The following is a 57671-nucleotide window of genomic DNA, read 5'->3' as shown; positions in this document are numbered from 1 at the left end:
ACATCGACCCGGGCACGCTGATCATGGTGTCCGGGTCGGAAGCCTGTGCGCGGCGCGCTGACCGAACCGGGCATCCCCGACGGACCCTAGCGGTCCGCCACCCGCATCTCGAACCACGTCGTCTTGCCGCGCGGCAGCAGGTCCACGCCCCAGCGGTCGGAGAGTTTGTCCACCAGGAACAGGCCGCGGCCACTGACGTCCATCTCCTGGACCGGCATCAGGCACGGCAGTCCGCGCGAGGGGTCGCGGACCTCGATGCGGATCCAGCCCCGGCGACGGCGCATGCGAAGGCCGAAGACGCGGGCGCCGGTGTGGCGGACTGCGTTGCCGACCAGCTCCGAGACGAGCAGGACCGCGTCCTCCGTCATCTTCGGAGTCAGGCCCCACTGGCGCAGTACCACCACCTGCGCGAGCCGGCGCGCCGTTGCCGCGGACTCGGGGCGGGACGGGAGCGGAACCTCCGCCTCCGTGGGATTGCCGAACAGTTCAAGCGCCTTCGAGGCAGCTTCGTCCTCGATCCCCGGCGACCAGCGCGCCGCAGTCACACGGCCGTGTCCCCGCGGCTGTTCGATACCCTCCAGCCCCGCCATGCCCCCATCATGGCCGCCCACAGCCCCCTCCGGGGCCGTTCCCGCGGAATACACCCCCCGGAACAACTCATTCCGTGCGGCTCCAGCGGCATATGACAGTGGCAGTTCGGAGTCACTCACAGCCCGTCCGACCTGCGACGACGGCTCTGCTGGAGGCAATCGACGGGCTCCCTCGACAAGACAGGCTTAAGGTTGCCTTAAGGCTGCCATAAACCGCCCCATCGAGGGACCCGGATCAGACATCGCGTCAATTGCAAGTGATGCGGGGGGAGTTTCGGACTGCTCCGCCTCAGAGGATCAGAGGAACTTGGCCTTTCCCGGCCCCTCCTCCACGAAGCTCCGCATCCCCCGCTCCCGGTCCTCGGTGGCGAACAGGCCCGCGAACCAACCCCGTTCCACCGCCAGGCCCGTCTCGATGTCCGTCTCCAGACCCGTGTCGATCGACTCCTTCGCCGCGCGCAGCGCGATCGCCGGGCCCTGTGCCAGCTTCGCCGCCCAGGCGTGCGCCTCGGCGTAGACCTGGTCGGCGGCCACGACGCGGTCCACCAGGCCCAACTCCCGTGCCTCGTCGGCCTTCACCATACGACCCGTGAAGATCAGGTCCTTCGCCTTCGACGGGCCGATCAGCCGGGCCAGCCGCTGGGTGCCGCCCGCGCCCGGGATCAGGCCGAGCAGGATCTCAGGCTGGCCCAGCTTGGCGTTGTCCGCGGCGATACGGAAGTCCGCGCACAGCGCCAACTCGCAGCCCCCGCCGAGCGCGTAGCCGGTCACCGCAGCCACCACCGGCTTGGGGATCCGGGCCACCGCCGTGAACGACTCCTGCAGGGCCCGTGCGCGCAGGACCATCGCCGTGTGGTCCATGGCCTGCATCTCCTTGATGTCCGCGCCGGCCGCGAACACCTTCTCCCCGCCGTAGATCACCACGGCCCGTACGTCGTCACGCCGGCCCGCCTCCTCGGCGAGCTCCTTGAGCCTGTCCTGCGTGGCGACGTCCAGCGCGTTCATCGGGGGACGGTCGAGGCGGAGGGTACCGACGCCTTCGGCGACTTCGAGATTCACGGTCATGCGAGCAGGTTAACCGCCGCTAACGACCTCGGCCCCGGTGCCGTACCTCACATCGAGGCCGTACACCGGGGCCGTACGTCGGCGGCGGGGACGTGCCCCCGTCAGGAACGCGCTAGGCCTTCCACTTCTCCCACGACATGTTCCACCCGTTCAGCCCGTTGTCCGGGGCCACGGTCGCGTCGCTGGAGTTCTTCACGACCACCACGTCACCGATCATCGAGTGGTTGTAGAACCACGCGGCCGGCGTACCGCCGTCCCACGCGCCCTTGACGTCGCGCAGGCCGACGCAGCCGTGGCTGGCGTTGTAGTTGCCGAAGGCGTCGCCACCCCAGTAGTTGCCGTGGATGAAGGTGCCGGAGTTGGTCAGGCGCATGGCGTGCGGGACGTCCTTGATGTCGTACTCGCCCTCGTAGCCGACCGTGTCGCCGTTCATCCGGGTCTCGACGAACTTCTCGGTGATGACCATCTGGCCGTTCCAGGTCGCGTACCCGGGCTTGCCGGTGGTGACGGGGATGGTCTTGACGACCTTGCCGTCCTGCATGACCTTCATCTTCTTGGTCTTCACGTCGACGACGGAGACCTGGTCGCGGCCGATGGTGAAGGAGACGGTCTTGGACTGCTCGCCGTAGACGCCGGGGCGGCCCTCGACGCCGTCGAGGTTGAGCTCGACGGTGACCTTGGTGCCTTCCTTCCAGTACTTCTCGGGCCGGAAGTCGAGACGGTCGTTGCCGAACCAGTGGCCCGCCACCTCGACGGCGGGCTCGGTCTTGATCGTGACCGCCTTCTCGACGTCCTCGGGGTTGGTGATGCCCCGGGTGAAGCGCAGCGAGAACGGCATTCCGACGCCGACCTTGGAGCCGTCCTCGGGCGTGAAGTGACCGAGGAAGGTGTTCTTCGGGGTCAGGGTGGTGAAGTCGGCCTCCTTGGTGGCCTCCAGGCCCTCGGAGTCCTTGGCGACCGCGTGCACGGTGTACTTCGTGGCGGCCGCGAGATGCGTGGACGGCGTCCAGGTGCCGCCGTCGCCGGATATCTTCCCGGCTATCGTCTTGCCCTTGGCGTCCTTGACCTCGACGTCCGTGAGCTTCCCCTTGGCCGCGGTGACCTTGAGCGCGCCGCTGGTCTCGACGGACTTCGCCCCGTCGCCCGGCGCTATGGTCACGACGGCCTGCGACTTCTTGGCCTCCGCCGTGGCGGAGTCCTCGCCCTTGCCGTTGCCGGCCCCGGCGTTCGACCCGCCGCCTCCGCCGCACGCGGTCACGGCGAGCAGCAGCACACCCGCCAGCGCCGACAGCCCCACGCGTCCACGCCTGGCGCGCGCGTCAACCGACGCCCCCGATATCGGCCGCACGTTCAAGTCTTTCTCCCCTCCCCGGGCCCAAGGCCCTCGCCGGGCCCCAAGGCCCTGTCGGGCCTGGTCGGCCCGCTCCCCCGCGCGCTCGCCGCGCGCATCGGCGCATATTAACCACAAGGTCATGGGCGTTGGCGCCGCGCGATTGTCACCGTTCAGTTCCAACATCGACAGATAGCCGGTTGGTCGAGCAACTCACCCCCCTTTCCTGTTACTTCACCGCACTCCCCGCCTTCCACTCCTTCCAGCCCATATTCCATCCTCCGAGGCCATTGTCGGGAGCGACCTTTTTGTCCTTTCTGTTGACGACCTCGACGACGTCCCCGACCAGGCTGCGGTCGAAGAACCAACCCGCGGGCGTCTCGGAGCTGCCGCCCTTGACGTCCCGCAGGCCCACGCACCCGTGGCTGACGTTGGTGCGCCCGAAGATGTCGGCGTCGGCCCAGTAGTTGCCGTGCAGGAAGGTGCCGGAGTCGGTGAGGCGCATGGCGTGCGGGACGTCGGGGATGTCGTACTCGCCCTTGCCGTTGGCCTTCTTGAAGCCGACCGTGGCGCCGTTCATCCGGGTGAGTTCGAGCATCTCGGTGACGACCATCTTGCCGTTGTAGGTGGTGTGCTTCGGGGCGCCCGCGGTGACCGGCACGGTCGCGAGGAGCTCGCCGTCGCGCCGTACCTCCATGGTGTGCTTCGCCGCGTCGACGACGGAGACCTGGTGGCGGCCGACGGTGAACGAGAACGTCTTGTGCTGCAGGCCGTACACCCCGGGCGCCCCCTCGACGTCCCGCAGGCGCAGGTCGACGGTGACCCGGGTGCCGGGCTTCCAGGGGTGCTGCGGGCGGAAGTCGAGGCGGGAGGTGCCGAACCAGTGCGGGCGGATGTCCACGGCCGGCTCGGCGGTGACCTGGACGGCGCGTTCGACGGCCGCGCGGTGCTCGATCTCCCGGTTGAACTCCAGGGAGACGATCATTCCGGTGCCGACGGTGGAGCGGTGCTCCGGGGTGACGTAGCCGATGAACCGCTCGTCGGGGACGTACGTGGTGAAGGTCGTGTGCCGTGCGCTGCGGCGCCCGTGGCCGTCGAGGGCCACCGCGTCGATCGTGTACCTGGCGGCCAGGGCGAGCCCGGGGTCGTCGGGCTCCCAGCGCCGGCCGTCCTCGGAGATGCGCCCGGGCACCGGGGTGTCCTGCGCGTCCTGGGACTTGACGACCTTCACCGACTCGAGCCGTCCGCTGAGCACGCCCACGACAAGCCGGTCGTCGGGGCGTGCGCCCTTGCTGCCGTCGTCCGGCAGCACCCGGATGACGTCCTCGGGAGCCGGCGGTTTGCCCAGCATCTCGTCGACACCGGCGCCGCCGGAGGTGCAGCCGGCCGCCCCGGCCAGCAGTCCTGCCCATGTCAGTACGGCGGCCAACACGGCCCCCGCGCGCCGCGCGCGCCCTTGTACGTGCCTCACGAAGACCCCAACGACCGGGGTGGGTGTGGGGAAACGTGAGTGCGAGCCATGCGGTGGGCAGAACATGTGGGAGGACGACGCGATGGGAGCCGCGGACGGGACGCCGAGGGCTCCGCTTCCACACTCGTGTGGTCCCTGAGCCGTGGGAGGCCGTCAGGTGTCGAGCGCAGCCGAGCAGGAGGCGGTGGCCGCCGCGGTCGCCGCTGAGGAGGGGCGCCCGGCCGCCGTCGTGAACGGCGCGCGGCGCAAGGTCCCCGCGGTGCCCGTGTGGCCGGGCTCGCCCGTGCCGCTCGGCGCCCGTTTCCGGGTCGGCCCGGACGGGGTGGCGGGCACCAACTTCGCGCTGTGGGCGGGCGGGGCGGAGTCGGTCGAGTTGTGCCTGTTCGACGAGCAGGGCAAGGAGACGCGGGCCCGGCTGACCGAACTGACGCACGAGATCTGGCACGGGTTCGTGCCGGGCGTGATGCCGGGCCAGCGCTACGGCTACCGGGTGCACGGCCGCTGGGACCCGTGGACCGGCGGCCGCTGGAACCCGGCGAAGCTGCTCCTCGACCCGTACGCGCGCGCGGTGGACGGCGACTTCAGCCTGCCGCCCGAGGTCTACGGCCATGTCCGCGACTGGCCCCAGCAGCATGTCGCGGACACCGTGCGCGACGACCGGGACTCGGCGCCGTACGTCCCGAAGGGTGTCGTGGTCCATGACGACGCGCCCGACGACGAGTGGATGGACGACCGCCGGCCGAAGACGCCGTGGGCGGACTCGGTGATCTACGAGGTGCACGTGCGCGGCTTCACGAAACTGCACCCGGGGATCCCGGAGGAGCTGCGCGGGACGTACGCCGGTCTGGCACACCCTGCCGCCGTCGAGCACCTGGTGAAGCTGGGCGTGACGGCCGTCGAGCTCCTCCCGGTCCACCAGTTCGCGCACGAGGACCACCTGCTGCGCAAGGGTCTGCGCAACTACTGGGGCTACAACTCCATCGGCTACTTCGCCCCGCACGCCGCCTACGCCGCCTCCGGTACGACCGGGCAGCAGGTCGGCGAGTTCAAGCGGATGGTGCGCGCGCTGCACGCGGCCGGGATCGAGGTCATCCTCGACGTCGTCTACAACCACACGGCGGAGGCGGGCGAGCTCGGCCCGACGCTGTCGCTGAAGGGGATCGACAACCGGGGGTACTACCGGTTGCAGTCGGACGCGCGCCGGTACGCGGACTACACGGGCTGCGGGAACACCCTCCACGTCGTCCAACCGCATGTGCTCAGGCTGATCACCGACTCACTGCGCTACTGGGTGACGGAGATGGGCGTGGACGGCTTCCGCTTCGATCTGGCGGCCGCGCTGGCCCGTTCCATGCACGACGTCGACATGCTCTCGCCGTTCCTCGCCGTCATCGCGCAGGATCCGGTGCTGCGGCGGGTGAAGCTGATCGCCGAGCCGTGGGACGTGGGGTCGGGCGGCTATCAGGTGGGCGCCTTCCCGCCGCTGTGGACGGAGTGGAACGACCGCTACCGCAATGCCGTACGGGATTTCTGGCGCGGCGCGCTGCCGGACGTACGGGATCTGGGGTACCGCCTGTCGGGGTCCAGCGACCTGTACGCGTGGGGCGGGCGGCGGCCGTACGCCTCGGTCAACTTCGTGACGGCGCACGACGGTTTCACGCTGCGGGACATGGTGTCCTACGAGCGCAAGCACAACGAGGCGAACGGCGAGGGCAACCGGGACGGCTCCGACGACAACCGGTCGTGGAACTGCGGGGCCGAGGGCGAGACGGACGACGAGCGGGTACGCGCGCTGCGGCGGCGCCAGCTGCGGAACCTGCTGACCACGCTGCTGCTGTCGACGGGTGTGCCGATGCTGGTCGCGGGCGATGAGCTGGGGCGGACGCAGCGGGGCAACAACAACGCGTACTGCCAGGACAACGAGATCAGCTGGCTGGACTGGCGGCTGCTGGAGGAGCCGGGCTGGAAGGCGCTGTTCGACCTGACGTCCCGGCTGATCGAGCTGCGGCACCGGCATCCGGTGCTGCGTCGCCGGGCCTTCTTCTCCGGCCGGGCGCACTCGGCCGACGGCCTCCGGGACCTGGCCTGGTTCACGGCGCGCGGCACGGAGATGACGGAACGGGACTGGTACGCGCCCGCCGCCACGCTGGGCATGTACCTGTCCGGTCGGGACATCCCGGGCCGGGACGAACGCGGGGCGCCGATAGCCGACGACAGCTTCCTGGCCGTGCTGCACGCCGGGGACCGGCCGGTGAGCTTCGTGCTGCCGGGGCCGCCGTGGGCGGAGCGGTACGAGGTGGTCGTCGACACCTCGCGCGAGGAGCAGGGGGAGGCGCCGGGTGTGGAGCATCCGGCGGGGGCGGCGGTCACGGTGCCGGCGCGGGCGGTGCTGTTGCTGAGGGTCGAGTGAGGCGGCGCGGGGTTCAGTGAGATGGCGCCGGGCTCATTGAGGTGGCGTTTCAAGCCCATGAACTCCGCGCCGTTTTCCTGGCCATGGGACCGGGGCTGCTGATCGACTGGGACGCATGCCCGAGATATCCCGCCGTGCCTTCGGCGGCCTCGTCGGCGGTGGCGCCGTGACCGCCGTCGCCGGTACGGCCATCCCCGCCGAGGCCGCCGCAGCCGTAGCAGCCGCCCCCGCCGAGCGCCCCTTCGAGGCCCGCCCCGCCGTGTCCGGCAAGCGCCCCAACTTCCTCGTCATCCTGGGCGACGACCTGGGCTGGGCGGACCTGTCCTCCTACGGCGCCCCGCACATCCGGACCCCGAACCTGGACCGGCTGGCCCGGCAGGGGGTGCCGTTCACGAACGCGTACTCCGGCTCGGCGACCTGCTCCCCGACCCGGTTCAGCCTGTACACCGGGCGCTATCCGGGCCGTACGAAGGGCGGGCTGGCGGAGCCCGTCGCCGACAAGTCGCAGGGGCTGGACCCGAACCACCCCACGCTCGCCTCGCTGCTGAAGAAGGCCGGCTACGCCACCGCCCTGATCGGCAAGTGGCACTGCGGCTGGCTGCCGGACCACAGCCCCACCAAATCCGGCTGGGACGAGTTCTTCGGCAACTTCGGTGGCGTCCTGGAGTACTTCTCCAAGCTGGGCCAGCTCGGCGCGTACGACCTCTACGAGGGGGACGCCGAGTACCAGGACCTGCGGTACTACACGACCGTACTGACCGAGCGGGCCGTCGAGTACGTCAGCCGGGACCACACCGCGCCCTGGCTGCTGAACCTCAACTTCACCACCCCGCACTGGCCCTGGCTCGCGGAGGGCGACGAGGAGACCGGCGCGGAGATCGCGGCGAAGATCCGGGCCGCGAAGAGTCAGGCGGAGGTCAGCCGGGCGCTCAATCACTACGACGGCGGCTCGGTCGCCAAGTACACGCAGATGGTCGAGAGCCTCGACGCCGCCGTCGGCGAGGTGCTCGACGCCCTGCGTCGCTCCGGGCAGGAGGAGAACACGCTCGTGCTGTTCGCCAGCGACAACGGCGGCGAGCGCTACTCCTACAACTGGCCGCTCAGCGGCGAGAAGTTCGTGCTGCTGGAGGGTGGCATCCGGGTCCCGGCGATCGTGCGCTGGCCGGCCCGGATCAACGGCCGGCAGGTCAGTCACGAGCCGAACTTCTCCCCGGACTGGACGGCGACCCTGCTGGAGCTCGGTGGGGCCCGCCCGGACCCGGCGTATCCGCTCGACGGCACAAGTCTCGCCGGCTACCTGCTGCGCGGCGAGGAGCTGCCGGAGCGCGATCTGTTCTGGCGAGTACGGGCCAACCGGGCCCTGCGGCGCGGCGACTGGAAGTACTACCGTGACGCGAGCGGCAAGGACCACCTCTACAACCTGGCCGCCGACCAGCGCGAGCAGGCCGATCTGGCGTCGGACAGGCCCGAGTTGCTCGCCGAGCTGAAGGCCGCCTGGGAGAGGATCGCGGGCGGGCTGCTGCCCTATCCCGGTTAGGGCCTGTCGTTCGGATCAGGTCGGCTGAGAGCCACTGTGCTTTTCAGCCGACCCGAGCCGGGGTCGATGGGGGTGCCCCCGCGCGAGGTTGTTCGAGCGTGGGGGAGTCGGCAACCGACGACAACGCGGCTGGGGGTACCCCTGCTCGAAGAGCTCGGGGGAGCGCGTGCCAGGCCCCGCGACGCCGGCATGATCCAAACGACAGGTCCTAGCCGAGGATGCCCCGCTGGTATGCCGTCGCCACACACCGTCGACGGCGGCCCGGCCGCCGTAGGACTTGCGCAGATCGCTGACTTCGATGACGGTCATGCCCCCAGCGTCCCGGCGGGCCGGTTCCGGCCACATCGGCCGTCGCGCTCGACGGGGTATCAGCCGATCGGTTGATGCGGCCGTACGACCCCTCGAACGTGCAGGTCGTAGGACCAACGGCCGATTGCGGACCGGCCAAAACTCGGTGGGCAGTGTCAGTGGCGATCCGTAGGCTCGCTGCTGATGGTGACGACACGTGCAACCGCAGAGGACAGGGCCGAGCGATCCGCCGTACGTACGCTGCTGCGTCTGTGGCCGTATGTGCGGCCCGTGCGTTCGCGGTTGTTCACCGCCGCGTTCGTGGCGATCGTCGCGTCCTGTCTCGCGCTGGTCATTCCGCTCGTTCTGAAATGGATGGTGGACGGGCCCGTCGCCGACCGGGATCCGGCCGGCGTCTGGCTCGGGGCGCTGTGTCTGCTGCTGCTCGGGTTCGCCGAGGCGTTGCTGTTCGGGCTGCGGAGATGGCTGGTGGCGCGGCCGCTGGCGGGGGTCGAGGCGGCGATGCGGGCGGATCTGTACCGGCATCTGCAGCGCCTCCCGGTGGCGTTCCACGACCGGTGGGCGTCGGGGCAACTGCTGTCCCGGGGCACCACCGATCTGATGCTGCTGCGCATGTTCCTCGCCTTCCCGCTGACGTTTCTGCTGGTCAACGGCGTGACGATCCTTGTCGGCGTGATCATCATGCTGCTGCAGGACTGGACCCTGGGGCTGGTGATCCTCGCTCCCGCCGTGCCGATGGCGGTGATGTGCTTCTTCTTCGAGAAGCGGTACGCCGCCGTGGCGCGGCTCGCGCAGGACCAGGTCGGTGATCTGACGACGGTCGTCGAGGAGAGCGTGCTCGGGGTCCGGATCATCAAGGGGTTCGGGCGGCATCGCAGTCAGGCACGGGCGTTCCGGGAGCTGTCGCGGACGCTGCGGGGCACGGAGCTGCGCAAGGCCCGGCTGCTGGCCCTCATCTGGGCGGTCATCGTGACGCTGCCGGAGGTCGCCATCGGGGCGGCGCTGGTGGTGGGGGCGGTGCAGGTGGCCGACGGGGTGCTGTCGGCCGGCACGCTGGTGGCCTTTCTGTCGACGGCGCTGGCCCTGCGGTGGCCTGTGGAGTCGATCGGCTTTCTGCTGGCGATGAGTCAGGAGGCGGCGACGGCTACAGAGCGGTACTTCGAGGTCATGGATGAAACGCCGGAGACGGAAGCGCCCCACAAAGATGCGGGACCCGCGGCCGGCGACGATGGCATCCGCTTCCACGAGGTCTCGTTCCGCTACCCCGACGCCCTCTGCGACTCCCCACCCGTCCTGGACCGCATCGACCTCCACATCCGCCCCGGCGAGTCCATGGCCCTCGTCGGCGCGACAGGCAGCGGCAAGACGACCCTCACCGCCCTCGTCCCCCGTCTGCACGAGGTGACGTCCGGCCGTATCACCCTCGACGGGCAGGACATCTCCGAGATGTCCAGGGAAGCGCTGCGCGAACTCGTCGCCGTCGCCTTCGAGGAGCCCACCCTCTTCTCGGCCAGCGTCGCGGACAACGTTCTCATGGGGGCCGGAGACGGCGCGGGAGAGCCTGAATTGGAGCGGGCGCTCGCCGTCGCGCAGGCCGGCTTCGCGCACGCGCTGCCCGACGGGACCGAGACCCAGGTCGGCGAGCAGGGGCTCAGCCTCTCCGGCGGGCAGCGGCAGCGGCTGGCGCTCGCGCGGGCCGTGGTCGGGCGGCCGAGGTTCCTGGTGCTGGACGACCCCCTGTCCGCCCTCGATGTGCACACGGAGGCCGCGGTCGAGGCCGCCCTGCGCGACGTGCTCGCGGAGACCACCGCCCTCATCGTCGCCCACCGCCCGTCCACCGTGCTGCTCGCGGACCGCGTCGCCCTGCTCTCCGGCGGCCGTATCGCCGCGGTCGGCACGCACCACGACCTGCTGCGCACGAATGCCGAGTACGCCCACCTCATGGCCGGGACCGAGGAGGCCGACCGATGACGGCGACGACCGCCACCGCACCGGGCAAGGAACAACCGGCCGAGGAACCGGAGTCCGCCAGGCCGGACGACCCCTTCGACCGCGACGTCCTGCCCACTCCCCCGGGCGCCACCTCCGCCCTGCTGCGCTCCCTGCTCGCGCCGATGAAGGCCCGCGTCGCCGTCACCACGCTCCTGCTGCTGCTCCAGCAGGCGGCCGTGCAGGCGGGCCCGCTGCTGGTGGCGTACGCGATCGACACGGCCGTACCGGCGTTCCGGCGCGACGACCTCGGGCCGCTGATCGCCGTCGCCGTCGGCTATCTGGTGTGCGCGGTCGCCTCCGGAGCGCTGCAGTACGCGTTCATCCTGTTCTCCGCCCGCGTCAACCAGGACGTGCTGCTCGACCTGCGCGGCCGTATCTTCCGCCATGCCCAGGCGCTGAGCGTCGACTTCCACGAGCGCTACACCTCCGGCCGGCTCATCTCCCGCTCGACCACGGACGTGGAGTCCCTGCGCGAACTGCTCGAGGAGGGCCTGCAGGAACTCGTCACCGTCATCCTGTCCTTCGTCTACATCGCGGCGATGCTGCTGTGGCTGGACCTCGGTCTGGGCGCGGTCGCCGTGGCCTCCTTCGTGCCGCTGTACCTCCTCGTACGGCTCTACCGGCGGCGTGCCGGGCGGGTGTACACCGTGCGGTCCACCGCGATCGCCGCCGTGATCGTCAAGTTCGTCGAGACGATGAACGGCATCCGCCCGGTGCGCGCCTTCCGCCGCGAGGCTGCCAACGACGCCGACTTCGCCGTACTCAACACCCGGCACGAGCGGACCAACGGCGACGCGCTGCTGGAGATGGCCCGTTACGTCGTCGGCTCGCGTCTCGTGGCCAACACGGCCGTCGCGGGGATCGTGCTGTGGGGCGCCTACCGCGTCGCGGGCGGCACGCTGGCCCTCGGTGTGCTGGCGGCGTCCGTGCTCTATCTACGGCGTCTGTACGACCCGATCGACCGGCTCGGCATGTTCCTCAACTCGTACCAGTCGGCGGCGGCCTCCCTGGAGAAGATCGCCGGGCTGCTGGCCCAGGCACCGTCCGTCCCCGAGCCGCAGGCGCCCCGGCAGCTCCCGGCCCTCGAGTCGGAGCACCCCGGCCGCGAAGTCGTCTTCGACGGCGTACTGTTCGCCTACCGCACCGGCGGCGAGGTGCTGCCCCGCTTCGACCTCACGATCCCGGCCGGGCAGACGGTCGCGGTCGTCGGCGCCACCGGCGCCGGCAAGTCGACACTCGCCAAGCTGCTCGCCCGCTTCTACGACCCCTCCGACGGCCGCGTCCTGCTGGACGGCGTCGACCTGCGCGAGCTGGCCGTGCCCGAACTGCGGCGCGGGGTGGTGATGGTGACGCAGGAGGCGTTCCTGTTCTCCGGCACGGTCGCCGAGAACATCGCCATCGGGCGCCCGGACGCCACCCGTGAGGAGATCGAGCAGGCCGCGAAGGCCATCGGCGCGCACGACTTCATCAGCTCGCTCCCCGACGGCTACGACACCGACGTACGCAAGCGCGGCGGTCGCATCTCCGCGGGCCAGCGCCAACTCGTCGCGTTCGCCCGGGCGTTGCTCGCCGACCCGGCCGTGCTGATCCTCGACGAGGCGACCAGCTCCCTCGACATCCCCGGCGAACGGGCCGTGCAGCGCGCGATGTCGACGGTCCTGCACGGCCGTACGGCCGTCGTGATCGCGCACCGGCTGTCGACGGTCGAGATCGCGGACCGGGTACTGGTCATGGAGCACGGCCGGATCGTCGAGGACGGCACACCGGCGGAACTCGTCGCCGGAACGGGCCGGTTCGCGGATCTGCACCGGGCGTGGCGGGACAGTCTGGCGTAGCGAACGGCACTCCAGGATCCGCGACGTCGGGCAGCATCCGTCGTACACGCAAGGTTCCAACGGCGTCGATCCGGTACAAGGACGCGGCGGCCTCGAACCAGCGCGGCTGTTGACATGTTCCTGGTCCGGATCGGTCAGGGCTCGGGTGCGCCAGACGGCCCCTGTCTCGCCCAGCCATGCCGAGGTGTCGGGTTCGCTCTCCCAGTCGGTCACGTCGCGAGGGTCCTCCGGCGTGGTGGGGCGGAGAGTCAGCATGTCGGCACCATGACGGCGGCGGCCGCCGGGGTCGGTCGGCGAGGGAGACGGGGTTGCTCGTCCGGGGCCTGTCGAGCCAGTCGTCTCGCAGGCCCCGGACGTCGACGCGGGCCACCCCGGCCCGGGGGGAGGGGGAGGCCGGTGTGCGATGGCGGCCCGCGGGGAGCCGGGGGAAGGGCAGCCGCCACCCTCACAAGTGGCTGCCCATCCGCGGCCCGTACGGGACGTACGTCAGCCGGCGGCCACCGCCGTTGCCGCGTACGTCACGGCGATCAGGGCCAGTACGGCGGCCGGGAGCGCCCGGGGCGGCGGGTCGCCGTGGCGCAGGTGGACCACCGCCGCCGCGGCCATCAGCAACGCCAGTCCCGTCGCGGCGGCCACGCCGAGCGGGAGCGACACCAGTCCCAGCAGCAGCCCGGCGGCCCCCGCCACCTCCAGTGCGCCGACGACGCGGTAGTGGCCCGGTGTCATGCCGAGGTGGGCCGCCGCCTGGCGCATGAACGGCACCGCGGCGATCTTCGCCAGGCCCAGGGGAAGGAAGACCAGGGACAGGGCGACGGCGAGCACTGTTCTCATGCGGTGGTCCTGCCCTTGCGGCGCTCCTCGCCCAAGCCGGCGTAGTAGGCGATGAGGTCGGGGGCGTCCACCGCGGCCGGATTCACGACCTGCTCGACAGGGGCGCCCTGGAGCAGGCGCTTGACCGGGACCTCCAGTTTCTTGCCGGTGCGGGTGTGCGGGATGCCCGGCACTTCGAGGATCTCGTCCGGGACGTGGCGGGGTGAGGCCCCGGTGCGGATGGCCTCCTTGATCCTCTCCCGGAGGGTGTCGTCGAGTTCGACGCCCGCCGCTGGGACCACGAACAGCGGCATCCAGTAGCCGCCGTCGGGTTCCTCCGCGCCGATGACCAGGGCCTCGGTGATCTCGGGGAGGCGTTCGACGACGTCGTGGATGTCGGCGCTGCCGAGCCGGACGCCGTTGCGGTTGAGAGTGCTGTCGGAGCGGCCGTGGACGATCACCGAGCCATGGCCCGTAAGGGTGATCCAGTCACCGTGCCGCCAGATGCCCGGGTAGGAGGAGAAGTAGGCGTCGCGGTAGCGGGTGCCGTCGAAGTCGTTCCAGAAGGACAGCGGCATCGACGGCATGGGGCGGGTGACGACCAGCTCACCGACCTGGTCGACCACCGGCGAGGCCCCGGCGTCGTACGCGGCCAGCGCCACACCCAGGTGCGGTGCCGACAACTCCCCGGCCCAGACCGGGGTGTTGGGCGCACTGCCCGCGAAGCCCGACACCACGTCCGTGCCGCCGCTGATCGAGGCCAGCAGCACCCGCTCCCCCACGTGGTCGCGGACCCACGGGTAGGCGGACGCCGGCAGGGCGGACCCCGTGCAGCCGACCACGCGGACCGACGACAGGTCATGGCCGGACGGGTCGATGCCGAACTTGGCCATGCCCAGCAGGTACTGGGGGCTGGTACCGAAGACGGTGACCCGGTGGCGGGCGGCCAGTTCCCACAGGACGTCGAGCTTGGCGAAGGGCGCCGGGCTGCCGTCGTACGTACACGTCGTCGCGCCGGTCAGCAGGGTCGAGGCGACCAGGTTCCACATCATCCAGTGCGTGGTGGTGTACCAGAGGAGGCGGTCGCCGGGGCCGAGGTCGGAGTGCAGGCCGAGGGTTTTGAGGTGCTCCAGCAGGACGCCGCCGTGGCCGTGGACGATGCCCTTGGGCAGGCCGGTGGTGCCGGAGGAGAAGACGACCCACAGGGGGTGGTCGAACGGCACCGGCGTGCAGAGGAGTTCCTCCGTGCGGGTGGCCGCGTCCTCCCACGGGACCACCAGCGAGGGGTACGCCCTCGACGGCCACGGCAGGCCCACGTGGTCCACCAGCAGCGTCGCCTTCAACGTCGGGAGGGACGCGGCCAGTTCGAGGGTGGCGTCGCGGCGATCGTGGGTGGTGCCGTTGAAGAGGTAGCCGTCGGCGGCGATCAGTACGGTGGGTTCGAGCTGGGCGAAGCGGTCGGCGGCGGCCTTGGGCGCGTAGTCCTGGCCGCACACCGACCAGACCGCGCCCAGGCTCGCGGCGGCGAGGAACGCGACGATCGCGTGCGGGATGTTGGGCAGGTAGCCGACCACCCGGTCTCCCTGCCCCACGCCCAGGTCGCGCAGGGTGGCGGCGACGGAGGCGACCAGGGCACGCAGCCGCTCCCCCGTCACCTCGTACCCGGAGCCGGTCTCGTCCAGTGCGATGATCGCGGGCCGGTCGTCGGCGAGGTTGCGCAGGGCGTGATGGGCGTAATTGAGGGTGGCGCCGGGGAACCAGCGGGCGCCCGGCATCCTCTCCTCGGCCAGCACCTGCTCGTAGGGGGTGTCGGCGTCGATGTCGAAGTACTCCCACACCGCACCCCAGAAGCCCTCCAGGTCGGTGACCGACCACTGGTGCAGAGCGGCGTAGTCGTCCGGGTCGATGCCCTGGCGCCGGGCGAACTCCGCGATGCGACTGGCGGCCGCCGTCTGCGGATCGGGCGTGAAGAAGGGCGTGCTCATCGCGTCGTACTCCTCAACAGGCTTCTCATAGCCGTCCGTTCGGGAGGAACAGGGTTTCGTGTGCTGTGCAGCAGGGCCGCCCAGTCGGCGGTCGACGTGAAGTCGCGTCCCCCGGCCGGGACGACATCCAGGACGACGCGGTCGGGCCGCAGCAGTACGGCGTCCGCGCGTCCGGCGCGCAGCCAGGCGGCGAGGGTGCCGTCGTCGCCGAGGTCGGTCACGGAGAACGCGCGTATGCCGAGGCTGTGGGCGAGCGCGGTCAGGGAGGGGCCGGGTTCGGTGGCGGTCAGGACGGTGAAGGAGTCGCCGAGCAGTTCGTCGAGGCGGGCACGTCGTCCGTCGACGCTCAGCCACGGCTGCGGGCAGTGCGTGCCTGCCAGGCGTCGGCGGACCCCGCGTCGCACGAGGGGGCCGGCGGTGAGGGGCGGGCTGAGGTCGCGGCCGGCCAGCTCGGTCAGGCCGGGTATGCGGCAGGCGGCGGCCAGGAGCCTGCGGCGGATTGCGGCGGCGCCGTCCTGGCCGCCGGTCATGGCCCAGCCCATGGCGACCGCGAGCCGGATCACATGCCGGGCGTGTGGCTTGCGTTCGCTCTCGTAGGTCTCCAGCAGCCGATCGTCGCCACCTTGTTGGAGGACGCGGGCGAGCTTCCAGGTCAGGTTGTAGGCGTCCCGCAGGCCCGAGCACAGTCCCTGGCCGATGAACGGCGGGGTGAGGTGGGCCGCGTCGCCGAGCAGGAAGACCCGTCCGCTGCGCCAGCGGTCGGCGACGCGCGCCCGGAAGGTGTACTGCGTCTCGCGGACGATCTCGAAGTCCCCCTCGTGCGAAGGTGGCAGCCACGGGGCGACCAACTCGCGGACCGGCTGCTCCGCCCCCTCACGCAGCCGGAACTCCCAGCGGTAGCGGTCCTCGCCCACGCGCATGAAGGTGGCCGGGCGGTCCGGGTCGCAGACCTGGTCAACGCCATCCCAGCAGCGGACGTCGGCTGTCGTCCGGACGTCGATGACGGTCCAGCGTTCCTCGAAGCGCAGGTCCTCCCAGACGGCGCCGATGGCCTCGCGGGTGAGGCTGTTCGCGCCGTCGCAGCCGAGGACCGCGTCGGCCCACAGCTCGTGCTCGCCGGCGTCGTCGCGGTAGGTGACCCGCACCGGGCCGGTGGCGTCCGGGCCGATACCGGTGACCTCCACGCCACCCCTGAGCTCGCACTCCGGGCGCCGGACCAGGGCGTCGCGCAGCAGCCGCTCCAGCTCTGGCTGGTCGAACATACTGGTCTGCGGGTAGCCGTGCAGGCCGTGCTCGGAGCGGCGGAACTCGGCCATCACCCGATGCCGGGCATCCAGCAGCCGCAGCCCATTCGCAGGGCGGGCGATCGCGGCGAACTCCTCCCCCACGCCCGCGGCCTGCAGAATCCTGCACACCTCGTCGTCGGTGGCGACGGCACGCGGGAGCGGGTAGACGTCCTGGTGGCGTTCCAGGACGACACTGCGGACTCCTCGCCTGGCCAGGAGGAGGGCGGCGGTCACGCCCACCGGTCCGGCGCCGACGATCACGACGGGCACACGTGCGGCTTCATCGACGGTCATGTGCGGCTCACCTCGGGGTTTAGTTCACGGCCGCGACGGGCGTGCGCTGCTCGCCGAGGTCGATGCGGCCGTCCGGGGTCGCGATCGTCGCCGTGATCACGTCGCCCGGACTCAGGTAGTGCGGGTTCTTCGCCTGGCTCTTGAAGAACGCCTTCCACTTCACGGCGGGCGGCAACAGCGCGCCGATCTTCTCGACCGGCTTCGGCGGGGCCTTCAGGGCCGTGCCGCCGGGCGTCCCGGTGAGCAGCAGGTCGCCGGGGTCCAGGGTCTGGAACCGGGCCAACAGGGTGAGCGCCTGTGCCGGGCGGACGATCATGTCGGCGAGGGTGCGGTCCTGGCGCAGCTCGCCGTTGACGCTCAGCTTCAGCCGCAGGTCCAGGAGATGGGCGAAGTCCTCCGGCTCCAGCAACGACAGGTACGGACCGGTCGGCGTGAAGGTCGGGTACGACTTGCTCTCGTAGAACTGCGTCTTCGTCAGCTGCACCTCACGGGCGCTGACATCGTTGGTGATCACCAACCCGGCGACGTACGAGGGCAGGTCCCGCTCCTCGACCACGGTGCCGACGGGCAGGGACGCGCCCATGACCAGGCCCAACTCGATTTCGTAGTCGAGGAACTTCACGTGCGCGGGGCGGACGACAGCCTCGCCGGGGCCGCTGACCGAGCCGGATGCCTTGCGGAAGAAGGCGGGCGGGATGTCGCCGGTGAACCCCGAATCGCGGGCGTGGCTACGGTAGTTGACCATCTGGGCGACCACCCGACAGGGGGTGGTGACCGGCGAGAGGGCGGCCAGGTCGGCGACGGGTGTGCCCGCCTCACCTGAGAGGGCCGCCTCGCGTACGGCGTCGCGGTCGGCGAGCAGTTCGGCGGTGGTGGCGGCCTTGGTGTCGACCGGGACGGCGCGTTCGCCGAGGACGACCCACCAGCCGTCGGCGGTGCGCAGGACATTGGTGCTCATGTCAGTGCCTTTGTGAGAGGGATTCGCGTGCGGGGGTCAGGAGTTGGCGGCCTTGAGCAGGCCGAACAGTCGTGCCGGGTCCATCTCGTTGTCGCCGCGCAGGGCCTCGATGACATCGCGGACCCGCTGCGGGGAGGGGCTCGCGCCGAGGAAGTCGCGGGTGGCCGGCGGGCCCCACTGGGCCAGGCCGCTGGTCGACATGGGCGCCCAGCCGGGTTCGACGTCGCAGGAGAACAGGTCGCCGTCGGCGAAGTGCTCCAGCATGAAGTGGTCGGGGTCGCGCCAGTAGTCGAAGAGCTGGCTGCCCTGGATGTGCCGGCCGATGCCCCAACTGCGCTTGTAGCCGCGCTCCTTGAGGTACTCCCCGCCAGCGGCGATCGAGTCGAGGTCGGTGACCTGGTAGGCGGAGTGGACGTACCCCGTCCCCGGCCCCAGGTGCATGGCCAGCGTGTGATGGTCGGCGGGCACGCTGCCCAGGTCGCAGCGGATGAACGCCATCGTCGGGCCCCGGCCGCGCTGCCCGTCCAGGAACAGGAAGTCCGACACGATCATCCCGAGGGTGTCCAGGTACCAGTCCAGGGCCCGGGCGAACACCCGTGTCTCCAGCACCACATGGCCGAGGCGCTGGATGCGGGACGGCTCGCGCGGCGGGCGCTGCGTGGCGTTCGTACGACGGTGATCCGTGCCGAAGTTGAGCAGCAGCGGCTGCTGTTCCGGCAGTGCGGGGAGTCGTTCGCCGCAGTGCACGACCCGTACCGGGAAGCCCGAGGGGTCGAGCAGGTCGACCACCTTGCCGCCGCCGGGTACGTCCGCGTCCCGTACGTCCGTCCCCGTGGCACGGGCCAGCCGGTCCAAATCGGCCCGCTCGGCAGCCCGGAACGCCGGGCCGATGAAGCGGGACGTGCGCCCCCTGCGGATCACCATGCAGGGTGAGCCGGCGAAGGTGCCGCGCAGCCACAACTCCCGCTCGGTGCGGGCGGCGACGCCGAAGCCGAAGTCGCGGGCGAAGACCTCCGCGCGGTCCAGGTCGGGCTTCTCGAACTCCAGCCAGGCCAGGTCCGCCACCTTGATCACGGGATTCCGGGAGCGGCCGGGGTGTTCGCCGCGCAGGGCGCCCTGCTCGCTGTGGAGGTCCTGGTGGGCCGTGATGACGTCGGCCCCGTCGACGCGGGTTTCAGACATGGTGCCCTCCGAGCAACATTGCCGTAATGAGGAAATCATCAACTGTGACAGTTCTGTCGTCAAGATGTTCGCGGCAGGAAATGATGAATTCATCAGGACTGCGATCGCCATCGTCCCGGCGGTTAGACTCTGCGCATGTCTACGTCAGCCCTGCCCAGCAACCGGTTCGAGCGGCGTCGCGCGGAGACCCGCAGGGCTCTCGTGCGAGCGGCCCGGCAGATCCTCGCCGAGACCGGGGACACGAGCGCCAGCATCCAGGCGATCGCCGAGCGCGCGGACGTCGGCTTCGGCTCCTTCTACAACCACTTCGACTCCAAGGCGGAGTTGTTCGAGACGGCGGTGGTGGACGCCCTGGAGGAGTTCGGCCAGAACTTCGACGAGCGCCTGGCCGGAATCGACGACCCGGCGGAGCTCCTCGCGGCCGGCTTCCGGCTCAGCGCCCGGATGGCCGATTCCCACCCGGAGCTGATGCAGGTTCTGCGCCGCCGCGGCCTGGGGCACATCCACTCGGACAACGGATTGTCTCGCCGGGCGATGCGCGATCTCCAGGTCGGCATCGCCTCCTGCCGTTTCACGACCGTCGACCCGATGGTCGCCCTGTCCGCACTGGGCGGAACCCTGCTGTCCCTGGTGGAGCTGCGTTTCGCCCGCCCCGAGGTGGACGGCGACGAGGCCGCGGTGAACCTCGCCGAGATGGTGCTGCGCATGCTGGGGCTACCGGCGGACGACGCCCACGAGGTCGCTCGGCGCCCCCTCCCCGACCTCGACTGACGCCACCTGGGCGGACGACGAGTCCGGGCGGAAGGTGACCGAGCGGCCGGTGAAGCGGGCGTCGATCCCGTCCTCCGTGGTGGTGATCGACCGCAGGCGGAGCCCCTCGGGAACGTTCTGCAGCGGAATGGGCTCGTCCAGGGCCTCGTCGAGAAGCGACTTCAGCGGAGGTAGCAGTTCGCCCTGCTCGGCGCGGACGTCGGTGAAGGCGATGCGGTTGCCGCTCGCCGCCGAGACGGCCGCGCTCGCGGTTACGTCGCCGACGAGCGGCAGAGCGGCCGTCGCGTTGATCCGGCCCGACTCGTCGCCCTGCGACACCTCCACGCCGAGCGCGTTCGACACATCCGCGTAGGACAGGTGGGCGGTCGCCTGGACGCTGCGGGCGTGCGCCTCGTCGGCGTCCCCCGAGGTCTTCAGGCCGTCCATCCCGACTGTCAGCTTCGTCACCGGCAGGGGTCGGGTCGTGCCGTTCGCGGGTATGTCGCGGGCGGTGAGGTCGACGTGGTTCAGGCGGCCCTCGGCGAGCTGGGTCAGCACGGGAAAGCCGCTGACGTGCACCGAGGGCCGATCGGCGGTTCCCATGCCGTCCTGGAAGGCCTTGGCCGTACGGCTCTCCGCGCGGGCCGCGGCGATCCGGTCGACCGCGACGGCGCCGACCAGCACGGCCGCCAGGGACACGGCGACGATGATCAGGCGCCGCCTGGTCCGGGTCGGGGGGCTCACATATACGGCGCCGTCGCCGTAGTAGGGCTCGCCGACGTACTCCTCGTCGTACTGGGACTGGTACACGGTTCTCCTCTTCGGGTGATGCTTCGGGTGATGCTTCGGGAAGGCGCCTACGCGCCGTCGCCCTCGGGCCGGACGAGCCCCCGGACACAGGTGGCGGCATGGCCGGCAGTCACGCCCATCGCGATCAGGGCGGCGGTCGCGGTGCCCGTGCCGTCGTCGCTCCAGGCCCCGCCGTTCACGCAGTCAAGAAGCCCCAGCAGGTGCCCCTCCAGCGCCCGGGTCAGCACAGCCGGCGGAACGCTGGCCTGGAAGACCCCCTGCCGCTGCCCCCGGCCGATGATCGCCTCGGCCATGTCGCGCGCGGGGGCGAGGACTTCAGCGACTCGTTCGGCCCCGAGGTCCTGTGGGGCGAGACGGAGCAGGATGCGGTAGCGGTCACCGACGGGCCACACGGCGAGGACGAAGCGCGCCAGCTCCGTGACGGCATCCGCCGCCGGAACCCGCGGGGCCGCGAGCGCCCGTCGCAGCGCCTGTCGCAGCGCCTGTGCGGCATCCTCCACCAGCCCCTCCACCAGTGCGGCCCGGCCGTTGAAGTGGCCGTAGACCGTACGGCGCACCACACCTGCCGCCTCGGCGATGTCACCGAGGCTCGCGTCGGGGTCGCGGCTGAGTTCCCGCCTGGCCGCTTCGAGGATGCGGGCCCGCGTGAGCAGGGTTCGGCTGCGTTCCGGGGTGGCGATGACGGGTGGGTGGGTCATGTCGGACCTCCGGTCGACGGGGGAGGGCGATTCGATAGTTGCACATCGACGAGCAACAAACTAGTCTGCACATCAACGGGCAATTAACTGCTCTCGGTGCCGCGCCCACTCCTGTCCGCGCCCGCACCGCTCCCATCGATCCGCACCCCGAAGCCTCCGCTTCAGCCCCTGCCGAGGAGCCCCCGATGCCGCTCTTTGCGAACACACCCGTCGAGAAGATGACCGAGCCCTATCCACGCCGCTGGTGGGCCCTGCTGGTCCTGTGCCTGAGCCTGCTGATCGTCGTCATGGCGAACACCTCGCTGATCGTGGCCGCCCCCGACATGACCAAGGACCTGGGCCTGAGCAGCAGTGACCTGCAGTGGGTCATCGACGGCTACACCGTCCCCTATGCCGCGCTGATGCTCGTACTGGGCGCGATCGGCGACAAGTACAGCCGCCGTGGCGCCCTGGTCCTGGGCCTGTTGATCTTCATCGGCGGTTCGGTGATGGGCGGCCTGGTCGAGGAGACCGACCTGGTCATCGCCGCCCGCGCGATCATGGGCGTGGGCGCCGCCGTCGTCATGCCGGCCACGCTGTCACTGCTGGTCGCGATGTTCCCTCGCGGTGAGCGCGCCAAGGCCATCACGGCATGGTCCGCCACCTCCGGGCTCGCGATCGCCGCGGGTCCGCTGTCCGCCGGCTGGCTGCTGGAGGACCACGCCTGGGGCTCCACCTTCCTGATGAACGTCCCCGTCGCCGTCCTCGGCGTCGTCGGCGCACTGCTCCTGGTCCCGCCGTCGAAGGCGGAAGGCATGGGCCGGATCGACTACGTCGGCGGTCTGCTCTCGATCGTCTCCGTCGGCTCCCTGGTCTACGCGACCATCGAGGGCCCGCACTTCGGCTGGGGCACCGGCCCGATCACCGCTGCCGTCGTCGCCGGCGTGGGCCTGCTGGCCTTCGTGGCCTGGGAGCTGAAGCACCCGAACCCGATGCTGGATGTGCGCAAGTTCGCCGAGCGTCCCTTCAGCGGCTCGATGCTCGCGGTGCTGTTCTTCTTCTTCGGCACCTTCGGCTCGATCTACTACTCCACCCAGTTCCTGCAGTTCGTCCTCGGCTACGACGCCCTGGAGACCGGCATCCGGCTGCTGCCGCTGGCCGGCGCGGTGTTCGTCGGCGCCGCGGTAACCGGAAAGCTGGCGCCGAAGCTGGGCGTGAAGCTGGTCGTGGGCACCGGCATGGTGATCGGCACCGCAGGTGTCTTCCTGCTCACGCAGATCGAGTCGGGCTCGGCCTACACCGACTTCCTGGCCCCGCTGGTGCTGCTCGGCTTCGCGATCGGCCTGAGCCTGTCCCCGGCCACCGACACCATCATGGACTCCTTCCCCGAGTCCGAACTGGGCGTCGGAGGCGGCGCCAACGACACCGCCCTGGAACTCGGTGCCTCCCTGGGCATCGCCATCCTCGGCTCGCTGCTGGCCACCTCCTACAAGGACAAGCTGACCGACCTGGTCGGCGGCCACCTCCCGGCCGAAGCCATGGACACCGCCAAGGACTCCGTCGGCGGCGGCATCGCGGTCGCCGAACAGGTCGCCAAGAACCCCCAGGGCGGCGCCGAACAGGCCCAGACCCTGCTCGGAGCGGTGCACGAGTCCTTCGCCCACGCCATCGCCCACACCAGCCTCATCGGCGGCATCATCATGGCCGCCGGAACCCTGATCGTCATCGCCGTCCTGCCCGGCCGCAAGGCCACCGGCAAGCAGCACCAGGAAGAAGCGGCCGAGACCTCCCAGGAGCAGACCGAGACCGTGGGCGCCTGAGCCCAGAAGGTCGGCGCGGCCCATGGCCGCAGGCCGGAGGCCGGGAACTCGTTTCCGGCCTCCTCCACCCAGGACGGGCTGTGCCTGAGCGGCGCACGGCCCCGGACGGTGCCGGGAGGGGACACCCGGCACCGTCCTTTTTTTGCTGTCCGCACCTGAGGGCCCGGCACAACCACTCGGCACTCGCCGATCAGAGGAGCGGGATACACATGACAAGACCCCGGTGCCTTCGACCGGGGTCTGTTCGAACCTCTGCGTAAGCAGCCGTGCCAACGGGCTCACCCGTCGGCGACAGCCTCCGCGGTGGCCGTGGCGGCCACCTCTTCGACCACGACGCGCGCGTGCTTCTCCGGCACTCCGGCCGCGATGAGCGTGGTGACGGCCACCCGGGTGCCGTCGTCCTCCAGCGCCCCGGTGTTGACCTGTTCCAGCAGGGCGACCGTCATCGCCTCCAGACCGGCGCTCAGCACCGCAGGCGGCAGATGGGAGTGGAAGACACCGTCTCGCTGCCCGCGCTCCAGGATGGCCGTGACATTGACGCGGGCGGGCTTGAGGATCTCGGCGACACGTTCCATGCCCAGGTCCCGCTGGGCGAGCGCCAGAAGCATGCGGTAGCGGTCGCCGACGGGCCACATCGACAACGAGAAGTGCGCGAGCGCCCGCTCCGCCGGCTCGGTCGCCGTCGCTCCGACCGCCACGGCGGACTCGAGCGCCTCGGCGGCCTCCTCGGCCAGTGCCTCCAAGAGCGCCGCCCGCCCGGGGAAGTGCCCGAAAAGCGTGCGCCGTACGACACCGGAGGCGCGGGCCAGCTCTTCCAGGGTGATGTCCGGGTTCCGCCCGAGTTCCTGGCGTGCGGTGGCCAGGATGCGCGCCCGGTTGGACCGTGCGTTGCGTCGCTGCGGGACGCGGCCGACGGGCTGGGACACGAAAAGGACCTCGATGAAGGAAGGACGAACAGGAGGTGCCCTCATTCTGACACGTGGCCCCCGTGCCGATCCCCGGCCGCAGCCGCGGATCGGCACGCCGTGGTCAGGCGGGAAGCTCCTTGATGTCGGACGGCTCCTGCGGCTGGATGCCGTTGTAGTGGTGGCGGAAGTCGCTGGAGGCGGGGTAGGCGGCGCGACGCGAGCGCATGATGGAGCCCAGCGGGCGGTGGGCCTCCAGGGCGTGCCAGGGGCTGAAGGAGAGGACGTCGTCGGCGTAGCGGCGGCGGGCGTCGCTGTAGGCGTCCTGGGCGGGCAGGTGCAGCACGGCCACGGGCTCGTGCGGTGACAGCTCCTCGGGCCACAGGACCGAGGCGTCCTCCACCGGCATCCGGTCGATGTCCGCACACAGCTGGGCCCGGATGTCGTACTCGGCACTGTTGTGCGCGAAGAAGTCGACGACGAGGTCCCTCAGCGCCGACTCGCCGGCCTTCTTGTCGACCTGGCTGCCGGTGAGGGCCTTGACGTTCGCCGAGCGCGGCGCGGCCGAGATCTTGGCGACGTGGTCTCCGTAGCGCAGGGCGGCCATGGAGTGGAAGGTCTCGCCGAGGATGTGGTCGTTGGCGGCGGCCAGGGTCTCCACGGCCGGCGGGAGCGGGCGTCCGGCGCGGGTGAGGGCCTTGGCGGCCACTCGGGCGGCGGCGCCGGTGAGCTGGAGCTGCTGGTCGCTCTGGCGGGGCTGTTTCTCCAGCAGGTCCTGGAGTTTGGCGTACTCGGCGATGTTGCCGAACGGCAGGGTGGGGTGGTTGACGAGGAGGAAGTCCTGCGTGGTGAAGCCGTCGTCGAGGGCACGGGGCCCGGGTGCGCCGATCACCTTGATGGCGATGCCGCGTTGGACGGGTACCTGGTCGGAGCGCAGGTCGCCGGGGGCGGAGGAGAAGCGGACGATGACCGGGTAGGTGGCCGGCTCGGCGAAGAGGCCCTGGGCGAGGTGGGCCGGGAGGCCGGAGGGGATGCGTAGTTCGCCGGCGAGGACGCCGTGGCTCTTGGCGTGGGCGTCGCGCAGGCCATGGCGATGTTTGTCGGCGACCTGCTGGTTTGCCTTGCCCATGGCCTCGACGACCTGGCGGATCAGCTCCTCCTCGTCGGGGAAGGGCTGTTCGAGGTCGGGGCGGTAGCGGACGTACGAGCGGAGTGTGGTCATGGCGGCCTCGCGCAAGGGTGGGGGTCAGATGCTGCCGAGCCAGCGGATGGCGGACAGACTCGGCATGAAGAAGTACTCGCCGCCGAGCAGGGTGTTGAAGGACTGGATGTTCTGCACCCGGCGGGGCGGAGTCCCCGGCACGGTGAAGTAGGCGCCCTTGTCCTGGAGCGAGATCATCGGGTCCTTCTCCTTGCCCAGGCCCATGAAGTTGCCGGAGCCGACCCACTCGCTCTGCAGGAACTCCACGTTGTCGATCGCCCGGGCGCCGAGAGCGATGAAGTCCAGGCCGCGCGGCTTGCCGTCGTCCTTGAGGCGGTCCGGGGGCAGAGGGGTGCCGTAGGAGGTGCCGCGTCGGATGATCCGGCGGATATTGACGTCGGTGAGGACCGTCAGCTTGGTGTCGCGCGGATTCATCCGGCGGATGTGGGAGCCGAGCGGGGTGCGCAGTCCGCGCGGGTCGGCGGAGTAGTCGAAGTCGTTGATGCGGTTCGGGTCCTCGCCGATCGCGGGGTTGTCGCGCTCCGGGGTCAGGGCGAGAGGTGCGCCGCTGCGCCAGCGGCCGACCAGCTTGGCGGCCAGCAGCTCGCGCTCGGCCTCGGTGGAGGCGTTGTCGTGCAGCCACTTGTTGAAGGCGGCGACGTGGGAGTGGTACTTGCGGAAGACGACGTACGTGCCGTTGCGGCCCAGGACGTCCGGAGCCGGCACGGGCAGTGGTACACCCGTCTCGCTCGGGTAGCCGAGGACGAACTCGCCGGCCTTGATGGGCCGTCCGTCGCCGGGCAGCGGTTCGGCGCCACTGCCCTCGACCACCGGCTGGCTGAAGCCGTCCCGGTACCCGAAGACGTTGAACCCGTCAGCCGCGAAGTCCTGGTGCGACAGCAGCCGCACACCCGGGACCTCGCCCAACTCCTTTTCGTAGGCGGCGACTTCGGACCGCCAGTCGTCCTCGCTCGCGGCGTAGACCGTGACGGCGACATGCACGCGCGGCGTGCCGAACGGGAACTCCCAGTTCTTGGGGGCGTTCACGCCGGTGTCGCGCAGCCGCTCGGCGCGGGCGGCCATCCCGGCGCGGAAGTTGGCCGGGAAGGAGGCCAGTGACGTCTCCGGCAGACCCAGCGCGACCAGTCCTTGGTAGCTGATCGCGACGGCCAGCCAGGACGGCTGCGGCTCGTCCCAGCGCGCCGCCGAGGTCACCCGCGGGGCCAGCCGGCGCAACAGCTCCCTGCCCGCGGCCGGTTCGGTGATCTCCAGGATCGCGTGGGTGCCGAAGTAGGGCTCGGGCCGGGCCCGCAGCAGCGTCGCCTGGATGTCGTCGAGATCCAGGGTGGGCGGGCGGCGCAACCGCCGGAACAGCGGGGAAGGCATGGTGCGCCCGCCTTCAGTTGAGGTCGGCGAGGAACCGCTGTACGGCGGCCTCCTGCCGCTTGAGCCGGTGGCCTTCCGCGACGGTGAGGCCCGGGTGGGCGACGAACCATGCCTCGGCCGGGAGCTGGTGCTTGACGATGAAGTCCTTCACGTCCGGCGAGGTGATGCCGGGCCAGCCCTCGACGTTGCTGAACAGGTAGTCCATGAACTCGGGGATCTTGGTCGCGAAGTCGTCGATGTAGGGGTCCCACTCGCCGTCGAAGGCGGTCGCGAACAGCAGCTTGGTGTCGTTGTCGAGGAACACGAACCGCATGTTGTGCAGCGTCCCGACCTGACCGGCGCCCGCCAGGTTCCCGCCGACCAGGTGGAAGAACTTCCGCAGCCGCTCGGCGCCGTTCGGCTTCAGCGGCAGGATCGTCGTCAGCTCGGACACCTCGCCGCTCTTGGCGCCGATCCGGCCGGCGGTGGTGACGGCGTGTTCGGCCATCTCCTCCTTGTCGGCCAGGATCTCGGCGGCCTTCAGCTTGAGCGCGATCTTGGCGTCCGACAGCGCGGCGTCCACCTTCTCGCGGACGGCGACGGGGAACTGCTGGAACTTCGCGTGCAGGTCTTTCTCGCTCATGGCGCCTTCCTCAGGGTGGGGCGGCAATGCCCATACACCGCCACAAATAGGTCTTCACGAGATGGCAGGCAAGCGGAACGAGATCTGTTTTCTGACCATCGCCGCATAACTGACTACATCATCAGTTCACTGATCCAGCCTGTCAACGCGCCAGCCGCAAGCAGCCACATGACCCACGCCACTATGAGACAGATTGACTCACAACACATCTGTGAGTCAGCATGTCTCACAGATGGCGCACCCCGACACACCCATCACTCGAAGGAGTCCCCGATGGCGGATCACTTCTCAGGACCGCGCATCCTCTTCGACCCCGCGTCCGACGTCGCCGACGTCTTCGCGTTCCCCAGCCCTGACCGGCCCGGCTGCCTGGTGCTCGTCCTCGACGTCTTCCCGGCCGCCGCCCCCACCTCGCTGTTCTCCGACGCGATCACCTACCGCTTCCGGATCCGGCCGGTCGCCCGGGCCACCGAGCGTGCCGCGTTCACCGTCGGCGAGACCGAGTACGGCCTGGACTTCACCTTCGCCGCGCCCGGCCGGATCCCCGGCAGCGACGAACCGGTTCAGATAGGCACCTGCACGACGCCGAGCGGCGAGCAGGTCCTCTTCCAGGTCGGCCACGAGGCGCCCACCGAGGCCGAAGGACTGAGGATCTTCGCCGGACCGCGGCTCGACCCGTTCTTCATCGACCTCGCGGGCGTTCTGGCCGCCGACGCCACACAGAAGCTGGCCTTCCGGCCCGGCGCGGACAACGTCCTCGAAGGGATGAACGTGCTGAGCATCGTCGTCGAGGTCGACCCCGAGGTGGTGTTCGGTCTGGACTGCGGCCCCCTGCTCGGCGTCGTCGGCGAGACCGTGACCTCCGGCGGCCGCCCGGTGCGGCTGGAGCGCATGGGCCGGCCCGAGATCAAGAACGTCGTCCTGGCGAGCAAGAGCCACGACCCCGTCAACAGCGACCTGGAGATCCGCGACCTCTACAACGAGGAGGACGCCTTCGCCGTACGGCCGGACTACGCCGGGGCCTACCGGGCGCGATTCGACGCCAACCTGGCCTTCTTCGACCGTCTCGACGGCGAGCTCGTCTGGCCGCCGGACGACCGGGGCGCCCACCCGCTGACGGAACTCCTCCTCGCCGACTTCCTCGTCGTCGATGTCTCCAAGCCGTTCTCCGAGGACAGCTGCTTCGAGATCGAGACGGCGCTGCTCGCCGGACGCCCCCACACGACCTGCGGCGGCCGGGCACCCAACGACGACATCGTGGACACCCTCTACACACTCCTGGTGGGCGGCGTCGACGGCCCGCGCATCAGCGACGGCGTCGACCAGGCCACCCGGCCGGCCACGCACACATTCCCGTACCTCGTGGCCCCCAACCCGAACCCGCCGGACCTCATGACGGTGATGACCACGCTGCTCGCCCCGCCGGAGCCGGAGGAGGAAGCAGCATGACGGACCGGCCCCTACGCACCTCTGCGCCCACCGACCAGGAACCGGTCACGACCAACGGCACCCTGGCCCTGGCGAATCTGTCGGCCCAGATCGACGGCGTGGCGGCTCCCCTACGCCGGGCCGGCTCCGCCGCGCCCCTCGCCGTCGCCCAGCAGGCGCTTCTGGTCGACCTCCTGACCCTGCGCGGACATCTCCTGGGCCGCGTCGCCGATTACGAGCAGGCCGCGCAGCTCTCCGAACAGATGGTGTGGAACGCACCCGACGACAGTGCCGCCCTGCTGGCCCGGGCCCGCACGCGGGCGACCCTGCACCGGTTCGCCGAGGCCATGGCCGACCTTGACGCGGCGGGCCGGGCCGGCGCGGCACAGCCCACCCTGGACGCGGAACGGGCAGCGATCCTGCAGGCGGTCGGCTGTCATGCCGAAGCCCACGGACTGCTGCGGAGCGCGGCCCCCCACCAGTCCGACTTCACGATGCTGTCGGCGTTGGCCGTTCTCCAGGCGGAGCGGGGCGAGACCGCCGAGGCGGAGCACGTGTTCGACGAGGCTCGCGCCGTCTACCGGGGTGTCTCCCCCTTCCCTCTCGCCCAACTGGACTTCCGGCGCGGCGTGATGTGGCTGCGCGAAGGCGATCTGCCCACGGCCCGGTCCTGGTTCGACACGGCCCGGCGCCGGGTGCCGGGCTACGCCCCGGCGACGGGCCATCTCGCCGAGGTCCACCTCCTCATGGGCGACCCCGAGACCGCTGTCGCCTGCCTGCGCCCGCTCGCGGAGACGAGCGACGATCCCGAGTACGCCGCCCACCTCGCGCTCACCCTGCGAGCGGCCGGCCGCCACCAGGAGGCCCAGCCGTGGCGGGACCGGGCGGCGGTGCGCTACGAGGAACTGGTGACGCGTCACCCGGAGGCCTACGCAGATCACGCCGCCGACTTCTGGCTCATGGTCGGAGGCGACGTCGACCGGGGACTCCAACTCGCTCTCCAGACCCTGGTCATGCGCCAGACGAGCCGCTCGTACGCCCTGGTCCGGCGTGCCCGCGAGGCAAGCGACCGGCCGGCCCGCGACGCCTGTGGACCGAGACACCCTGCGACTAGCATGTGAGGCAAGTTGTCTCACACGAAGGGTGGCGCATGCCGGAGGAGCGAACCGATCCACGACAGGTGCGCAGCCGCGAGGCCATGGTGTCCGCAGCCACCGAGCTGCTCACCGAGGGCGGCCTGGAGGCCGTCACGCACCAGGCGGTGGCCGCCCGCGCAGGGGTCGGCCGGGCCACGGTCTACCGCCACTGGCCGGAGCTGCTCGGCCTGCGTCTGGCGGCACTGGAGGCCGGCATGCCGCCCCTGTCACCGGCACCCGAGGACGTGCGGGCCGCGTCCGGTGCCGAACCGCGCGCCGAGCTGGTCCACTACCTGCGCCAGCTCGGCGAGCGGCTCGACGACGCCCAGGCCGGGGCCGTTCTCGCCGCCGTACTGGGCGGGGCCCAGCACGACGACGGGATGCGGCACCTCCGCCACACCCTCCTGACCCAGATCGTCGACGCCCTGCGCCCCGCCATCACCACGGCCGTCGACCGGGGGCACCTGCGCGACGACGTCACAGCCGAGACGTTCGCCATGACGACCGTCGGCCCGCTCGTCTACCAGCGCTTTCTCGTGGGTGCCAGGCTCGGTCACGACACGGTCGACGCGGTGGTGGATGCGGCACTACGGGCGTGGGCACCTTGACTTGCTCTCCAGGCTCAAGCCCGGAGATTCTGGCCTTCTCGATCGTTGCTGTGCCTCCCCCAAGCTCTCAACTGCGTTCGAGCAGGGGGTGCCCCCATCGCGGCACGGTTTCCGGTCGGGAATCCGTGGCTTCCTGTTTCTTCGCGCTGTGCCGGAACGAGTTCCGCAGCGCCCTCGCGGACGCCGGTGCTCAGCCGCCTCCACCGCGGAACGGCTCCTGGGCGGGGCGGCTGGAGACGGACACAGAGGCACACGCCGAAGAACGGGGAGTCGGCCGGCTGCCTGGCCATGGGGCGCAGCTCGATCTCGGTGAGGTGGGCGAAGAGGCGGCGCAGGTCGTCGAGGGTAGGCCAACCCGCCCTCCGGGCTGCGTTTGCGGTAGAACTCGTCGTCGGCCAGTTTGGAGCCCATCGCTCCGGCGGCGAAGCAGGCGAGGGCGAAGTGGCCGCCGGGGGCGAGCACCCGCTCCAGCAGGGCCAGGTAGCTGACCCGGCGGTGCGGCGGCAGGTGGTGCAGGCAGCCCGAGTCGTAGACCAGGTCGTAGCGCCCGGGAGGAAGGTCTACGCCGAAGATGTCGCCGCAATGGAAACGGTCATCGACGCCTGCCTCGCGGACCCTCTCCTGTCCTCAGGCCACGGCGGTGCGGGAGAGATCGACGGCGTCCACCTCGTATCCGTGCGCGGCGAGGTGGACGGCGTTGCGGCCAGGGCCACAGCCCAGGTCCAGGGCGCGTCCGGGAGTGAGCAGACCACGCTCCAGATAGGAGGCCAGGTTTTCGTCCGGCTTCTGGACGAAGAACGGGATGTCCCGGCGACGATCGGCATAGAAGTCGTCCCACCACTCGGAGGAGTCCTCCGTCCACCGGTCGGTCTCGGGCCGGAAGAGACGGTCCAGCATGCGCAGGACGTCCTCCATCGTTCGGATGTCCCGATTCACTGAAACTTCCCTCCTGGTCGGCCGGGTCTCCCGCCGGCCTGGCGTTCCGACGCGTTGCGGCCAGTGGCGGTCAGCGGACCCGGACGACGAGCATGCCGTCATGCCCTCGCCGGCCGACTGTCTGGAAGACCACCCCGTCGACCCGATCGGAGCCGCTGACCAGCTCCAGTACGCGCTGAGTGGCCCGGACCGCGCCGTTCGACGTCTCCAGGTTCCGGACCTCACCGGATCTCACGGCGTTGTCGAAGACGATCACGCTGCCGGGACGGCTGAGTCGCAGGCAGCCCTCGAAGTAGGTCACGTTGTTGTGCTGGTCGGCGTCGATGAAGAAGAAGTCGAAAGGATCGGCCTGCTCCGCGACGAGCAGGGCCAGTTGCTCGGCGGCGTTGCCCACCCGCACCTCCACGCGGTCGGCGAGGCCGGCCGCCCTGATGTTGTCTGCAGCGACCACGGCATGGACCGGATTGTTCTCGATGGTCACCATGCGGCCGTCCGGCGGCAGCGCCTTCGCCAGCCACAGGGCGCTGTATCCGGCCAGACTGCCCACCTCGAGGATCCGCCGGGCCCCGGCCATCTTCGCCAGCAGACTGAGCTGCTTTCCCTGCAGCGCCGAGATGTTGATGGCCGGCAGGTCCGCCTGCTCGCTGACGTGAACGGTCCGCGCCAGGTCGGGATCGGGCGGACACAGCAGGCCGCTCAGGAATTCCTCGGTCTCGGACCAGATTTCTGCAGCCATGGCACGCGGCTCCTCGGACTAGGCGGAGATCGGGGAGGACGGCACGGGGGCCGACCGGCTGGTGTCCATCTGGTGTGCCCAGAAGTGCCGTGAGTACATGCGCCGCCACACGCCCATCATGTGGGTCAGCGCCTCGATCTCTGGTGCTGTCAGCTCGGGGTGCCAGAAGTCGAACAGCAGCACCGTCCTGCGTTCGTGACCCTCGTTCCACACCTCGTGCTCGAAGGAGTCGTCGAAGACGAACGCCTTTCCCTCTTCCCAGGCCCGCTCCTCGTCCGCGACCCGGATGCGGGAGCCCTCGGTGGTGATCAGCGACAGGTGGCAGCGCAGATGGGCGTTGCTGAACCCGGAGTGCGGGCGGATGTGCGTGCCGCCCAGGACGGTGGAGAAGTACGTCATGCCGCTGTTGGTACCGCCCGGGATCACGGACAGGGTCTTCAGCGTCCGCGGGAACGCGGCGACGTTCTTGGCATACGGCCGGCCGATGCATGTCAGGTACAGCGCCCGCCACTTGCCGGGCTCGGCCAGCCCCGTGGGGTGCGACACGGCGTTGTCCACGTTCGTCTCAAGGGCCCGCAACTCCTCGCGGATCACGGGTGCGGCGGCCTCCAGCTGGTCGAGCCAGGGGAAGTGGCTCCGGCTCCACCACGGCCGGGCGGTCAGGCCGGGGAAGTAGATCTCCGGGGTCTGTTCGCCCCCCACCTCACCGACCCGCCCCTGGGCGGTGATCTCCAGGCCCTGTCGAATGCGCTCGACCTTCTTCGGGTCGGCCTTCCCCTGAGCGAGCCACCGCTCGAACTCCCTGGGCCCTTCGGTGATCCACAGTTCTTCCACGATCTTCCATCCAATCCGGTGAGAATTCAGGACAGCTGACCTCGAACAGCCCAGCGGGCCTCAGTGCGAACCGAGCAGGGACGCCAGCCGGTCGATGTTGCTGCCGGCGGACCGCTGCCACCTCTCCGGAGGATCGACAGCGACGAATCCGGTCATCGTCTGGCGCAGGGTCTCCCCCGCCGTGTGGTCCACCCGGTGAATGCAGTGGATGGTGCCTTCCCTCACCAGGACCAGCCGGTTCGGCTTGGGCACGACGGCCGTCAGGGCGTTGGGTGCCAGGCTCGCTTTGGCCTCGACGGCCTCCAGCGGGGACATGCCGGCCGTGTCGACCTCGACGGCAGCCGGATCCACGTCCAGCAGGATGAGCTCGCCGGCCCAGGACGCCTTCCACTCCTCGTGCAGGAAGAAGACGAACTCTCCCCGTCGGCCCGGGGCCACGTCGTTGTGCCAGCCGAGCCGGCTCCCCGCGGGGTACTGCCAGAAGCTGAAGCCGACGACCGCCCAGTCCTCCCCCGGTGTGCCGAACATGTCCGGGTGCGCCCGGAGCTCGCGGAGGATGGCCTGATAAGCGCCCGGCGGGGCGCCCTGCCCCTGAGGACCGGCCGACGGTGCCACGGCGTCGTGCCGCAGCAGCGCGCCCCGTGAGCGCAGAGCGGGCCCGTCCGTCTCGGGATAGACGACGCTGGCCACCTGTTCGAACTGCCCCTGCCCCATGAGCGAGCGAATGCCGTGCAGGTCGTCCGACGACAGGAAGTCGTCGATCACCCGGTACCGCTCGCCTTTGGCAACGAGTTTCATGAACGCCCAGCCTTTCTCCAGGAATTGGTCCGCTCGCCCCGGGGGTTTCCGGCGGCGCGCCATCAGCGCTGACCTCACCGGCTCCGTTCGTGGAGGCAGTCCGCCAGCGCGCGGGCCAGCCCCAGGACCGTGCGCGATTCGGCGTTGGCCGCCACCGCGTCCGGAAAGAGAACGTCGAACCTCTCCTCCAGCACGGTGAGCACCTCCAACCAGGTCAGGGAATCGATCCCGAGGTCCGCGGGCGGTCTCAGCAGCGCGTGCTCGTCCGAGCCCAGCAGACCCCGCAGCCGGGCAAGGGACGCATCGTCAGCCCCGGCGTTCCCGGCCGCGGTGACGATCGCCTCGATCACCACGTCCACCGTGGTCCCGGTGCCCTGCTCGGGCCGGCCCCTGCCCTGTCCGGTGGCCCGCTCGGCGTTCTGCTCGTGGACGCCAAGCGGTGCCAACGCCCTGTCATCCATGTCGTTCGATCCATTCCCTGAGTGTCGAGCGGTCCAGCTTGCCGATGTCGGTCCGCGGCAGTTCGGCGAAGATCCGCAGGCGCGGGAGGAACCCTTGCGGGGCGGCGGCACGCAGCGCCCGTTCCAGGGCCTCGCGCGCGGCCGTCGGCCCGGCCACCAGCGCGAAGACGTCTTCGAACTCGGCATCGCCGGCTCGTGGGAGGACCGCGAAGGCCACCTCCGTCACGCCCTCGACCTCGCCGAGAGCAGCCTGGACCGGACCGACATCGATGAACTTTCCGTTGGCCCGCAGGGCGCCCGGCCCGCGTTCGACGAACCACGCCTGGCCCGAGGCGTCACGCTCGACGACGTCCCCGGTTCTCCACAGGAGCGACTCGCGCTCGGGCTCGTGGGCGTAGCCGAGCACGGGGGTCGCGGTGCGGATCACCAGTTCGCCGCGTGCTCCGGGCTCGGGACCGACGATGCCGACGGACGGGATGGGCAGGCCGAGTCCTCGGGGGCCGATGAGGATCCCGCCGGTCTCGCTCGATCCGTAACCCCGCGTGACCGGAACCCCGAAGCGGGCCACGCATGCGGCGTCCAACTCGTCCGACACCGAGCCGGCGCCCACCAGGATCGCCTGCGGCTTGCTGTCGCCCCGCCGCCTGGACCGCGTCAGCAGGCGCAGCAGGGCGGGGGTGACGGCCAGCTTGGTGGCGTGTCCGCCGTCCAGGTCCACGGCGACGTTCGCGGTCGTGGTGAACGGGCGGAGGTCGGCCCGGCAGCCGGACAGCAGCGCGGCGAGTGCCACCCCGGATCCGAAGGAGTGTGTGACCGGTACCGGGATGCGCACGGTGTCCTCCGCGTCGAGGCCCAGCCCTTCGCGGTAGCCGACGTGCTCCGCGAGGAGGCTGTCGACGCTGCGCCTCGCGAGCTTGGGCTCGCCCGTGGAACCGGAGGTCTCGTGTACGAGTGCGAGGGTTGCGGGCACCCGTATCCCGGCTCCCCCGCAGCGCTCCACATCGACCTCCGCGGTCCGTTCCCCGGCTGCCGGAGTGACAACGAACGACGCGTTGTCCGCCTCTACGACCTCTCGCTCGCGGGGCGTCACCCATGCGGCCGCACCGACGCTCCAGCAGGCGGCCGCGGCCACCAGGAGGGTGTCCGGCGCGAGACCGGTGAGCACGACCAGGTCGCCGTTCGTGACCCCGGCCTGCCGGTATTGCTCCGCACACCGCGCGATGCGGGCGGCGGTGGCCTCCGGGAGCGCCTCGTCGAGCCGTCCGCCGGACGACAGGACGGCCTCGGCCAGCCGTCGGCGTGCCTCAGACATGGGGCACCGGGGCCGGCTCCGCGGACGGGATCAGCCGGTCCATCCCGATGATGGGCAGAGCCGTCAGGAAGGCACCCACGACACCGATCCACATACAGGCCACGACCCCGATGTGCGCGCCGAGCCAGCCGGCGAGTATCGCCGCCGGCGGCATGCTGCCCCACACGACGAACCGGATCGAGGCGTTCATCCGGGCCAGCATGTGCTTGGGACAGGCCCTCTGCCGAACGCTGACCTGGGTGATGTTGAACGTCACCGCGCCCCAGGTCATACCGAACTGGCCGAGGACGAGCAGCGCGACCGGCACCGCGGAGGCCGCCCCCTTCAGGGATCCGGCCACCGGGAAGGCCGCCATGGACAGGCCCGCCAGCAGCAGGCCCACGGCCATGACCCGGCCGGCGCTCAGCCGGGCGCGGATCTTCGGAAGGACGACAGACGCCAGCAGGCCGCCGAGCGTGCCGACGCCGAGCACGATCCCCATGACCGTGGAGCCCAGCCCGAGCGTCATGAGGATGAGCACGGGCGTCAGCGTCATGATGACCGTCGCGAAGAAGTTCGACACCCCGACCGAGACGCACAGCCGCCGCAGCACTGGAGTGCCGACGACGAACCGGACGCCGGCCATGACGTCCTGGGCGAGCCCGGATGACTTCCCCTCCTGCTCGCGGCGAGGCGGCTCGGTGTCCTTGACCGTGGCGAGGAAACCGGCGCACACCACATACGCCACCGCATCGATGGCGAGCACCACGGGTGCGCTGACCACTTTGAGGAGGAGGCCCGCGATGGCCGGCCCCCCGGCCGCGGAGACCTGGGCCGAGGATTCCAGCCGCGCGTTGGCCGATTCGAGGGCCTTGTCGGAGACGATGAACGGCACATAGGACTGATAGGCGACGTCGAAGAAGACCGAGGCGACGCCGACGACGATCGCGGCGACGTAGAGCCACGCCAGCGAGAGCTGATCGGAGGCCCACAGCAGGGGGATGGTCGCCAGCACGACGGCCCGCACCACCGCTGCCCTGATCATCGTGGGCCGCTTCAGCCAGCGGTCGACCCACGCGCCCGCGGGCAAGCCGATCAGGAGGTAGCAGACGGTGAGTGAGGCGGTCAGGTAGCCGACCTCCTCGGTTCCGGCGTGCAGGGTTTCGATCGCGACGACCGGCAGGGCCACGAGGCCGAATCGCTGGCCGAACTGGGAGACGGACTGGGCGGTCCAGAAACGGATGAACCGACCGGAGCGGACTTCGGACACAGGGGTGCCGGATGTGGACGTGCTCACCGGGTGGCCGCCCCACTCGCCACGTGCCGCTCTATGAACACCGAGCCACGTGGTTCGAGCCCTGAGGCCCTGACGAGGCCGCGCACATGGTCGAGCGTCACGACAAAACGGTCCTTCCCGTAGATCAGGTAGCGCTTCTGGTCGCCGGCACTGGAGAAGTTGACAGTCATCACGTTGGCGCCGGCGTCGAGCCCGCGCGCCTGCCCCCCGCCGCCGACCCGCTCCAGCGCGCTGACCGAGGGAATCAGCAGGTGCGGATGGCGCAGCCGGAGCAGGGCGATGATGTTGAGAGCCAGCTCGTTGTCCCCGATCGGCGACACGCTCATGGGGGTGTTCGGAGCGGGTATGAACGGGCTCACGCTGCACATGTCCACGCCGAGCTCACCCGCCAGCTCGATGTCGTCGACGATGCTGTCCAGTGTCTGTCCCGGCAGACTCGAGATCAGCCCGGTGCCGACCTTGAACCCGACCTCCTGGAGGTCGCGCAGGCACCGCAGCCGGCTCTCCAGCGTCTCGTGGCGGATGGCGAAGTGCAGGTCGGGGTCGCTCGTCTCGTGCTTGAGGATGTAGCTCGTCGCGCCGACCGCGCGCAGCCGCTCGTACTGGGCGCGCTTGAGGTTGCCGACGTTCAGCAGGATCTCGACCCGGTTGTCGTACAGCCGGCGGATCCTGGGAATCGCGTCCTGAAGGATCGGCAGCACGGACGGGGTCTCACCGCCCTGCAGCAGGACCACGTCGATTCCGCTGTCCCGGATCAGACCGGACAGCTCGACGATGCGGTCGGCGGTCAGGAAGTAGGTGTCGTTCACACGGACGTTGTCGCGGCGCATCGGGCAGTAGTCGCAGTTCACCCGGCAGACGTTGGTCAGTTCGATGACGCCGCGCAGGACGACGGTAGGCCCGAAGTGCTTGTCCCGGGACTCGCGGCTCTGCGCGAACAGCTCCTCCTGCTCCGGGCCGTGGACCAGCAGTAATCTGCGCATCTCTTCACGGGTCAGCAAGGCATACCTTCTTCGTCGTGGATATCGGGTACTTCCACATCGACAACCATGTGCGCCATGCGGCCGGGATCAGCCCCCGCTTCGGCGTACGTGGCGACCGCGTCGGCCAGGGAGGGCCGGAAATCGATCTCCCGGATGTCGTCGTTCACGGTCACCAGCACCCGGCCGGGGTCCACCAACCGGTCGCTGAGGAAGAGGCGCAGCCGCGAGCAGCCGTGTACGCGGGCCTCCAGGTGTGTGCGGTCCACGGCCCGCGCCTCCACGGCCGCCGTCCGTCCAGACGCGAGGCCGTCCATCGCCACCCAGTGCGCCCTGCCGTTCTCGCTCTCGCGGGCATGGTGCCGGACGTGTGCCGGCCACGGGGCGCGCCGGGAACGGCGAAAGCGCCGGACGATGGCGTCGAACTGCGGATTGCCGGGGGCGATGTCCATCGTGCTCAGTTTGTGCTCCCCCTCGGGCACCTCGACGAGCGATATCTCCCGGTGGCCCAGCCGTTTCAGCTCTGTCACGGCCTCCTTGTCGAGGACAGCGGGAATCTGCTGGTCCCTGGCTCCGTGAACCACGGTGAACGGCAGGTTCAGAAGGTTGGGCAGCAGTTCGCGCATGGTCCTGTCCGGCCCGAACCTCTCCCAGATCGAAGGTGCCCCGTTGATCGAGGCCGCCATGGCGAGGCTGTCCCAGCGGCGCGAGGCTGTGCCCCACGTCGCGATGCCCCCCATCGAAGTGCCCACCAGGGCGCAGCGGTTCGCGTCGATGGCGAGGTGCTCCCGTGCCCAGCGCAGTGCTCGGACAGGGAAGTCGCCCGGGTCGGTCGTCCACCGCGCCTCCCGGAACCGGCTGCCGAAGAGACCGGCCAGGTCGAAGTTGCCTCGTTCGGCGACCGGTTGGCACGCCGTCGGGCAGAGCAGCACCGCGCCGCACGCGTCGGCGAGCGGGCGCAGGTACGGCTCCAGCTCCGCGCCCGAGCTGCCGACGCCGTGGAGTGCGACGATCAGCCCCTGAGGACGGTCGTCCTCGCTCGGCGGCACGTACAGCTCCGTCCTGGTGGACCGTCCCCAGGCATCCTGTAGCTCCACGGTCTCCGAGCGGCCTCGCTCCCCCGCGTCGGCCGCCGCGCCCAGCAGCCCCTGAAGGCCTTGCGGATCGAGTCCCTGCCGTCGGAAGAACTCTGCCGCCGCCTCGGGTTTCTCGGTCAGGCAGATGCGGCGCGCTTCGTGCGGTTCAGTCATGGCGGTCCGTCTCCGCCGCCGTCGAACGCACCGTGGCCCGCGAGGCCCCGTCATCCTCGAAGGAAAGGACGCCCAACTTGACCGGGGAACGGCTCAGTCTCCGCGCTCCCAGGCCGGCGAGGGACAGCGCGGCGTGGAGGTCGGCCGCTTCGAAGGGGATCTCCACGGCGGTCGCACCGGTGAACACCGCGGTCTCCTCGACGGCGGCCAGGAGGGTGTTCAGGTCGTCGACGGAACGGCACGGGTTGCCGCCGAGGACGAGCCGGGATCGGTCCAGGACCCAGCCGAGGCAGGTGCCGGTCGCCGGGTGCTCCTGCCGGACACCGAGCAACTCCTGGACCATGGGCGCCCCTCCGTTCCCCAGGGGGACGGCGAGGGTGCCGGCGGTGGGCCGGGGCACCGTGGCTTCCGGGCGCGCGGAATTGCTCGTGGACGGCAGCGGGACGAGGTAACGGTGCAAGAGAGGGCCGCCCGGTCTGAGCCGGAGCCGGTCGGCCAGGCGGGCCTCCGGCTTGTTCGGCTCCACCCAGGCGAGCGTGCCGGCGTAACCGGCCTGCCGAGCCCAGTCCCGGATGGCGAACGCCGCGCTGAGCGCAGCACCTGACCCCCGGTACGAGGCGTCGACGAAAACCCCCTTCAGCAGCAGGTGCCGGTGCCATCGCATGGCCCGGTGCACCGCCGCTGCCGTCCCGTCCGGAGCGAACAAGCCCATCCAGCAGTAGTCGGCCTCGGCCGCCAGCTCACGACTGATCACTTCCGCGTCGATGTCCTCGAACGGGCAGAGTCGCAGGGCGGTCCCGGTCTCCCCGGACCGAAGGCGGCGGGCGACCAGACCTGAACCCAGGTGCCGGCCGGCGAGCGAATTCCTGTTATCGGTCGCAGCCATTGCCACTGCCTCGGCTCGCCAGCGGAAGAAAGGTGGTTCCCGGAGCCGGCGCGAGCACGGGCGTATTCCGCGCCCTGGCCATCTTGCGGGCCGACGCGCGTCCAGCCATCAGGTTCATCATGAGCCCAGGGTTGAGGAATCGGGAGTCCAATTCCTGGATCACCCAGTTGAAGACATCGAGATCGAAGGGATAGAAGGTGGGGTAGAGCAGCTGATCGTCACCCATTCCGAGTTGCCGGGCGAGGGCCGTCGCGGGCAGGACCCGGTAGCCGACGTGCATCACCAGCTCGTCGTCCGCAAGATTCTCATTGATGAATCGAGCACTGCTGCGGACTGATTCCCTGGTCTCACCAGGGCCGCCGAACACGACGTTCACCTTCACCGGCAGGTCGTTCTTTCGGCTGCGTTCCAGGAATCGGACCACATGCTGTGTGCCAAATGACTTTCCGAGATTGCGCATCACCGTGTCGTCGAGACTGTCCGGCGAAACCACCACGGCTTCCACGCCGCTCCCGTGAAGCATCTCCCCGAAATCATCGTCGAAGGGCTTCGGGGTGAAGTAGGCCGACCAGGTCAGCCCCTCCAACGCGAGCTCTCGGACCAGTTCGACGACCTGCTTCGCGTAGCGCAGCTCGCTGTTGAAAATCCCGTCCGTGAAGAAGATCCGCCGGAATCCCGCGCGGTGAATCGCCCGGATCTCGTCCGCGAGGACATCCATGGGCTTGAGGTCGCCGGCGTTGTCACCGTCGATATAGGCATACGGACAGTAGGCGCAGGTCTGATAGCAGGTCTTCCGCCGGGTTTCCACACCGATCATCGCCCGGTACGCGTTGGTGTACGCCGCCATGAGCGATGCCGGATGCCTCAGGGTGTCGGTGAGGAAGCCGGGGTGCCGCCTCCCGTGGATCACGGCTCCTCGGCCCTTGAACGAACCGGGATCCTTCGCGATGTCCAGCATGGCCTGCTCACCTGGACCGATGACGCCGACGTCGAGCCCCAGCCGGTCGACGAGCGTACTGCCGAAGAGGCTGAACCCCGGACCACCGCAGACGAGCACCGGATCGAGCCCGCGCCGGCCGAGTTCCTCGCGGACGCGCTCCGCGAAGGCGATGTACTCGTCGACGTGGGTACCGCAGGTGATATCGATGGGGTCGATGTTTCGGATGGTGAACCCGATGACGTCCCAGTCGCTGCCGAGCCATTCGAGCTCGACCAGTTTCTCCGGTTCCGCCACGAAATCCACAAGTCGTGTCACATGACCTGCTCGGTCCAGCGCGTCCTGAACGCACCGAACCCCGAGAGGGAATATTGGCTGGTTCCCGCCCATGGGGAGACTGGCCAGATTGACCAGAAGCACGCGCGACATACATCACCTCTTCACCCGGAGAAATGACCAGGGCACAAGGGACAGCCGGAATGGCGGCCCCTTGCGTCCCAGCCACGAGGGCGAGCGGCGGCTCAGCGCACGACCATCTCTACGCTCAGCCGCACCGTGCCGTAATTCAGGTCAGCCGCAGGACGGCACGCTCATGGTGATGAGGAAGTCGGAGTCGACCAGGTCGAAGAGGCTCTCGCACGCCCTGTCGAAACGCTCGGCGTCAACGAGCATGAGCGTCTCCATGGACTCCTTCTCGATAACGAGCCCCGCGTCGGCGAGCGTCTTCCGCGGCTGCTCCGTCAGCGCCGCGGCGAACGCCTCGTCGGAACCGAGGCGCGCCACGAGTGCCTCCAGGGTCCCGGCGGCCTTCTCAGCCTCCGCGACCTGCTCGGTCGTGAACTGACTTGCAGTAGTCTGAGGCATTACCAGATCTCCTTTTTTCGACATGTCTCGAACGCCGAAGATTGGCTGCGCGACCTTATCAACGCGCCGGAAGCGGCGGCCATACACCGCGACGAAGATGGCTCGAAGCCACCGAGATCCGACTTGCCCTTTTCGCGGCCTGGACGAATTCACCCACTCCGCCCTCACTTGCCCGATAGTGTCCCAATTATTGCAATTTCCAGCGCGAATCAACTGAGCTTTGATTCCCGAAGAGACGGAGCACGGACGACACACGACAGGACGGGGGAACGATGATCGACGCGTACGAGGAGCCCGGCGAGCCCGACTGTCGCGGCGGCGCACGCTATCTGTGGTGGCTGGTCACCCGGCAGGCGGGGAGATCGGCCCTCGGGGCGTTGATCTCGGCCGTGTGGATGGTGCTGCTTGCGGCGACGCCGTATCTCCTCTCACGCGCCGTGGACGAGGGGCTGGCGCCCGGTGACTATGCGGCGCTGGCCGCGTGGACCGGTGTGCTGGCGGGGGTGCATGTGTTCAACGCCTGGCTGAGCATCATGCGGCACCGCACGATGACCCGGCTGCGGATGGACGCCCTCTTCCGCACGATCAAGGTCCTGGTCCGGCAGTCGGTCCGGCTGGGCGCCGCGCTGCCGCGCCGGGTCGGGGCCGGCGAGGTCGTCACGATCGGCGTGGGCGACGTCCAGACGATCAGCGGCTCCCTGACCGTCATCGGGCCGGGGTTCGGCGCGGTCGTCGCCTACCTGGCGGTCGCCGTGGTGCTGGTGTCGGTCTCGGTGCCGATCGCGGTGGTGGTGCTGCTCGGGATGCCGGCGATCACCGTGCTCGTCGGACCGCTGCTCGGGCGGCTGCAGGGCACGGAGACGGAGTACCGGGAGCGGCAGAGCGTCCTGACCGCGCGCATCAGCGACCTCGCGGGCGGCCTGCGCGTCCTCAACGGCCTCGGCGGCAAGGACCTGGTGGCCGACGCCTTCCGGCGCGACTCGCAGCGGCTGCGCGCGCAGGGGTACCGGGTCGGCGCGGTGACCAGCTGGGTGCAGGCCCTGGGCCTGGGGCTGCCGACGCTGTTCCTGGCCGTGGTGACCTGGCTGGCGGCACGGCTGGCCGCCCAGGGCGCCATCACCGTCGGCGAGTTGGTCTCCGTCTACGGCTATGTCGCGGTCCTGGTCCGTCCGGTGGCGTTCTTCGTCGAGTGCGGTTACCAGGTCAGCCGGGGCCTGGTGGCGGCGCGGCGGGTCGTACGGTTACTGCGCCTGGAGCCGATGGAGGACACCGGCACCAGGGACGCGCCCGCGGAGCCGGCGGCCCTGGACGACCCCGAGTCGGGGGTACGGGTGCTGCCGGGCCGGCTCACCGCCCTGGCCGCCGCGCAGCCGGCCGACGCTGCGGGCGTCGTCGACCGCCTCGGCCGCTACGTCCCGTCGGCGGCGACCTGGGGCGGCATCCCCCTGGCGGACATCGCGTTACCGCAGCTCCGGGCACGGATCCTGGTCGCGGACCACGAGTCCGACCTGTTCGCGGGCACGCTGCGGGAACTGGTGGCCGGCCACGCGGACCGGGACGAGCCGGCGATCGCTCGAGCGGTGCACACGGCGGTCGCCGAGGACATCGTCCGCGGCCTCCCCGACGCCCTCGACACCCCGATCGACGCCCAGGGCCGCAACCTCTCCGGCGGCCAGCGCCAACGCGTCCGCCTGGTCCGCGCGCTGCTGGCCGACCCGGAGATCCTCCTGGCAGTCGAGCCGACGTCGGCTCTGGACGCCCACACGGAGGCAAGGGTCGCCGAACGCCTGCACAGGGCACGCCAGGGCCGTACGACGGTCGTCACGAGCACGTCCCCGCTGGTCCTGGACCAAGCGGACACGGTCCACTACCTGGTCGACGGCAAGGTGGCGGCCACGGGCACACACCGGGAACTCCTGGACGGAGAACCGGGATACCGAGCCTTGGTGGCACGGAACGAGGACGCCGAGGAGGTCATGAGTTGACGGCAGAACAAGGCCCCTCAGGGGCACGGGGCCGTATCAATACGCGGCTTCGCCGCGGGGCACGACACGCCACATCGAACCCGCACCCGGCAGACCACCAGAAGTCCCGAGCTCTCCCCCGCACAACCCTCCCCGTCGCAGCGCCCAAAGACGTCCGACAAGCCACCCTCCGCCTGATCCGAGCGGACGCCAAAGCCTTCACAGCCGTACTCACCCTGAACTCCCTGGCGGCAATCGCCGGCTTGGCGAGCCCCTGGCTGGTAGGCCGCATCATCGACGAGGTCCGCGCCGGCCACGGCACCACGACCGTGGACAAACTCGCCCTGGCGATCCTGACAGCGGCCGCCGCCCAGCTGCTGCTGTCCCGCTGGGCCCGCTACGTGGGCCACCGCTTCGGCGAACGCACCCTCGCCCGCGTCCGCGAGGACTTCGTCGACCGCACGCTCGCCCTCCCCGCCAACGTCGTGGAACGCGCCGGCACCGGTGACCTCACCGCCCGCGGCACCGCGGACGTCGCCCTCGTCGGCACCACCCTGCGCGACGCCGGCCCCGAGCTGCTCATCAGCTCCGTACAGGCACTGTTCCTGCTCGGTGCCGTGATCACCCTCAACCCCCTCCTCGGCCTGTGCGGAGCGCTCGGCTTCTTCGGCATCTGGTGGGCCCTGCGCTGGTATCTGCGCCGCGCCCGCGACGGCTACCTCGCCGAGGGCGCGGCCACCTCGGAGGTCGCGGAGATCCTCGCGACGACCGCGTCCGGCGCCCGCACGGTGGAGGCACTGCGCCTCGAAGAGCGGCGCGTCACCGCGAGCCGCGACGCGCTGGAGACGTCCCGCCGCACCCGGTTCTACACCCTGTTCCTGCGCTCGGTGTTCTTCCCGGCCATAGAGGTGTCCTACCTCGTCCCGGTCGTGACGGTCCTGCTACTCGGCGGCGTGCTGCTGGAGCGGGGCGCGATGAGCCTGGGCTCGGTCGTGGCGGCCGCCCTGTACCTGCAACGGCTGAGCGAGCCGCTGGACGAGATCCTCATGCGGGTCGAGCAACTGCAGAGCAGCGGCGCCTCCTTCGCCCGCGTGGAGGGGCTGGCGCGCGCCCCCAGAGCCACCGGTGCCGACTCCCCCACCCCGGCGGACGACCTGATCGAGGTGGCCGGTGTGCGCTATGCCTACGACCGCGGCGGCGAGGTCCTCAGCGATGTCGACCTGACCGTACGGCCGGGCGAGCGTCTTGCCGTCGTCGGCCCCTCCGGCGCCGGAAAGACGACCCTGAGCCGACTCCTGGCCGGCGTCGACGCGCCGACCGCCGGCTCGGTGACGGTCGGCGGAGTGCCGGTCGTCGCCCTCGGCCCGGAGGAGCTGCGCCGCCAGGTCGTCCTGGTCACCCAGGAGCACCACGTCTTCCTCGGCACGGTCCGCGACAACCTCCGTATCGCCGAGCCGTCGGCGAGCGACGAGCAGTTGTGGGCCGCCCTCACGGCGGTCGGCGCCGACACCTGGGTACGGCGGCTGCCCGACGGCCTCGACACCGCGCTCGGCGACGGAGGCCACCGTACGGACGGCTCACAGGCCCAGCAGCTCGCCCTCGCCCGCGTCGTCCTGGCCGACCCGCACACCCTGATCCTCGACGAGGCGACGGCCCTGCTCGACCCGACGACCGCCCGGCACACCGAACGGGCCCTGGCCGCCGTACTGGAGGGCCGTACCGTCATCGCCATCGCGCACCGCCTGCACACCGCGCACGACGCGGACCGCGTGGCCGTGATGGAGAACGGCCGCCTCACCGAGCTGGGCACCCATGACGAGCTGGTCACGGCGGACGGGACGTACGCGGCGCTGTGGCGATCCTGGCACGGGGAGCGGACTGCCTCGCCCGGAACGACACAGGCCTGATCAGGCGATCTATGCTCGGTGACAGCACTGTCCGCTTCTCCTGGGGAAGTCCGTTGAACTTCTGGTCGATCTACGAGCACGGCTTCGCGCGGGTCGCCGCGTGCACGGGCCACACCGTCATCGCCGACCCGCACGCCAACGCGGAAGCGGTGCTGCGGCAGGCGCGCCGGTGCGCCGAGGACGGCGTCGCGGTCGCCGTCTTCCCGGAGCTCGGCCTGACCGGATACTCGATCGAGGACCTGCTGCTCCAGGACGCGGTGCTCGACGAGGTCGAGGAGGCGCTCCGGACGGTGGCGGCCGGGTCTGCGGACCTGCTCCCGGTGCTGGTCGTCGGCGCCCCGCTGCGTCACCGTCACCGGATCTACAACTGCGCGGTGGTCGTGCACCGGGGCCGGATCCTCGGCGTCGCGCCCAAGTCGTACCCGCCGAACTACCGCGAGTTCTACGAGCGCCGGCAGATCGCCTCGGGCGAGGACGAGCGCGGCGGGACGATCCGGATCGGCGGCGAGGAGGTCCCCTTCGGCGTGGACCTGCTCTTCGCGGCGCAGGACGTCCCGGGACTGGTCCTGCACGCCGAGATCTGCGAGGACATGTGGGTGCCGGTGCCTCCGAGCGCGGAGGCGGCCCTCGCGGGCGCGACCGTGCTCGCGAACCTGTCCGGCAGCCCGATCACCGTCGGCCGGGCCGAGGACCGCCGGCTGCTGTGCCGGGCGGCGTCCGCGCGCTGCCTGGCGGCGTACGTCTACTCGGCGGCCGGCCTGGGCGAGTCCACCACGGACCTGTCCTGGGACGGGCAGACCATGATCTACGAGAACGGCGCCCTGCTCGCCGAGACGGACCGCTTCCCGCTCGACGACCAGTACGCGGTGGCCGACGTCGACCTCGACCTGCTGCGGCAGGAGCGGCACCGGATGGGCACGTTCGACGACAACCGGCGCGCGCACGCCGGGCGGACCGGCGACTTCCGGCGCATCGAATTCCAGCTCGACCCGCCTGCGGTCGACCTGGGGCTCAAGCGCCGCGTCGAGCGGTTCCCGTTCGTGCCCGCCGATGCCGAGCGCCTCGCCCTGGACTGCTACGAGGCGTACAACATCCAGGTCGCGGGCCTCCAGCAGCGGCTGGCCTCGATCGGCGGACCCAAGGTGGTCATCGGCGTGTCCGGCGGGCTCGACTCCACGCACGCGCTGATCGTCGCCGCCCGGGCGATGGACCGCGCGGGCCGCCCGCGCAGCGACATCCTGGCCTTCACCCTGCCGGGCTTCGCCACCAGCGACCACACCAAGGACAACGCCCACAAGCTGATGAACTCGCTCGGCGTCACCGCGGCCGAGCTGGACATCACGCCGACCGCCCGGCTGATGCTGAAGGAGATGGGCCACCCGTTCGCGTCCGGCGAGCCGGTGTACGACGTCACCTTCGAGAACGTGCAGGCCGGTCTGCGCACCGACTACCTGTTCCGGCTCGCCAACCAGCGCGGCGGCATCGTGCTCGGCACCGGCGACCTGTCGGAGCTGGCGCTGGGCTGGTCCACGTACGGCGTCGGCGACCAGATGAGCCACTACAACGTCAACGGCGGGGTGCCGAAGACGCTGATCCAGCACCTGATCCGCTGGGTCATCGGCAGCGAGCAGTTCGACGAGGAGACCGGCAAGACGCTCGCCGCGATCCTGGACACCGAGATCAGCCCGGAGCTGGTGCCGGGCGAGGAGATGCAGTCGACCGAGTCGAAGATCGGCCCGTACGCGCTGCACGACTTCACGCTCTTCCACGTTCTGCGGTACGGCTTCCGGCCGTCGAAGATCGCCTTCCTGGCCTGGCACGCCTGGCACGACGCGGACGCCGGCGCCTGGCCGCCGGGCTTCCCCGAGGCCAAGCGGGTGGCGTACGACCTGGCGGAGATCCGGCGCTGGCTGGAGGTCTTCTGCCGCCGATTCTTCGCGTTCGCACAGTTCAAGCGGTCCGCCATGCCGAACGGACCGAAGGTCTCGGCCGGGGGTTCGCTCTCGCCGCGCGGGGACTGGCGGGCGCCGTCCGACGGCAACGCGGCCGCCTGGCTGCGGGATCTCGACCGTATCGACGTATGAGTCGCCTGCCCGTCTGTTCCGTTTATCGAACGTGAACTCCCGGACAACGAACGATTTCCGGCCAACTTTCTGACGCGACCCTGACAGTAACCGCGTTCGGCTGGCACTCTTCCCACGGCCGCGACACAGCAACCCCACAGCACCGTCACACGGCGGTGCCCGCGGCCGAACTCCCGCACGCGCGCGTCGAGTTCCCGACGCGCACCTCCGGTTCCCGCACGCGCACGTCGTTCTGCGTACCACCTGTTCTGCCCGGACGGCCCACCCGCCGGCCGGTCTCCCCTGGCCGCGTGATCCGCGGCCGCGCAGAAGGAGTCAGTGTTGAGAGACAGTTCCTCCCACAGACGCACCCCCCACACCACGCGTCGCCACAGCACGCACCGCCGGGCCGCCGCCGTCGCCCTCGTCGGCGTCTCCGCCCTGATCGCCGCGGCCGTCCAGTCGGGCGCCGCCACCGCAGCCCCGGAGAAGGCACCGTCGGCCGCGGGCAAGGTCATCCCGGGCGCCGAGTCCGTCAAGCTGTCCCCCGCCCAGCGCGCCGCGCTGATACGCGAGGCCAACGCCACCAAGGCGGCCACCGCGAAGGACCTGGGCCTGGGCGCCAAGGAGAAGCTGGTCGTCCGTGACGTCCTGAAGGACGGCGACGGCACGGTCCACACCCGCTACGAGCGGACCTACGACGGCCTGCCCGTCCTCGGCGGCGACCTGGTCGTCGAGACCGCGAAGTCCGGCGAGACCGAGGCCGTCGTCAAGGCGACCCGCGCCGCCATCAAGCCGGCGACCACGGCCGCCGCCGTCCCCGCCGCCAAGGCGGAGAAGCAGGCGCTGGCCGCCGCGAGGGCGGAGGAGGCGAAGAGCCCCGACGTCAACAAGGCGCCCCGCAAGGTGATCTGGGCCGCGAACGGCAAGCCGACCGTGGCGTACGAGACGGTCGTCGGCGGCTTCCAGCACGACGGCACCCCGCAGGAACTGCACGTCATCACCGACGCCACGACCGGCGAGAAGCTGTACGAGTGGGAAGCCATCGAGACCGGCACCGGCAACACGGTGTACTCCGGCACGGTCAACCTCACCACCACGCAGTCCGGGTCGACGTACAACCTCACGGACGGCGCGCGCGGCAACCACAAGACGTACAACCTCAACCGCGGCACCTCAGGCACCGGCACCCTCTTCTCCGGCCCCGACGACGTCTGGGGCAACGGCAGCCCGTCCAACCTGGAGTCCGCGGGCGCCGACGCGCACTACGGTGCCGCGCTCACCTGGGACTACTACAAGAACGTGCACGGGCGCAGCGGCATCCGCGGCGACGGCGTCGGCGCCTACTCCCGGGTCCACTACGGCAACAACTACGTCAACGCGTTCTGGTCCGACAGCTGCTTCTGCATGACGTACGGCGACGGCTCGGGCAACGCCAACCCGCTGACGTCGATCGACGTGGCCGCGCACGAGATGACGCACGGACTCACCTCGAACACGGCCGGGCTCAACTACAGCGGCGAGTCCGGCGGTCTGAACGAGGCCACCTCCGACATCTTCGGCTCGACGGTGGAGTTCTTCGCGAACAACTCCTCCGACGTCGGTGACTACCTCATCGGCGAGGAGATCAACATCAACGGCGACGGCACCCCGCTGCGCTACATGGACAAGCCCAGCAAGGACGGCTCGTCCAAGGACGCCTGGTACTCGGGCATCGGCTCGATCGACGTGCACTACTCCTCGGGCCCCGCGAACCACTTCTTCTACCTCCTCTCCGAGGGCAGCGGCACCAAGACCATCAACGGTGTCACCTACAACTCGCCCACCTCGGACGGCCTTCCGGTCACCGGCATCGGCCGCGACAAGGCGGAGAAGATCTGGTTCCGCGCGCTGACCACCAAGTTCACGTCCACCACCAACTACTCGGGCGCCCGCACCGGCACCCTCGCGGCGGCCGGTGAGCTGTACGGCACCACGAGCGCCGAGTACAAGGCGGTGCAGGACGCCTGGGCCGGCGTCAACGTGGGCGCGCGCTCCGACGGCGGTGGCGGCGGTGGCGGTACGTCCTTCGAGAGCGGCACCGACGTGTCGATCCCGGACAACGGGGCGGCGGTGACGTCCCCGATCACGGTCTCCGGCCGGACCGGCAACGCGCCGTCCAACCTCCAGGTCGCCGTGGACATCGTCCACACCTACGTCGGTGACCTCAAGGTGGACCTGGTCGCCCCCGACGGCACGGCGTACACGCTGAAGGGCTACGGCACCGGCGGCAGCTCGGACAACCTCAACACCACGTACACGGTGAACGCGTCCTCCGAGGTGGCCAACGGCGTCTGGCAGCTGCGGGTCCAGGACAACGCGGCCATCGACACCGGTTACATCAACAGCTGGAAGCTCACCTTCCCGTAGGCCCGTTGACGGGATTCCAGGACAGGGCGTCGTCTCGGTGGGTTCAACTCCCGCCGGGACGGCGCCCGTTTACGTTCCCGAAACGTTTACCGGACAGTCGACTTCCGGCCAACATCACCTCAGGGTCCTGACATGTACGCGCCCCTGGTGACACTCTTCCCTCACCCGCCGCACAAGCACCGTTCGAACTTCCCCCACAGAGGAGCTCGTGTGACCCCCCTCTACGCGCGTCGCAAGCGCACCACTCTGGCCGTCGCCACCGCCGTGGCGGCCGGAGCCCTGCTCACCACCGGTCTGGCCACCGGCAGTTCCGCCGCCGAGGACCAGGCGCAGAGCGGCAGAAAGGCGAGCCCGCTCGCCGTCCCGGTCGCGCTCGCCCCCGCCGCGCGCACCGCGCTCATCAAGGACCAGCAGGCCGAGGCCGCCCAGACCGCCGACGAGATAGGCCTCGGCGCCCAGGAGAAGCTGGTCGTCAAGGACGTCGTCAAGGACGCCGACGGCACCGTCCACACCCGCTACGAGCGCACCTACGCCGGGCTCCCCGTGCTCGGCGGCGACCTGGTCGTCCACGAGTCGCCCTCCGGCTCGACGACGGGCGTCACCAAGGCGACGAAGGCCACCGTCAAGGTCGCCTCGCTCAAGCCGGCGATCACCGCGGACAGGGCCGAGAGCCAGGCCGTGAAGCTCGCCAAGGCGGCCGGCTCGGAGAAGACCGAGGCGGACAACGCGCCCCGCAAGGTGATCTGGGCCGCCAACGGCAAGCCCGCCCTCGCCTACGAGACGGTCGTCGGCGGCCTCCAGGAGGACGGCACCCCGAACGAGCTGCACGTCATCACCGACGCGGCCACCGGCAAGAAGCTGTACGAGTACCAGGGCATCGAGACCGGCACCGGCAAGAGCGTCTACTCCGGCACCGTCACCCTCGGCACGACCCTGTCGGGTTCGACGTACCAGCTGTACGACACGACCCGCGGCGGCCACAAGACGTACAACAAGTCGCGCAGCACCAGCAGTTCGGCGGGCACCCTGTTCACCGACGCGGACGACACCTGGGGCACCGGAGCGGCCTCCAGCTCCTCCAGCGACCAGAGCGCGGCCGTCGACGCGGCCTACGGCGCCCAGACGACCTGGGACTACTACAAGAACACCTTCGGCCGCAGCGGTATCAAGAACGACGGCAAGGCCGCGTACTCCCGCGTCCACTACGGCAACGCCTACGTCAACGCCTTCTGGTCCGACAGCTGCTTCTGCATGACGTACGGCGACGGCGAGGGCAACGTCAAGCCGCTCACCTCGCTGGACGTGGCCGGCCACGAGATGACCCACGGCGTCACCTCGAACACGGCGGGCCTGAACTACAGCGGCGAGTCCGGCGGCCTGAACGAGGCCACCTCCGACATCTTCGGCACGGCGGTGGAGTTCTTCGCGAACAACTCCTCCGACCCCGGTGACTACCTCATCGGCGAGAAGATCGACATCAACGGCGACGGCACCCCGCTGCGGTACATGGACAAGCCCAGCAAGGACGGCAACTCGGCCGACTACTGGTCCTCGTCCCTGGGCGGCCTGGACGTCCACTACTCCTCGGGCCCGGCGAACCACTTCTTCTACCTCCTGTCGGAGGGCAGCGGCTCGAAGACGATCAACGGGGTGACCTACAACTCCCCGACGTCCAACGGCTCGACCGTCTCCGGGATCGGCCGCGCCAAGGCCGCCCAGATCTGGTACAAGGCCCTCACCGAGTACATGACGTCGACGACGAACTACAAGGGCGCCCGCACGGCGACCCTGAGCGCGGCGTCGGCCCTGTACGGCTCCGGCAGCACCGAGTACAACGCGGTGGCGGCGGCCTGGTCGGCGGTCAACGTCAGCTGACGGGCTGTAGTCGAGAGGGCGGCACCCGGGACGAAGGCATTCCCGGGTGCCGCCTTACGCTTGGGCCCCATGTCCTTCACGTACGACCACGTCGGCGCTACCCGGGAGAGCGGCTTCTGCCCGCCCGGCTTCCACCCCCTGCACGTGCGCACCCGCATCGGCGAGGGCGAGGAGGTCTTCCGCAGAGCCGCCGAGGCGGTCATGACCTGGGAGATGCACCGCGCGCTGGGCGTCGGCATCGACGCCACGTCCGAGCGCGCGGCCCCCGACGTCGACGTCACGGTCACCCTCGCCGGAGTGATCAGGGCCCCGTGCCGGGTGGTCTGGACGATGGACGAGCACCGGCGCGTCGGCTGGGCCTACGGCACCCTTTCCGGCCATCCGGAGTGCGGCGAGGAGGCGTTCGAGGTGGAGCGCACGGGGGACGGCACGGTGTGGCTGACCGTGCGGGCGTTCAGCCGGGGGGCGAAGTGGTACGCGCGGGCGGGCGGGGCGGCGACCCGGGGGTTGCAGCATGCGTACGCACGGCGGTGCGGGGCGGTGCTGCGGAGGTTGTGCGCGCCGGCTCAGGAGAGCTGACGCGGGCGCCCGGCAGGGACTCCCCGGCCGGGCGCCTCACGGCGGGTCACCGCATCAGTACCCCCGCCCCCTCCCCCACATCCTCCGAAGGCACCACCACAAGCCCCAACTCCGCGCCCGAAGCCAGCAACCGATGCGCCGGAAGAATCCGCACCGTGTACCCGTACGGCCCCGTCCGGTCCAGGGACAGCGGTCCCTCGTACACCCACCGCCCCTCCGCGTCCGGGCTGCCCACCGGCTTCAGCGGCACCGTCGACGCGTCCGCGATGCGGTCCTCGGAGTCCACGCGCCCCGAGACCGCCTGCACCTCCACGTCGTCCGGCCCGAGCTCACCCAGGCCGACCCGCACCCGAAGGCTGAGCGTCGAGCCCAGCTCGGCGGTGGGTGTCGCCGCCGACGTCTCGACGTGGTCGACCGTGACGCCGTGCCACGCCGAGCGCACCCGCGCCTTCCAGCCCGCCAGCTCGCGCGCCGCGTCCGGGGTCATCGCACGGTGGGCGTGCGCGGCCGGGGTGTAGAGGCGCTCCACGTATTCGCGGACCATCCTGCCCGCCAGGACCTTCGGACCGAGCAGCGTCAGGGTCTGGCGGACCATCTCGATCCAGCGGTCCGGCAGGCCGGCCTGGCCGCGCTCGTAGAAACGGGGCGTGACGCGCTGCTCCAGCAGGTCGTAGAGCGCCGCCGCCTCGATGTCGTCGCGGTGGTCCGGGTCGGTGCCGGTGCCGTCCGCGGTGGGGATCGCCCAGCCGAAGTCGGGCTGGAACCATTCGTCCCACCAGCCGTCCAGGACGGAGAGGTTGAGACAGCCGTTCAGCGCCGCCTTCATCCCGCTCGTCCCACAGGCCTCCAAGGGCCGCAGCGGGTTGTTCAGCCAGATGTCGCAGCCGGGGTAGAGCTTCTGGGCCATCGCCATGCCGTAGTCCGGCAGGAACACGATCCGGTGCCGCACGCGCGGGTCGTCCGAGAACCTCACCAGCTCCTGGACCAGGCGCTTTCCGCCGTCGTCCGCCGGGTGCGCCTTGCCCGCCACCACGATCTGGACGGGCCGCTCGGGGTGGAGCAGCAGATCCATCAGGCGGTCGCGGTCGCGGAGCATCAGCGTCAGTCGCTTGTACGACGGGACCCGGCGCGCGAACCCGATCGTCAGGACGTCCGGGTCGAGAACCCCGTCGATCCAGCCCAACTCGGCCGTTGCGGCGCCGCGTTGCCGCCAGGAGGTGCGCAGGCGGTCCCGCACCTCCGTCACCAGCTGCTCGCGCAGGTTGCGGCGCAGGTCCCAGATGTCCTGGTCGGGGATCTCCGCGACCGCGTCCCAGCGGTCCGAGCCGCCGACGGTCATCGCGTCCTCGGTGCGCTGGGCGCCGATCTGGCGGGCGCCGAGGCGGAACACCTCGGGGGCGACCCAGGTCGGGGCGTGGACACCGTTGGTGACGGAGGTGATGGGCACCTCGTCGGGGTCGAATCCCGGCCACAGGCCCGAGAACATCTCGCGGCTGACGTTGCCGTGGAGGAGGGAGACGCCGTTGGCGCGCTGGCCCAGGCGCAGGCCCATCACCGCCATGTTGAAGAGGTTCGGTTCGCCGCCGGGGTAGGTCTCCATGCCGAGCTGGAGGATGCGCTCCACGTCGATGCCGGGGAGTTCGGCGTCGGGACCGAAGTGGTGGGCGACCAGCTCGCGGTCGAAGCGGTCGATGCCGGCCGGGACGGGCGTGTGGGTGGTGAAGACCGTGCCGGCGCGGACGGCCTCCAGCGCGGAGTCGAAGTCCAGGCCCCCCTCGGTGTGGAGTTCGGCGATCCGCTCCAGCCCCAGGAAGCCCGCATGGCCCTCGTTCGTGTGGAAGACCTCGGGGGCCGGGTGGCCGGTCAGCCGGCAGTACGTCCGCACCGCCCGCACCCCTCCTATGCCCAGCAGCATCTCCTGCAGCAGCCGGTGCTCGCTGCCGCCGCCGTAGAGCCGGTCGGTCACCCCGCGTTCGCCGAGGTCGTTCTCCTCGACGTCCGAGTCGAGCATCAGCAGCGGCACCCGGCCGACCTGGGCCAGCCAGATCCGGGCGTGCAGCGACTTGCCGCCGGGGAGGGCGAGGGAGACCTGGGCGGGGGTGCCGTCGGTCTCCTTCAGGAGCGTCAGCGGCAGCTCGTTGGGGTCCAGGACCGGGTAGTGCTCCTGCTGCCAGCCGTCCCGGGACAGGGTCTGCCGGAAGTAGCCGTGCCGGTACAGCAGCCCGACCCCGATGAGCGGGACGCCGAGGTCGCTGGCCGCCTTGAGGTGGTCGCCGGCCAGGATGCCGAGGCCGCCGGAGTACTGGGGCAGGGCGGCCGTGATGCCGAACTCGGGGGAGAAGTAGGCGACGGCGGCGGGCAGTTCGGCGGACTGGTCCTGGTACCAGCGCTCGCCGGTGACGTAGTCGTTGAGGTCGCCGGCGACCGCGGTCAGCCGGCGCAGGAACCGGCGGTCCTCGGCCAGCTCGGCGAGCCGTCCGGGCGGGACGCTGCCCAGCAGCCGTACGGGGTCCTGGCCCGAGGCGGCCCAGCGCTCGGGGTCGACGGACTGGAAGAGGTCGCGGGTCTCCGCGTGCCAGGACCAGCGCAGGTTGCGCGCGAGGTCGCTCAGGGGCCGCAGCGGTTCGGGGAGGACAGGACGGACGGTGAATCGACGGATCGCCTTCACAGTTCCACCTCGGGCAGGGCGTGGCAGGGGGCCCACGGCGGTGTGGGTCCCGTCATCGACCCCGACGGTATCGGTATGCGGGGCTTCGTAACCACAGCGCGTTTTGCGGCTGTCAAGCAGGTGAGACGGAGCCCCACGCTGGCAGAAAAGAGCACCTTCGTCCGAAAGCAACCGCAACCTTTACAGATCCCCCATGGCCGATATGGCCGATTCCGCCCCCGTAGGCGTCCTTGTGGCGACTTCTCACATCACGAGAAGGTGACAGTGGCGCACCGGCCCACGCCAGGTGCACCCGGTGATCCAGGGCCGCCGTGCGCCGAGTTGAGGAGGGGAACTCACACCATGGCACGGACGCGCATACGGCGTCTGCGCTGGGCCGGTGGTCTGACCGCGGTGACCTGTGTCGCCGCGCTTTCGGCCACGACCATGCCCGCGCACGCCGCACCGGAGGGGCAGATACTCGGCGCCGGAGAACCCGGCTCCGTCAGCGGCAGTTACGTGGTGACACTCAAGGGGGGAACGAAGGCTCCGTCAGCGGCGGGAAAGAGCCTCGCCGAGGAGTACGGGGCGAAAATAAGCCACACCTACGGCACGGTCCTCAACGGCTACGCCATACAGGCCAATGAGAGACAAGCCAAGCGGCTCGCGGCGGACTCCCGCGTCGCCTCCGTCGTCCAGGACACCCGCGTGACCCTGGACCACAACCAGAAGAACCCGCCGTCCTGGGGGCTCGACCGCATCGATCAGGCCAACTTGCCGCTGGACAACGGCTACACCTGGCCGGAGCCCGGCGGCGCCGGAGTGACGGTCTATGTGATCGACACCGGCATCCGCGTCTCGCACAAGGACTTCGGCGGCCGGGCGAGCCACGGCTGGGACTTCGTCGGCGACGACAAGAACGCGAGCGACGGCAACGGCCACGGCACCCATGTCGCCGGCACGATCGCCGGGAAGCAGTACGGCGTCGCCAAGAACGCCAAGGTCGTCGCCGTACGGGTCCTCGACAACGAGGGCGCCGGCACCACCGCCGATGTCATCGCGGGCATCGACTGGGTGACCAGGCACGCCAAGAAGCCGGCGGTCGCCAACGTCAGCCTCGGCGGCTACCGCAACTCGCAGCTGGACGCCGCCGTACGCAACTCCATCGCGTCCGGCGTCACCTACACGGTGGCGGCGGGCAACGACGGGCTGCCGGCGAGCCTCTACTCCCCCGCCGCGGTGGGGGAGGCCATCACCGTCGGCGCCACCGACAAGCGGGACGCGAAGGCCGGCTTCTCCAACTTCGGCTCGGCCCTGGACCTGTTCGCCCCGGGCGTCGGAATCACGTCGGCGTCGTACGCGAGCGACAGCGGCCGGGCGACCTTCTCGGGTACGTCGATGGCGTCGCCGCACGCGGCGGGCGTGGCCGCGCTCTATCTGGCCGGCCATCCCAAGGCGCGGCCCGCACAGGTGTCCAAGGCGCTGGTGGCGCAGGCCGTGTCCGGCAAGGTCTCCGGCCGTGGGCTCGGTTCGCCGAACAAACTCCTGCACGTACCGGGCTCGTAGCGGCCTCCTCACGGCGAAGTGCGGGCACCGGCCCCGTTCCTGAGGAACGGGGCCGGTCTTGTGCGTAGACATACGCGTGAGTAGTTAACAAAGTGCCGGATTGCCCACCCGAATAGGGTGGGAAGGCTCCAGCGGTACACCCCACCCGTGCGCTCCCGGGCGCACGACGGAAACACCCCCGCGACACCCCGCAACACCCCCCGCAGGACCCACCTCCCCACAGCCATTCCGCCCACCCTCGTTGACGCGGACAGGAGCGGTCATGCCCGCCATGCACCACCAGTCGTCCTCACCCCCGACGCCCCGCACCGAAGCGCCCCCGATCACCCACGCCGGCACCGCCGACACCGGACCGCCCGCACCGGAGCGACCCTCCGCGTACGACCCGGCCGGCGGCGTCGGGCGCATACCCGTCCTCGACGTCCGCCCGGTCGTCCAGCACGGGCGCAGGCCCGCGAAGGCGGTGACCGGCGAGACCTTCGAGATCTCGGCCACCGTGTTCCGGGAGGGCCATGACGCCGTGGCCGCCAATGTCGTACTGACCGACCCGGACGGCCGCCCCGGCCCCTGGACGCCGATGCGTGAACTGGCGCCGGGCACCGACCGCTGGGGCGCCACCGTCACCGCCGGCGCGCCCGGCCACTGGACCTACCGGGTCGAGGCCTGGGGCGATCCGGTCGCCACCTGGCGGCACCACGCCCAGATCAAGATCCCGGCCGGGATGGACACGGACCTCGTGCTGGAGGAGGGCGCGAGGCTGTACGAGCGTGCGGCCGCCGGAGTGCCCGAGGGCACGGGGCAGAAGGTGATCCTCGCGGCCGTCGAGGCGCTGCGGGACGAGAGCCGCCCGGCCGCGTGGCGGCTGGCTGCCGCGTCGACGCCCGAGGTGGACGCGGTGTTGGGGCGGTATCCGCTGCGGGACCTGGTCACCGCGTCCGATCCGCTGCCGCTGCTGGTGGAACGCGAGCGGGCCCTGTTCGGCTCCTGGTACGAG

Annotated in this window: 44 protein-coding genes and 1 pseudogene; 17 read left to right on the top strand and 28 right to left on the bottom strand. The window is 70.5% G+C overall.

What is annotated here, in order from left to right:
- Positions 1-86: 86 nt before the first annotated feature.
- The 4 genes from ACIBAG_RS43840 to ACIBAG_RS43825 form a co-directional block, all read right to left on the bottom strand.
- Positions 87-590, bottom strand: a complete 504-nt coding sequence (locus ACIBAG_RS43840; protein WP_399113508.1) for an ATP-binding protein — start codon at positions 588-590, stop codon at positions 87-89.
- Positions 591-887: 297 nt separating this feature from the next.
- Positions 888-1655, bottom strand: coding sequence for an enoyl-CoA hydratase/isomerase family protein (locus tag ACIBAG_RS43835; protein WP_399113507.1), 768 nt, complete (start codon positions 1653-1655; stop codon positions 888-890).
- A gap of 112 nt (positions 1656-1767) precedes the next feature.
- The gene (locus ACIBAG_RS43830; RefSeq protein WP_399113505.1) at positions 1768-3009 is read right to left on the bottom strand and encodes an Ig-like domain-containing protein; all 1242 of its coding nucleotides are present in this window, start codon (positions 3007-3009) and stop codon (positions 1768-1770) included.
- Positions 3010-3214: 205 nt separating this feature from the next.
- Positions 3215-4456, bottom strand: coding sequence for an Ig-like domain-containing protein (locus ACIBAG_RS43825; RefSeq protein ID WP_399113503.1), 1242 nt, complete (start codon positions 4454-4456; stop codon positions 3215-3217).
- Positions 4457-4613: 157 nt separating this feature from the next.
- Here ACIBAG_RS43825 and glgX point away from each other — a divergent pair, with 157 nt between their 5' ends.
- The 4 genes from glgX (at position 4614) to ACIBAG_RS43805 (ending at position 12539) form a co-directional block, all read left to right on the top strand.
- Positions 4614-6866, top strand: coding sequence for a glycogen debranching protein GlgX (glgX, locus tag ACIBAG_RS43820; RefSeq protein WP_399113502.1), 2253 nt, complete (start codon positions 4614-4616; stop codon positions 6864-6866).
- A gap of 115 nt (positions 6867-6981) precedes the next feature.
- Positions 6982-8403 (top strand): sulfatase, encoded by a 1422-nt coding sequence (locus ACIBAG_RS43815; RefSeq protein ID WP_399113501.1) that lies wholly within the window; start codon positions 6982-6984, stop codon positions 8401-8403.
- A gap of 492 nt (positions 8404-8895) precedes the next feature.
- On the top strand, positions 8896-10683 hold the full coding sequence (locus tag ACIBAG_RS43810; RefSeq protein WP_399113499.1) for an ABC transporter ATP-binding protein: 1788 nt from the start codon (positions 8896-8898) through the stop codon (positions 10681-10683).
- Positions 10680-12539, top strand: a complete 1860-nt coding sequence (locus ACIBAG_RS43805; RefSeq protein WP_399113497.1) for an ABC transporter ATP-binding protein — start codon at positions 10680-10682, stop codon at positions 12537-12539. Before ACIBAG_RS43810 ends, ACIBAG_RS43805 begins: the two co-directional genes overlap by 4 nt.
- 486 nt (positions 12540-13025) lie before the next feature.
- Here the strand turns inward: ACIBAG_RS43805 and ACIBAG_RS43800 are convergent, their stop codons facing one another.
- Genes ACIBAG_RS43800 through ACIBAG_RS43780 form a run of 5 tightly spaced genes read right to left on the bottom strand, consistent with a single transcriptional unit; the run spans position 13026 to position 19054 of the window.
- Entirely contained in the window at positions 13026-13370 is a 345-nt protein-coding gene (locus tag ACIBAG_RS43800; protein WP_399113495.1) for a DoxX family protein, read from the bottom strand.
- Positions 13367-15334: an acetoacetate--CoA ligase gene (locus ACIBAG_RS43795; protein WP_399113493.1), complete on the bottom strand. Its 1968-nt coding sequence runs from the start codon at positions 15332-15334 to the stop codon at positions 13367-13369. The genes ACIBAG_RS43800 and ACIBAG_RS43795 overlap by 4 nt, the downstream gene beginning before the upstream one ends.
- Complete coding sequence (locus ACIBAG_RS43790; RefSeq protein WP_399113491.1) at positions 15331-16914, bottom strand: bifunctional 3-(3-hydroxy-phenyl)propionate/3-hydroxycinnamic acid hydroxylase; 1584 nt, start codon at positions 16912-16914, stop codon at positions 15331-15333. The genes ACIBAG_RS43795 and ACIBAG_RS43790 overlap by 4 nt, the downstream gene beginning before the upstream one ends.
- A 19-nt stretch (positions 16915-16933) precedes the next feature.
- On the bottom strand, positions 16934-17872 hold the full coding sequence (locus ACIBAG_RS43785) for a fumarylacetoacetate hydrolase family protein (protein ID WP_399113489.1): 939 nt from the start codon (positions 17870-17872) through the stop codon (positions 16934-16936).
- A gap of 36 nt (positions 17873-17908) precedes the next feature.
- Positions 17909-19054, bottom strand: coding sequence for a VOC family protein (locus ACIBAG_RS43780; RefSeq protein ID WP_399113488.1), 1146 nt, complete (start codon positions 19052-19054; stop codon positions 17909-17911).
- Positions 19055-19189: 135 nt separating this feature from the next.
- Here ACIBAG_RS43780 and ACIBAG_RS43775 point away from each other — a divergent pair, with 135 nt between their 5' ends.
- Complete coding sequence (locus ACIBAG_RS43775) at positions 19190-19825, top strand: TetR/AcrR family transcriptional regulator (RefSeq protein ID WP_399113486.1); 636 nt, start codon at positions 19190-19192, stop codon at positions 19823-19825.
- On the opposite strand, the gene ACIBAG_RS43770 is transcribed toward ACIBAG_RS43775, so the two are convergent.
- Together ACIBAG_RS43770 and ACIBAG_RS43765 are read right to left on the bottom strand one after the other, a co-directional pair.
- A complete protein-coding gene (locus ACIBAG_RS43770) occupies positions 19769-20548 on the bottom strand; it encodes a DUF2993 domain-containing protein (RefSeq protein WP_399113559.1) in 780 nt (259 codons plus the stop codon). The genes ACIBAG_RS43775 and ACIBAG_RS43770 overlap by 57 nt on opposite strands.
- 113 nt (positions 20549-20661) lie before the next feature.
- A complete protein-coding gene (locus ACIBAG_RS43765; protein ID WP_399113484.1) occupies positions 20662-21312 on the bottom strand; it encodes a TetR/AcrR family transcriptional regulator in 651 nt (216 codons plus the stop codon).
- Between the two features lie 185 nt (positions 21313-21497).
- Here ACIBAG_RS43765 and ACIBAG_RS43760 point away from each other — a divergent pair, with 185 nt between their 5' ends.
- A complete protein-coding gene (locus tag ACIBAG_RS43760; RefSeq protein ID WP_399113482.1) occupies positions 21498-23111 on the top strand; it encodes an MFS transporter in 1614 nt (537 codons plus the stop codon).
- A gap of 278 nt (positions 23112-23389) precedes the next feature.
- On the opposite strand, the gene ACIBAG_RS43755 is transcribed toward ACIBAG_RS43760, so the two are convergent.
- The 4 genes from ACIBAG_RS43755 to ACIBAG_RS43740 all read right to left on the bottom strand — a co-directional run bounded on the left by ACIBAG_RS43755 (position 23390) and on the right by ACIBAG_RS43740 (position 27225).
- Positions 23390-24037: a TetR/AcrR family transcriptional regulator gene (locus tag ACIBAG_RS43755; protein ID WP_399113481.1), complete on the bottom strand. Its 648-nt coding sequence runs from the start codon at positions 24035-24037 to the stop codon at positions 23390-23392.
- A 103-nt stretch (positions 24038-24140) separates the two neighbouring features.
- Positions 24141-25238 (bottom strand): catalase family protein, encoded by a 1098-nt coding sequence (locus ACIBAG_RS43750; RefSeq protein ID WP_399113480.1) that lies wholly within the window; start codon positions 25236-25238, stop codon positions 24141-24143.
- A 24-nt stretch (positions 25239-25262) separates the two neighbouring features.
- Positions 25263-26603, bottom strand: a complete 1341-nt coding sequence (locus ACIBAG_RS43745) for a Dyp-type peroxidase (protein ID WP_399113479.1) — start codon at positions 26601-26603, stop codon at positions 25263-25265.
- Positions 26604-26616: 13 nt separating this feature from the next.
- A complete protein-coding gene (locus tag ACIBAG_RS43740) occupies positions 26617-27225 on the bottom strand; it encodes a hypothetical protein (protein WP_399113477.1) in 609 nt (202 codons plus the stop codon).
- Positions 27226-27498: 273 nt separating this feature from the next.
- Here ACIBAG_RS43740 and ACIBAG_RS43735 point away from each other — a divergent pair, with 273 nt between their 5' ends.
- Genes ACIBAG_RS43735 through ACIBAG_RS43725 form a run of 3 tightly spaced genes read left to right on the top strand, consistent with a single transcriptional unit; the run spans position 27499 to position 30397 of the window.
- Positions 27499-28674, top strand: a complete 1176-nt coding sequence (locus ACIBAG_RS43735; RefSeq protein ID WP_399113475.1) for a DUF4331 family protein — start codon at positions 27499-27501, stop codon at positions 28672-28674.
- Positions 28671-29774 (top strand): tetratricopeptide repeat protein, encoded by a 1104-nt coding sequence (locus ACIBAG_RS43730; RefSeq protein WP_399113473.1) that lies wholly within the window; start codon positions 28671-28673, stop codon positions 29772-29774. Before ACIBAG_RS43735 ends, ACIBAG_RS43730 begins: the two co-directional genes overlap by 4 nt.
- Positions 29775-29803: 29 nt before the next feature.
- Positions 29804-30397: a TetR/AcrR family transcriptional regulator gene (locus ACIBAG_RS43725; RefSeq protein WP_399113472.1), complete on the top strand. Its 594-nt coding sequence runs from the start codon at positions 29804-29806 to the stop codon at positions 30395-30397.
- A 254-nt stretch (positions 30398-30651) separates the two neighbouring features.
- On the opposite strand, the pseudogene ACIBAG_RS43720 reads toward ACIBAG_RS43725, so the two are convergent.
- The 12 genes and pseudogenes from ACIBAG_RS43720 to ACIBAG_RS43665 form a co-directional block, all read right to left on the bottom strand.
- Positions 30652-31333: pseudogene (locus tag ACIBAG_RS43720) on the bottom strand (class I SAM-dependent methyltransferase); the annotation flags it as partial.
- Positions 31334-31403: 70 nt separating this feature from the next.
- Positions 31404-32069 (bottom strand): O-methyltransferase, encoded by a 666-nt coding sequence (locus ACIBAG_RS43715; RefSeq protein WP_399113470.1) that lies wholly within the window; start codon positions 32067-32069, stop codon positions 31404-31406.
- 18 nt (positions 32070-32087) lie between these two features.
- Positions 32088-32903, bottom strand: a complete 816-nt coding sequence (locus tag ACIBAG_RS43710; RefSeq protein WP_399113468.1) for an aspartyl/asparaginyl beta-hydroxylase domain-containing protein — start codon at positions 32901-32903, stop codon at positions 32088-32090.
- 60 nt (positions 32904-32963) lie between these two features.
- Entirely contained in the window at positions 32964-33701 is a 738-nt protein-coding gene (locus ACIBAG_RS43705) for a 2OG-Fe(II) oxygenase family protein (RefSeq protein WP_399113466.1), read from the bottom strand.
- A gap of 74 nt (positions 33702-33775) precedes the next feature.
- Positions 33776-34162, bottom strand: a complete 387-nt coding sequence (locus tag ACIBAG_RS43700; protein WP_399113464.1) for an acyl carrier protein — start codon at positions 34160-34162, stop codon at positions 33776-33778.
- The gene (locus ACIBAG_RS43695) at positions 34155-35474 is read right to left on the bottom strand and encodes an AMP-binding protein (protein ID WP_399113462.1); all 1320 of its coding nucleotides are present in this window, start codon (positions 35472-35474) and stop codon (positions 34155-34157) included. Before ACIBAG_RS43695 ends, ACIBAG_RS43700 begins: the two co-directional genes overlap by 8 nt.
- Positions 35467-36750 (bottom strand): MFS transporter, encoded by a 1284-nt coding sequence (locus tag ACIBAG_RS43690; protein ID WP_399113460.1) that lies wholly within the window; start codon positions 36748-36750, stop codon positions 35467-35469. The genes ACIBAG_RS43695 and ACIBAG_RS43690 overlap by 8 nt, the downstream gene beginning before the upstream one ends.
- Positions 36747-37751: a radical SAM protein gene (locus ACIBAG_RS43685; RefSeq protein WP_399113458.1), complete on the bottom strand. Its 1005-nt coding sequence runs from the start codon at positions 37749-37751 to the stop codon at positions 36747-36749. Before ACIBAG_RS43685 ends, ACIBAG_RS43690 begins: the two co-directional genes overlap by 4 nt.
- The gene (locus ACIBAG_RS43680; protein WP_399113456.1) at positions 37745-38980 is read right to left on the bottom strand and encodes a hypothetical protein; all 1236 of its coding nucleotides are present in this window, start codon (positions 38978-38980) and stop codon (positions 37745-37747) included. The genes ACIBAG_RS43685 and ACIBAG_RS43680 overlap by 7 nt, the downstream gene beginning before the upstream one ends.
- Positions 38973-39866 carry a GNAT family N-acetyltransferase gene (locus ACIBAG_RS43675; RefSeq protein ID WP_399113454.1) on the bottom strand — a complete coding sequence of 298 codons (894 nt, stop codon included), beginning with the start codon at positions 39864-39866 and terminating at the stop codon, positions 38973-38975. Before ACIBAG_RS43675 ends, ACIBAG_RS43680 begins: the two co-directional genes overlap by 8 nt.
- Positions 39850-41193, bottom strand: coding sequence for a B12-binding domain-containing radical SAM protein (locus ACIBAG_RS43670; RefSeq protein WP_399113557.1), 1344 nt, complete (start codon positions 41191-41193; stop codon positions 39850-39852). The genes ACIBAG_RS43675 and ACIBAG_RS43670 overlap by 17 nt, the downstream gene beginning before the upstream one ends.
- 180 nt (positions 41194-41373) lie before the next feature.
- On the bottom strand, positions 41374-41667 hold the full coding sequence (locus tag ACIBAG_RS43665) for a hypothetical protein (protein ID WP_399113452.1): 294 nt from the start codon (positions 41665-41667) through the stop codon (positions 41374-41376).
- Positions 41668-41939: 272 nt separating this feature from the next.
- Between ACIBAG_RS43665 and ACIBAG_RS43660 the strand changes: the two genes are divergently transcribed.
- The 6 genes from ACIBAG_RS43660 to ACIBAG_RS43635 all read left to right on the top strand — a co-directional run bounded on the left by ACIBAG_RS43660 (position 41940) and on the right by ACIBAG_RS43635 (position 52464).
- On the top strand, positions 41940-43652 hold the full coding sequence (locus tag ACIBAG_RS43660) for an ABC transporter transmembrane domain-containing protein (protein WP_399113450.1): 1713 nt from the start codon (positions 41940-41942) through the stop codon (positions 43650-43652).
- Positions 43653-43825: 173 nt separating this feature from the next.
- Entirely contained in the window at positions 43826-45538 is a 1713-nt protein-coding gene (locus ACIBAG_RS43655) for an ABC transporter ATP-binding protein (RefSeq protein ID WP_399113555.1), read from the top strand.
- A 53-nt stretch (positions 45539-45591) separates the two neighbouring features.
- Positions 45592-47622: an NAD(+) synthase gene (locus ACIBAG_RS43650; protein ID WP_399113448.1), complete on the top strand. Its 2031-nt coding sequence runs from the start codon at positions 45592-45594 to the stop codon at positions 47620-47622.
- Positions 47623-47943: 321 nt separating this feature from the next.
- Positions 47944-50010: a M4 family metallopeptidase gene (locus ACIBAG_RS43645; protein ID WP_399113446.1), complete on the top strand. Its 2067-nt coding sequence runs from the start codon at positions 47944-47946 to the stop codon at positions 50008-50010.
- A 210-nt stretch (positions 50011-50220) separates the two neighbouring features.
- Entirely contained in the window at positions 50221-51885 is a 1665-nt protein-coding gene (locus tag ACIBAG_RS43640; RefSeq protein WP_399113444.1) for a M4 family metallopeptidase, read from the top strand.
- A gap of 69 nt (positions 51886-51954) precedes the next feature.
- On the top strand, positions 51955-52464 hold the full coding sequence (locus tag ACIBAG_RS43635; protein ID WP_399113442.1) for a DUF1990 family protein: 510 nt from the start codon (positions 51955-51957) through the stop codon (positions 52462-52464).
- 46 nt (positions 52465-52510) lie between these two features.
- Here ACIBAG_RS43635 and ACIBAG_RS43630 read toward each other — a convergent pair whose 3' ends face one another.
- Positions 52511-55132 (bottom strand): glycosyltransferase family 1 protein, encoded by a 2622-nt coding sequence (locus tag ACIBAG_RS43630; protein WP_399113440.1) that lies wholly within the window; start codon positions 55130-55132, stop codon positions 52511-52513.
- A 342-nt stretch (positions 55133-55474) separates the two neighbouring features.
- On the opposite strand from ACIBAG_RS43630, the gene ACIBAG_RS43625 reads away from it, so the two are divergent.
- Together ACIBAG_RS43625 and ACIBAG_RS43620 are read left to right on the top strand one after the other, a co-directional pair.
- A complete protein-coding gene (locus ACIBAG_RS43625; protein ID WP_399113438.1) occupies positions 55475-56677 on the top strand; it encodes a S8 family peptidase in 1203 nt (400 codons plus the stop codon).
- Between the two features lie 262 nt (positions 56678-56939).
- On the top strand, positions 56940-57671 hold a 732-nt coding region (locus ACIBAG_RS43620; RefSeq protein WP_399113437.1), incomplete at its 3' end, for a maltotransferase domain-containing protein.

Origin of the sequence: Streptomyces sp. NPDC051243, from assembly GCF_044455405.1 — a bacterium.
GTDB lineage: Bacteria > Actinomycetota > Actinomycetes > Streptomycetales > Streptomycetaceae > Streptomyces.
The sequence above is the reverse complement of the archived record's forward strand: the minus strand, read 5'-3'. Positions and strand labels throughout refer to the sequence as shown.

Coding starts and splice junctions, on each gene's coding strand:
- ACIBAG_RS43775 (WP_399113486.1), top strand. CDS start 19,190: ATGTCTACGTCAGCCCTGCCCAGCAACCGGTTCGAGCGGCGTCGCGCG.
- ACIBAG_RS43680 (WP_399113456.1), bottom strand. CDS start 38,980: ATGACTGAACCGCACGAAGCGCGCCGCATCTGCCTGACCGAGAAACCC.
- ACIBAG_RS43700 (WP_399113464.1), bottom strand. CDS start 34,162: ATGGATGACAGGGCGTTGGCACCGCTTGGCGTCCACGAGCAGAACGCC.
- ACIBAG_RS43660 (WP_399113450.1), top strand. CDS start 41,940: ATGATCGACGCGTACGAGGAGCCCGGCGAGCCCGACTGTCGCGGCGGC.
- ACIBAG_RS43805 (WP_399113497.1), top strand. CDS start 10,680: ATGACGGCGACGACCGCCACCGCACCGGGCAAGGAACAACCGGCCGAG.
- ACIBAG_RS43625 (WP_399113438.1), top strand. CDS start 55,475: ATGGCACGGACGCGCATACGGCGTCTGCGCTGGGCCGGTGGTCTGACC.
- ACIBAG_RS43675 (WP_399113454.1), bottom strand. CDS start 39,866: ATGGCTGCGACCGATAACAGGAATTCGCTCGCCGGCCGGCACCTGGGT.
- ACIBAG_RS43760 (WP_399113482.1), top strand. CDS start 21,498: ATGCCGCTCTTTGCGAACACACCCGTCGAGAAGATGACCGAGCCCTAT.
- ACIBAG_RS43780 (WP_399113488.1), bottom strand. CDS start 19,054: ATGTCTGAAACCCGCGTCGACGGGGCCGACGTCATCACGGCCCACCAG.
- ACIBAG_RS43670 (WP_399113557.1), bottom strand. CDS start 41,193: ATGGGCGGGAACCAGCCAATATTCCCTCTCGGGGTTCGGTGCGTTCAG.
- ACIBAG_RS43800 (WP_399113495.1), bottom strand. CDS start 13,370: ATGAGAACAGTGCTCGCCGTCGCCCTGTCCCTGGTCTTCCTTCCCCTG.
- ACIBAG_RS43725 (WP_399113472.1), top strand. CDS start 29,804: ATGCCGGAGGAGCGAACCGATCCACGACAGGTGCGCAGCCGCGAGGCC.
- ACIBAG_RS43750 (WP_399113480.1), bottom strand. CDS start 25,238: ATGACCACACTCCGCTCGTACGTCCGCTACCGCCCCGACCTCGAACAG.
- ACIBAG_RS43810 (WP_399113499.1), top strand. CDS start 8,896: ATGGTGACGACACGTGCAACCGCAGAGGACAGGGCCGAGCGATCCGCC.
- ACIBAG_RS43765 (WP_399113484.1), bottom strand. CDS start 21,312: ATGACCCACCCACCCGTCATCGCCACCCCGGAACGCAGCCGAACCCTG.
- ACIBAG_RS43705 (WP_399113466.1), bottom strand. CDS start 33,701: ATGAAACTCGTTGCCAAAGGCGAGCGGTACCGGGTGATCGACGACTTC.
- ACIBAG_RS43790 (WP_399113491.1), bottom strand. CDS start 16,914: ATGACCGTCGATGAAGCCGCACGTGTGCCCGTCGTGATCGTCGGCGCC.
- ACIBAG_RS43785 (WP_399113489.1), bottom strand. CDS start 17,872: ATGAGCACCAATGTCCTGCGCACCGCCGACGGCTGGTGGGTCGTCCTC.
- ACIBAG_RS43840 (WP_399113508.1), bottom strand. CDS start 590: ATGGCGGGGCTGGAGGGTATCGAACAGCCGCGGGGACACGGCCGTGTG.
- ACIBAG_RS43745 (WP_399113479.1), bottom strand. CDS start 26,603: ATGCCTTCCCCGCTGTTCCGGCGGTTGCGCCGCCCGCCCACCCTGGAT.
- ACIBAG_RS43735 (WP_399113475.1), top strand. CDS start 27,499: ATGGCGGATCACTTCTCAGGACCGCGCATCCTCTTCGACCCCGCGTCC.
- ACIBAG_RS43835 (WP_399113507.1), bottom strand. CDS start 1,655: ATGACCGTGAATCTCGAAGTCGCCGAAGGCGTCGGTACCCTCCGCCTC.
- ACIBAG_RS43795 (WP_399113493.1), bottom strand. CDS start 15,334: ATGAGCACGCCCTTCTTCACGCCCGATCCGCAGACGGCGGCCGCCAGT.
- ACIBAG_RS43740 (WP_399113477.1), bottom strand. CDS start 27,225: ATGAGCGAGAAAGACCTGCACGCGAAGTTCCAGCAGTTCCCCGTCGCC.
- ACIBAG_RS43730 (WP_399113473.1), top strand. CDS start 28,671: ATGACGGACCGGCCCCTACGCACCTCTGCGCCCACCGACCAGGAACCG.
- ACIBAG_RS43695 (WP_399113462.1), bottom strand. CDS start 35,474: ATGTCTGAGGCACGCCGACGGCTGGCCGAGGCCGTCCTGTCGTCCGGC.
- ACIBAG_RS43715 (WP_399113470.1), bottom strand. CDS start 32,069: ATGGCTGCAGAAATCTGGTCCGAGACCGAGGAATTCCTGAGCGGCCTG.
- ACIBAG_RS43635 (WP_399113442.1), top strand. CDS start 51,955: ATGTCCTTCACGTACGACCACGTCGGCGCTACCCGGGAGAGCGGCTTC.
- ACIBAG_RS43665 (WP_399113452.1), bottom strand. CDS start 41,667: ATGCCTCAGACTACTGCAAGTCAGTTCACGACCGAGCAGGTCGCGGAG.
- ACIBAG_RS43815 (WP_399113501.1), top strand. CDS start 6,982: ATGCCCGAGATATCCCGCCGTGCCTTCGGCGGCCTCGTCGGCGGTGGC.